Source organism: Shewanella litorisediminis, from assembly GCF_016834455.1.
GTDB lineage: Bacteria > Pseudomonadota > Gammaproteobacteria > Enterobacterales > Shewanellaceae > Shewanella > Shewanella litorisediminis.
The window spans coordinates 3,365,178-3,422,848 of the sequence record NZ_CP069213.1; the positions used below are offsets into that span (position 1 = coordinate 3,365,178).

Annotated in this window: 51 protein-coding genes (2 of these 51 cut by a window edge); 27 read left to right on the forward strand and 24 right to left on the reverse strand. The window is 54.9% G+C overall.

Going from position 1 to position 57,671, the window contains the following annotated elements; genetic code table 11:
* Together JQC75_RS14865 and hemG are read right to left on the reverse strand one after the other, a co-directional pair.
* Positions 1-203 carry the start of a cytochrome b/b6 domain-containing protein gene (locus tag JQC75_RS14865; RefSeq protein ID WP_203324818.1) on the reverse strand. The gene continues 334 nt to the left of window position 1, outside the view, so 203 of the gene's 537 nt are visible here — the first part of the coding sequence; the start codon lies at positions 201-203; its stop codon lies off the left edge, out of view.
* The gene (gene hemG / locus JQC75_RS14870) at positions 200-736 is read right to left on the reverse strand and encodes a menaquinone-dependent protoporphyrinogen IX dehydrogenase (RefSeq protein ID WP_203324819.1); all 537 of its coding nucleotides are present in this window, start codon (positions 734-736) and stop codon (positions 200-202) included. The genes JQC75_RS14865 and hemG overlap by 4 nt, the downstream gene beginning before the upstream one ends.
* A 232-nt stretch (positions 737-968) precedes the next feature.
* Here hemG and JQC75_RS14875 point away from each other — a divergent pair, with 232 nt between their 5' ends.
* The 3 genes from JQC75_RS14875 to JQC75_RS14885 all read left to right on the forward strand — a co-directional run bounded on the left by JQC75_RS14875 (position 969) and on the right by JQC75_RS14885 (position 3,776).
* Entirely contained in the window at positions 969-2,165 is a 1,197-nt protein-coding gene (locus JQC75_RS14875) for an MFS transporter (RefSeq protein WP_203327241.1), read from the forward strand.
* A 397-nt stretch (positions 2,166-2,562) separates the two neighbouring features.
* Complete coding sequence (locus JQC75_RS14880) at positions 2,563-3,420, forward strand: TIGR03899 family protein (protein ID WP_239002019.1); 858 nt, start codon at positions 2,563-2,565, stop codon at positions 3,418-3,420.
* A 176-nt stretch (positions 3,421-3,596) separates the two neighbouring features.
* Complete coding sequence (locus tag JQC75_RS14885) at positions 3,597-3,776, forward strand: DUF2986 domain-containing protein (protein WP_203324820.1); 180 nt, start codon at positions 3,597-3,599, stop codon at positions 3,774-3,776.
* Between the two features lie 403 nt (positions 3,777-4,179).
* Here the strand turns inward: JQC75_RS14885 and JQC75_RS14890 are convergent, their stop codons facing one another.
* The 6 genes from JQC75_RS14890 to cobA all read right to left on the reverse strand — a co-directional run bounded on the left by JQC75_RS14890 (position 4,180) and on the right by cobA (position 11,618).
* Positions 4,180-5,373 (reverse strand): hypothetical protein, encoded by a 1,194-nt coding sequence (locus JQC75_RS14890; RefSeq protein ID WP_203324821.1) that lies wholly within the window; start codon positions 5,371-5,373, stop codon positions 4,180-4,182.
* Between the two features lie 604 nt (positions 5,374-5,977).
* Complete coding sequence (gene cysC, locus JQC75_RS14895) at positions 5,978-6,574, reverse strand: adenylyl-sulfate kinase (RefSeq protein WP_203324822.1); 597 nt, start codon at positions 6,572-6,574, stop codon at positions 5,978-5,980.
* 22 nt (positions 6,575-6,596) lie between these two features.
* On the reverse strand, positions 6,597-8,348 hold the full coding sequence (locus tag JQC75_RS14900) for an SLC13 family permease (RefSeq protein ID WP_203324823.1): 1,752 nt from the start codon (positions 8,346-8,348) through the stop codon (positions 6,597-6,599).
* A gap of 97 nt (positions 8,349-8,445) precedes the next feature.
* Positions 8,446-9,855 (reverse strand): sulfate adenylyltransferase subunit CysN, encoded by a 1,410-nt coding sequence (gene cysN / locus JQC75_RS14905; protein WP_203324824.1) that lies wholly within the window; start codon positions 9,853-9,855, stop codon positions 8,446-8,448.
* Positions 9,855-10,763 (reverse strand): sulfate adenylyltransferase subunit CysD, encoded by a 909-nt coding sequence (cysD, locus tag JQC75_RS14910; protein ID WP_203324825.1) that lies wholly within the window; start codon positions 10,761-10,763, stop codon positions 9,855-9,857. The genes cysN and cysD overlap by 1 nt, the downstream gene beginning before the upstream one ends.
* 45 nt (positions 10,764-10,808) lie before the next feature.
* Positions 10,809-11,618 carry a uroporphyrinogen-III C-methyltransferase gene (cobA, locus tag JQC75_RS14915; protein WP_203324826.1) on the reverse strand — a complete coding sequence of 270 codons (810 nt, stop codon included), beginning with the start codon at positions 11,616-11,618 and terminating at the stop codon, positions 10,809-10,811.
* A gap of 360 nt (positions 11,619-11,978) precedes the next feature.
* On the opposite strand from cobA, the gene JQC75_RS14920 reads away from it, so the two are divergent.
* Positions 11,979-12,863, forward strand: coding sequence for a phospholipase A (locus JQC75_RS14920; protein ID WP_203324827.1), 885 nt, complete (start codon positions 11,979-11,981; stop codon positions 12,861-12,863).
* Positions 12,864-12,879: 16 nt separating this feature from the next.
* Entirely contained in the window at positions 12,880-14,532 is a 1,653-nt protein-coding gene (locus tag JQC75_RS14925; protein ID WP_203324828.1) for a S41 family peptidase, read from the forward strand.
* A 249-nt stretch (positions 14,533-14,781) separates the two neighbouring features.
* Here the strand turns inward: JQC75_RS14925 and JQC75_RS14930 are convergent, their stop codons facing one another.
* Both JQC75_RS14930 and JQC75_RS14935 read right to left on the reverse strand, forming a co-directional pair.
* Positions 14,782-16,491 (reverse strand): hypothetical protein, encoded by a 1,710-nt coding sequence (locus JQC75_RS14930; protein ID WP_203324829.1) that lies wholly within the window; start codon positions 16,489-16,491, stop codon positions 14,782-14,784.
* Positions 16,492-17,107: 616 nt separating this feature from the next.
* Positions 17,108-19,651 (reverse strand): TonB-dependent receptor plug domain-containing protein, encoded by a 2,544-nt coding sequence (locus JQC75_RS14935; RefSeq protein ID WP_203327243.1) that lies wholly within the window; start codon positions 19,649-19,651, stop codon positions 17,108-17,110.
* 400 nt (positions 19,652-20,051) lie between these two features.
* Between JQC75_RS14935 and JQC75_RS14940 the strand changes: the two genes are divergently transcribed.
* Positions 20,052-21,647 (forward strand): AMP-binding protein, encoded by a 1,596-nt coding sequence (locus JQC75_RS14940; protein WP_203324830.1) that lies wholly within the window; start codon positions 20,052-20,054, stop codon positions 21,645-21,647.
* Between the two features lie 135 nt (positions 21,648-21,782).
* Here JQC75_RS14940 and JQC75_RS14945 read toward each other — a convergent pair whose 3' ends face one another.
* A complete protein-coding gene (locus JQC75_RS14945) occupies positions 21,783-23,069 on the reverse strand; it encodes an acetyl-CoA hydrolase/transferase family protein (RefSeq protein WP_203324831.1) in 1,287 nt (428 codons plus the stop codon).
* A gap of 525 nt (positions 23,070-23,594) precedes the next feature.
* Here JQC75_RS14945 and JQC75_RS14950 point away from each other — a divergent pair.
* On the forward strand, positions 23,595-24,581 hold the full coding sequence (locus JQC75_RS14950; RefSeq protein ID WP_203324832.1) for a LysR family transcriptional regulator: 987 nt from the start codon (positions 23,595-23,597) through the stop codon (positions 24,579-24,581).
* A gap of 94 nt (positions 24,582-24,675) precedes the next feature.
* Here the strand turns inward: JQC75_RS14950 and JQC75_RS14955 are convergent, their stop codons facing one another.
* Positions 24,676-25,554: a LysR family transcriptional regulator gene (locus tag JQC75_RS14955; protein ID WP_239002021.1), complete on the reverse strand. Its 879-nt coding sequence runs from the start codon at positions 25,552-25,554 to the stop codon at positions 24,676-24,678.
* Between the two features lie 561 nt (positions 25,555-26,115).
* Here JQC75_RS14955 and JQC75_RS14960 point away from each other — a divergent pair.
* The 5 genes from JQC75_RS14960 to nrfD all read left to right on the forward strand — a co-directional run bounded on the left by JQC75_RS14960 (position 26,116) and on the right by nrfD (position 29,952).
* Positions 26,116-27,210 carry an ISAs1 family transposase gene (locus JQC75_RS14960; protein ID WP_203324635.1) on the forward strand — a complete coding sequence of 365 codons (1,095 nt, stop codon included), beginning with the start codon at positions 26,116-26,118 and terminating at the stop codon, positions 27,208-27,210.
* 211 nt (positions 27,211-27,421) lie between these two features.
* Positions 27,422-27,751: a PDDEXK family nuclease gene (locus JQC75_RS18940; protein WP_239002022.1), complete on the forward strand. Its 330-nt coding sequence runs from the start codon at positions 27,422-27,424 to the stop codon at positions 27,749-27,751.
* A 98-nt stretch (positions 27,752-27,849) separates the two neighbouring features.
* Positions 27,850-28,311: a cytochrome c3 family protein gene (locus JQC75_RS14970; RefSeq protein ID WP_203324835.1), complete on the forward strand. Its 462-nt coding sequence runs from the start codon at positions 27,850-27,852 to the stop codon at positions 28,309-28,311.
* Positions 28,312-28,321: 10 nt separating this feature from the next.
* The gene (locus tag JQC75_RS14975) at positions 28,322-29,014 is read left to right on the forward strand and encodes a 4Fe-4S dicluster domain-containing protein (RefSeq protein WP_203324836.1); all 693 of its coding nucleotides are present in this window, start codon (positions 28,322-28,324) and stop codon (positions 29,012-29,014) included.
* Positions 29,011-29,952 (forward strand): cytochrome c nitrite reductase subunit NrfD, encoded by a 942-nt coding sequence (gene nrfD, locus JQC75_RS14980; protein WP_203324837.1) that lies wholly within the window; start codon positions 29,011-29,013, stop codon positions 29,950-29,952. Before JQC75_RS14975 ends, nrfD begins: the two co-directional genes overlap by 4 nt.
* 108 nt (positions 29,953-30,060) lie before the next feature.
* Here nrfD and JQC75_RS14985 read toward each other — a convergent pair whose 3' ends face one another.
* Complete coding sequence (locus tag JQC75_RS14985; protein WP_239002160.1) at positions 30,061-31,776, reverse strand: ABC transporter transmembrane domain-containing protein; 1,716 nt, start codon at positions 31,774-31,776, stop codon at positions 30,061-30,063.
* A 324-nt stretch (positions 31,777-32,100) separates the two neighbouring features.
* On the opposite strand from JQC75_RS14985, the gene JQC75_RS14990 reads away from it, so the two are divergent.
* Positions 32,101-33,078 (forward strand): phospholipase C/P1 nuclease family protein, encoded by a 978-nt coding sequence (locus tag JQC75_RS14990; RefSeq protein ID WP_203324839.1) that lies wholly within the window; start codon positions 32,101-32,103, stop codon positions 33,076-33,078.
* Positions 33,079-33,082: 4 nt separating this feature from the next.
* Here the strand turns inward: JQC75_RS14990 and JQC75_RS14995 are convergent, their stop codons facing one another.
* Positions 33,083-34,564 (reverse strand): NAD(P)/FAD-dependent oxidoreductase, encoded by a 1,482-nt coding sequence (locus JQC75_RS14995; RefSeq protein WP_203324840.1) that lies wholly within the window; start codon positions 34,562-34,564, stop codon positions 33,083-33,085.
* Positions 34,561-34,911, reverse strand: a complete 351-nt coding sequence (locus tag JQC75_RS15000; RefSeq protein ID WP_203324841.1) for a winged helix-turn-helix domain-containing protein — start codon at positions 34,909-34,911, stop codon at positions 34,561-34,563. Before JQC75_RS15000 ends, JQC75_RS14995 begins: the two co-directional genes overlap by 4 nt.
* A 174-nt stretch (positions 34,912-35,085) precedes the next feature.
* Here JQC75_RS15000 and JQC75_RS15005 point away from each other — a divergent pair, with 174 nt between their 5' ends.
* From JQC75_RS15005 to pepN, 6 genes are all read left to right on the forward strand, one after another.
* Positions 35,086-35,616 carry a PH domain-containing protein gene (locus JQC75_RS15005; RefSeq protein ID WP_203324842.1) on the forward strand — a complete coding sequence of 177 codons (531 nt, stop codon included), beginning with the start codon at positions 35,086-35,088 and terminating at the stop codon, positions 35,614-35,616.
* Positions 35,613-37,091: a PH domain-containing protein gene (locus JQC75_RS15010; RefSeq protein WP_203324843.1), complete on the forward strand. Its 1,479-nt coding sequence runs from the start codon at positions 35,613-35,615 to the stop codon at positions 37,089-37,091. The genes JQC75_RS15005 and JQC75_RS15010 overlap by 4 nt, the downstream gene beginning before the upstream one ends.
* 14 nt (positions 37,092-37,105) lie before the next feature.
* Complete coding sequence (locus tag JQC75_RS15015; protein WP_203324844.1) at positions 37,106-37,645, forward strand: DUF924 family protein; 540 nt, start codon at positions 37,106-37,108, stop codon at positions 37,643-37,645.
* Positions 37,646-37,769: 124 nt separating this feature from the next.
* Positions 37,770-38,582, forward strand: a complete 813-nt coding sequence (locus JQC75_RS15020; RefSeq protein ID WP_203324845.1) for a substrate-binding periplasmic protein — start codon at positions 37,770-37,772, stop codon at positions 38,580-38,582.
* Between the two features lie 128 nt (positions 38,583-38,710).
* Complete coding sequence (locus JQC75_RS15025; RefSeq protein WP_203324846.1) at positions 38,711-39,604, forward strand: DMT family transporter; 894 nt, start codon at positions 38,711-38,713, stop codon at positions 39,602-39,604.
* A 45-nt stretch (positions 39,605-39,649) separates the two neighbouring features.
* The gene (gene pepN / locus JQC75_RS15030) at positions 39,650-42,277 is read left to right on the forward strand and encodes an aminopeptidase N (protein ID WP_203324847.1); all 2,628 of its coding nucleotides are present in this window, start codon (positions 39,650-39,652) and stop codon (positions 42,275-42,277) included.
* 708 nt (positions 42,278-42,985) lie between these two features.
* Here the strand turns inward: pepN and JQC75_RS15035 are convergent.
* The 5 genes from JQC75_RS15035 to JQC75_RS15055 form a co-directional block, all read right to left on the reverse strand.
* Positions 42,986-44,080, reverse strand: a complete 1,095-nt coding sequence (locus JQC75_RS15035; RefSeq protein ID WP_203324635.1) for an ISAs1 family transposase — start codon at positions 44,078-44,080, stop codon at positions 42,986-42,988.
* Positions 44,081-44,139: 59 nt separating this feature from the next.
* Positions 44,140-44,487: a hypothetical protein gene (locus JQC75_RS15040; protein ID WP_203324848.1), complete on the reverse strand. Its 348-nt coding sequence runs from the start codon at positions 44,485-44,487 to the stop codon at positions 44,140-44,142.
* 27 nt (positions 44,488-44,514) lie between these two features.
* The gene (locus JQC75_RS15045; RefSeq protein ID WP_203324849.1) at positions 44,515-45,228 is read right to left on the reverse strand and encodes a hypothetical protein; all 714 of its coding nucleotides are present in this window, start codon (positions 45,226-45,228) and stop codon (positions 44,515-44,517) included.
* A gap of 625 nt (positions 45,229-45,853) precedes the next feature.
* Complete coding sequence (locus JQC75_RS15050; RefSeq protein ID WP_203324850.1) at positions 45,854-46,420, reverse strand: phosphoribosyltransferase; 567 nt, start codon at positions 46,418-46,420, stop codon at positions 45,854-45,856.
* Between the two features lie 215 nt (positions 46,421-46,635).
* Positions 46,636-48,405 carry an alkaline phosphatase D family protein gene (locus tag JQC75_RS15055; RefSeq protein ID WP_203324851.1) on the reverse strand — a complete coding sequence of 590 codons (1,770 nt, stop codon included), beginning with the start codon at positions 48,403-48,405 and terminating at the stop codon, positions 46,636-46,638.
* A gap of 199 nt (positions 48,406-48,604) precedes the next feature.
* On the opposite strand from JQC75_RS15055, the gene JQC75_RS15060 reads away from it, so the two are divergent.
* Positions 48,605-49,024, forward strand: coding sequence for a CBS domain-containing protein (locus JQC75_RS15060; protein WP_203324852.1), 420 nt, complete (start codon positions 48,605-48,607; stop codon positions 49,022-49,024).
* Between the two features lie 48 nt (positions 49,025-49,072).
* Here the strand turns inward: JQC75_RS15060 and JQC75_RS15065 are convergent, their stop codons facing one another.
* Positions 49,073-49,762, reverse strand: a complete 690-nt coding sequence (locus JQC75_RS15065) for an LrgB family protein (RefSeq protein WP_203324853.1) — start codon at positions 49,760-49,762, stop codon at positions 49,073-49,075.
* A complete protein-coding gene (locus JQC75_RS15070) occupies positions 49,762-50,193 on the reverse strand; it encodes a CidA/LrgA family protein (protein WP_203324854.1) in 432 nt (143 codons plus the stop codon). The genes JQC75_RS15065 and JQC75_RS15070 overlap by 1 nt, the downstream gene beginning before the upstream one ends.
* Positions 50,194-50,296: 103 nt before the next feature.
* Here JQC75_RS15070 and JQC75_RS15075 point away from each other — a divergent pair, with 103 nt between their 5' ends.
* Positions 50,297-51,205, forward strand: a complete 909-nt coding sequence (locus JQC75_RS15075; RefSeq protein WP_203324855.1) for a LysR family transcriptional regulator — start codon at positions 50,297-50,299, stop codon at positions 51,203-51,205.
* A gap of 26 nt (positions 51,206-51,231) precedes the next feature.
* Here JQC75_RS15075 and JQC75_RS15080 read toward each other — a convergent pair whose 3' ends face one another.
* Positions 51,232-51,972: an RES family NAD+ phosphorylase gene (locus JQC75_RS15080; protein ID WP_203324856.1), complete on the reverse strand. Its 741-nt coding sequence runs from the start codon at positions 51,970-51,972 to the stop codon at positions 51,232-51,234.
* Positions 51,973-52,335, reverse strand: a complete 363-nt coding sequence (locus JQC75_RS15085) for an MbcA/ParS/Xre antitoxin family protein (protein ID WP_203324857.1) — start codon at positions 52,333-52,335, stop codon at positions 51,973-51,975. It lies immediately after the preceding gene.
* Between the two features lie 241 nt (positions 52,336-52,576).
* Here JQC75_RS15085 and nfsB point away from each other — a divergent pair, with 241 nt between their 5' ends.
* From nfsB to JQC75_RS15115, 6 genes are all read left to right on the forward strand, one after another.
* Positions 52,577-53,230: an oxygen-insensitive NAD(P)H nitroreductase gene (gene nfsB / locus JQC75_RS15090; protein ID WP_203324858.1), complete on the forward strand. Its 654-nt coding sequence runs from the start codon at positions 52,577-52,579 to the stop codon at positions 53,228-53,230.
* Positions 53,231-53,369: 139 nt separating this feature from the next.
* A complete protein-coding gene (locus JQC75_RS15095; RefSeq protein WP_203324859.1) occupies positions 53,370-54,020 on the forward strand; it encodes a DNA-J related domain-containing protein in 651 nt (216 codons plus the stop codon).
* Positions 54,021-54,179: 159 nt separating this feature from the next.
* Positions 54,180-54,926 carry a thiol:disulfide interchange protein DsbA/DsbL gene (locus JQC75_RS15100; RefSeq protein WP_203324860.1) on the forward strand — a complete coding sequence of 249 codons (747 nt, stop codon included), beginning with the start codon at positions 54,180-54,182 and terminating at the stop codon, positions 54,924-54,926.
* A gap of 348 nt (positions 54,927-55,274) precedes the next feature.
* Positions 55,275-56,612: a Na+/H+ antiporter NhaC family protein gene (locus JQC75_RS15105; protein WP_203324861.1), complete on the forward strand. Its 1,338-nt coding sequence runs from the start codon at positions 55,275-55,277 to the stop codon at positions 56,610-56,612.
* Positions 56,613-56,640: 28 nt separating this feature from the next.
* Complete coding sequence (locus JQC75_RS15110; protein WP_203324862.1) at positions 56,641-57,333, forward strand: hypothetical protein; 693 nt, start codon at positions 56,641-56,643, stop codon at positions 57,331-57,333.
* Positions 57,330-57,671 carry the beginning of a pseudouridine synthase gene (locus JQC75_RS15115; RefSeq protein ID WP_203324863.1) on the forward strand. Its footprint extends 411 nt past the window's final position, so only the first 342 of its 753 coding nucleotides appear in the window; it begins with the start codon at positions 57,330-57,332; its stop codon lies beyond the right edge, outside the window. The genes JQC75_RS15110 and JQC75_RS15115 overlap by 4 nt, the downstream gene beginning before the upstream one ends.

Consider the following 57,671-nt stretch of genomic DNA (forward strand, 5'->3'; position numbering starts at 1 on the left):
AAGGATATGGGCACCAGCAAGAGCCCCAGATACACATGCAGTAAATCCCATAAAGAGGCATTGTCCCTGAGCCTGCGTCCCAGCAATAAAAAAGGCGCTGTCAGCAGCACCGGCAGCACAGGAAGCAGCACCATCAGATGCAACCTGGGTTGCAGTTTCTGCCACACGCGTTGCAGGCCATTGCCCCCGGGGTTGCCATTCATCGGGATAAAATTTCCATAGACGCTATCTCGCGGGAAAAGGTATCAACTTTGTGCCAATCGGTGTACTCCACCTTGGTATTGGGGTCGGTTGGTCCCTTGGTCAACCACATGATAAATCGAATAATGTTTCGGTCCATGGCGCTATATCCCTGATAGTGCAGGTTGCCACCAAACACCTCCAGCAATTCCGGGCGCCAGGGGGATTTGGCTAAAAAGTCCTGCATATAAGGATTGGTGGCGGCGGTGTTCTTGGCTTGCTTGCGGGCCACCAGACTGACCGAAAAAAAGGCGCCGGCACGGCTTTGCAGCGCGTCCAGATTTTGCTCAATAAATTGGTACACGGCGCTGTTGTGCTTGCCATGGCGAATGCTGGCTCCCAGCACCACCTTATCGAACCCCTCCAGGCTGGGGGCTTGTTCCAGGGGCAGCAGTGTCACCTCGTGGTCAAAGCCGCGCATCACCTCGGCAATGCGATCGCAAATCTTGCGGGTTTGACCATGGACGGTAGAAAAAAGAATGAGAGTTTTGCTCACGGTTTACCTGCCATTGTTGCTCGGGCTTTAGGCGATGATAGGCCAAAGTGCATGATTTTTTATTGAATTGGATCACGGGCTATGGGAACTCTACTGACCCGGATGCTTAAATTCCAACTGCCTCACATTTGTGCCTTCGCGGGCTACTTCAAAAGTTGCTTAATTTGGCCGGTAGCCAAATGGGGTGCCAGGGTTTAACATGCCAAAATCTTCTGTTATCACCGGTATTAACATGCTTTCAGGGAGTGAGGGGCAACAGGCCCAGCGGCTGCTGCTTTGGATGACATTTATTATGTCCATGGTGTTTGCCGTGTGGCAGGCACTGCTGAACAACTTTGTTATCGAGCGTGCCCATTTCAGCGGTGCCGAAATCGGCATGCTGCAAAGCCTGAGGGAGGTCCCCGGATTTCTCGCCTTTACCGCCATCTTTGTGCTGCTGATTATCCGTGAGCAGTCCTTTGCCCTCCTATCCTTGCTGGTGCTCAGCCTGGGGGTCGCCATCACAGGCTTTTTGCCAACGGTGATGGGCCTCTATTTCACCACTGTGCTGATGTCGGTGGGATTTCACTACTACGAGACCCTCAACCAATCCCTCACCCTGCAATGGGTCGATAAGGAACAGACCGCCGGCTTTATGGGTAAGGCGCTGTCGTGGAAGGCCGCCGCGGCCCTTGGGGGTTATGGCAGCATCTGGCTGCTGATGACGGTATTCAAGCTCGATTATGTGTGGATGTATGCCTTTGTGGGTGGTCTGGGCTGCCTGATGACCCTGGCGCTGTGGCATTACTTTCCCCGTTTCGACACCGGTGAAGTGCAGCACAAGAAGGTCATACTGCGCCGCCGCTACTGGCTCTACTATTTACTGACCTTTTTCTCCGGCGCCAGACGGCAAATCTTCGTGGTGTTTGCCGGCTTTATGATGGTGGAGAAATTCCATTACAGCGTCAGCGAAATTACCGCGCTGTTTTTGGTTAACTATGTCATCAACCTGCTGTTTGCCCCCGCTATCGGCCGCCTGATTGGCCGTATCGGCGAGCGCAATGCCCTGTGCCTTGAGTATGTTGGCCTGATTGGGGTATTCGTGAGCTACGCCATGGTGGAAAGCGCCCACTTTGCCGCGGCCCTGTATGTGATTGACCATTTGCTGTTTGCCATGGCCATCGCCATGAAAACCTATTTCCAGAAGATTGCTGACCGGCCGGATATCGCCGCCAGTATGTCGGTGAGCTTTACCATCAACCACATTGCTGCCGTGGTGATCCCGGTACTGCTGGGCTATCTGTGGCTTGAGTCCAATGCGGCGGTATTTTATATCGGTGCCGCCATGGCCGTATGCTCCCTGCTGCTGTCGCTGAACGTGCCAAGGCACCCAGCCCCCGGCAACGAAGTCCTGTTTCCGGCCAAGGCCCTGGCGCCCCGCACCGAGTAACGGGGGGCGGGAATCGGGAATTGGGCATCAGGAATTGGGAGTCGGGAGTCGGGCGTCGGGAGTCGGGAGTCGGGAGTCGGGCGTCGGGCGTCGGGCGTCGGGCGTCGGGCGTCGGGCGTCGGGCGTCGGGCGTCGGGCGTCGGGCGTCGGGCGTCGGGCGTAGCAAGAGTCGAGAATAGAGAGCCGGGCGTAGCAAGAGTCGAGTACCCAAAGCCAGTAATAGCGCCGATTAACAAGCGCCGAGTAAAAGCGCACTGGCGCGAAAGCCGCAACTGACAGAGGCCGGGCCTGAGTGCGCAATCGAACCCGGCCTATGACAATCAAGCGCAGCCCACTACAATAAAGAGCAACCTATAACAATAAAGAGCAGCCAAGCTCAGAATGCAGAGACGAGCCCATGAGTAACACCGACAACGAGCCAGAATTCAGCCTGACCGCAACCAGCAACCCGAGCAGCAGCCAGAGCGATAACTCCGCCAGGCGCAAGGCGTTGCTGCTGGGTCGCATACTGGGGCTTGCCAGTGAAGAGGGCTATCGCCCCTCCAATGCGTCGGTGGCAGAGCGCGCAGCGCACCGGGCGCGCAAGATGGCGGCACAGCATCAGGCCAACGTGGAGTCTATCTATACCCTGGCGCTCAAGTATACGCCATCGGACATGGTGGGCGCCGATCCCGACCCTGACTGGCTGTATCAGTTTTTTCAGATGGCGGAGCAAATCCATAACCGCCGCATGCAGGAGCTGTGGGCCCGCATATTGGCCAAAGAGCTGACCGAACCCGGCAACTTCAGCTTGAGAACCTTGGAAACCTTAAGGCGCCTCACCTGGCGCGAGGCCCAAACTCTGGAGAAAGCGCTCACCGTTGCGGTGCGCGTTGGCAGCGACGACAGGCTGAAAATCCTCTCCGGCTACCGGGTCACCGGCGGTATCGGCCAGCTGTTTCGAAAATCCTCCTCTGTTACCCTGCCCCTGTCCCAATTCGGCCTGCCCTACTCGGCGCTGGTCACCCTGATGGACCTTGGCATACTTCACAGCACCGAATTTGAAACCGGCGAACTGGAGCCCAAACGCAGCTTCGCGCTGATGCTGCCCAAGACCGAGCTTAAGCTCACCCCACGCCACGGCCACCTGCTGCTTTCCTACTACCGTTTTTCCACCGTGGGGGATGAACTCGCCCATCTGGTACGCCCCCATGGGGAGTCAAACTTCGGCCCCATCCTGAAAGGCATATTGGCCAAGGATTTTGACGTAAGCTGAATTGGCAGCTTAGACACCAGCCAACCCAGGCGCGGCTGTCGCCTCTCAGGTGCCGCGGACTGGGCATCACCGGACATACCGAGGCGTTTAACCCGCTTTCAATTGCTGCTATAGTGCGCCGTCTTTTTACACAGCCCAGCTTGAGCAGCCACAGAGCCGCCACCCATTAGCCGCCTATGAACAGAAAGAAGAAAATCAATCAGACCCTGATTGCCAAAGACAAAAAGAAGAAAGCCAAGCTCCACGGCAGCAATAAACCCAAGTACGTTTCCAAAGCAGAACGGGAGCGATTGGAGCTGCTGGCAGCAGAGGGAACTGTTGTGTCGGCTGACAGTGTCGCAAGTCCCACTGAGTGATTACGCACACTAGCAACAAGCGTCGATTGGTTGAATAAAGCCAAGTTGCACTTAGCAGAGCTTCGCTAATTTGTCGCTTTGCAAGCGACTGAAATCGAAGCCTTCCAGGCTTCACCCGGCCAAGAGGGGATCTACAGCAATCCCCTCTTGGATCTCCCATGCCGCCCCGACGAAGCCGAGCACTTTGGCCTTATGGGCTGAAAACGGCTACCGCGACCAACTCGCTCCCAGCTCGACGGTCACTGCCTCAGCATCCCATGCCTCAGCTTACCCGTTTCACTCAGCCCAACACCCAAAGCGGCTTCGATGGGGAGGGCTAGTGCAAATCCGCAAGCACCGAAGTATTTCTGCCCCGAATTATTAATAGTAGAAAGTATTTAGGGTGTCCTGACTGTATAAATAGTTATTCAGCACAATGTTTATCTATTAAAAAAATTAACCAGTTACAGATAGAAAATCTAAGTAACTTCTTGCACTCTCGAAAGTTATGTTCTCTAGTCCACTTAATTGGATCATTAAACCTGATCGTTGATAGTCGTTCATATTGATATTCTCCACCAGCAAACCTACCTGCATGAAAGAAAGATGATCTAACACTGCCATGCATAAAATCAATAAGATGGTCAATCTTTCCTTGAGGTTGCGAATAGTACCGAACAAAGCTCCCAAAGTTACTAAGTTCATCACTTTCACAATCAGAAAGAGCATCAACGGCAGCTACCATATATGATAGCTGAACAGTTGGAGAATAACGACCTGAGGTAAGTGACAACTGGTATAACAGACAGCAGGAATCAAATGCAGTCCTGACGCGATCTTCACATTTATCCAAAGCCCTGAAAACCTTTCTAGCTTGTTGAGGAAACTTAATTGTTCCTCCCACAGATAGGAAAGTTTTGAAAATATTTTCATCAAACTTACCTAAGTTATGTAGTTCATTTTTCTTTGGCATTTTAGTCCTTGCATAAAAATGCCCATAAAATCCTGTTGTTCTGAGTTCACTTTTATCTAACGGATTATCTGCAAGAAACCACCGATGCTCTTGCAATGGTCTATAAGCTCCCAAATTTAACAGTAACGATAGTCGTGCAGCATGCCTCTCCGCAATTACCAATCCACGAGCATCCGCATCTAATTCATCAATTGCATCCAACTCAAATTCCACTGAAAAAAACCGTTCAACATCAATCATAATTTCATTACAACTTTCAGTTCGAACAGGAGCTATTCTTACATTTTTTATCCAGTATTCCCCATCTAACGCTGCACCAAAGTATGCAAAAAGGAAAACCCTGTAATATTTCCTTTTTTTATCACCAAGTGCATTAATCAGTGAAGAATTTATAACGCTATCCAGCCAAGAGTTTACCCTTTCACTATCTATGCATGAGTATCTTAATTCCTTAAGCTCTCCATCTTCAGAACTGACAATCTGAATAAAAACATTACCGACTTCCTCTTCTAAATGTATCTCAATTCTCGTAGAGTTAACGAAGTCATCACCAATGAATTCGGCACAACCATAAGTTCTAGATGATTTCTCTTTAAGCAAAGAATCAAGATGTGAAATAAATAAATTCTTTTTTTTGCTCATCATCAATATGAGAAATATCTAATTTTTTATAAATATCCATATCCAAATTCCTTAGCTTTCTGAGAGCTATTTAAATCAGAAATAACTTTAAAATTATAATATCGTTATACTACATAAGTCTGTGAATTCCATCCACTAGCGTGAGCCCCCCATAACTCTTTGGCTGAGGATTGCACAGTACTATATCCCGCTCGAAGCGGCTGAGGGTGTTGCTGAAAATGGCGTAGCGAGGCATGGGCGAGTATCGCAAAGCGATAAGCTTACGAGCGCGAGGCAGGATAGCCGAGCGGGGAGTGAAGCACAGGGATGTGCTTCGCCGAAGCAGCGCCAGTCGAATCAGGGATGAGCGTCTGGCGCGTTAGCCGATTTTCAGCAAAGGCCCGAAGGAGTCGTCCGCTTCGTCGCGGGTCGCTGGGGGATTGGACAAGGGGGCAAGTCGATACTGCCCCCTTTCCTCGGGTGTGGGGTGAAGCCCCACGACTTTGGTTGCTTAAAAAGCAACAGAGATTAAGACTTTGCGGCGCTAGCCATCAATCAGACTTTAGCCGCCAAAACTGGCATTCAGCACCAGAGCATTCGGCTAACGAGAAAGCCCCCTGATGCTCAATCAGGCAGGAATATACCCACCACTAATCAAATAATCCACCAACTTCGCCACCTGCGAATCCAGGTCACCCTCACTGGTATCAATCACCAACTCCGCACTCACAGGTGCCTCATAGGGCGAAGAAATACCGGTAAAATCTTTAATCTCACCAGCCCGGGCCTTCTGGTAAAGGCCCTTGGGGTCGCGGGATTCACACACATCGAGCGGCGTAGCCACGTGCACCTCGATAAACTCCCCCTCGCCCACCAGGGCGCGCACCAGATCCCGCTCCGCCCGCTGGGGTGAGACAAAGGCCGAGAGTACCAATAGCCCTGCGTCCAGCATCAGCTTGGCGACTTCGCCCACACGGCGGATGTTCTCCCGTCTGTCTTCAAGACTGAAGCCCAAATCTTTACACAGACCATGGCGCACATTGTCGCCATCCAGGAGATACGAGTGCAGACCGCGGCGAAAGAGTTCGGCTTCCAAAGCACCGGCGAGGGTGCTCTTGCCGGCACCGGAGAGGCCGGTAAACCAGAGAATGGCGCCGCGATGACCCTTTTGCCGGGCACGTTCGCTGTGGGTGATGGCGTGTTGGTGCCACACAATATGATTCATTTTCTCTCCTTGCCTCTGCCCGTTACAGGCTGTGGAACGGGAACATCAGGGGGATCAGCGCCAGTACCGCAAAGGTGTAGGCAATGGCCATGGGGATGCCGACGCCGACATATTGTTTTAACCGATAATTGCCCACGGTAAATACCAAGAGGTTGGTCTGGTATCCCCAGGGGCTGATAAAACTGGCACTGGCGCCAAAGAGCACCGCCATGATAAAGGGCATAGGGTCTATGCCAAGGCCCTGGGCCAGGCTGATAGAAATGGGGCACACCAGCGCGGCGGCGGCATTGTTGGACATCAGCTCGGTTAAAAAGAGTGTCAGCAGGTAAATGCCCGCCATCACAAAGAAATAGTGTACACCGCTGAAACCGGCGGTCAGTTCGTCGGCCAGCAATTTGGATATGCCACTGTTGCCCATGGCCTGTGACAGCGCCAGCGCACCGCCCACAATCAGCACTATATCGATGGGGAAGCGGCGCTTAAGCTCAGACAGGCTCACTACCTGCGTCAGCAGCAAACCCGCCACAAACAGGGTCAGGCCCTTCATCAGCGGCAGCACATTGAACATGGCAAGGCCAATCACGGCGGCAAAGCTTGCCAGCACCCAGGCACTGCGACCGGGGGACAATCGGGTGGCGGAGTCTACGCCATTCACCAGCAGGAACTCTTTATCAAGGCGCTGGGAGGCATCGCCAAAACCTTTGCCCGGTACCAGCAGCAGGGCATCACCGGCCTGGAGTTCGATAGTACCCAAACCACCCCGCAGGCGCTCGTGGCCACGGCGTACCGCCACTACCACGGCATCGAAACGCTCACGGAACTGGGCATCTTTGAGGCTCACGCCATTGAGGCTGGAAGAGTGGCTGATGATGGCCTCGGCCAGGCTCTGGCCATTCATGGTGTGGTGGCCATAGAGGGTCAGCCCGGCGATTTCCTGCAATACCGCCACCGACTCCATATCCCCGGCAAACAGCAGCACATCCCCTTGCTGTAGCACCTCTTCCGGGGTGACCGGAATGATGGTGGTCTTTTCACCATCGATAAGGCGCTGAATTTCGGCAAGATACAGCTTACGCAAATGACGCAGACCCGCGTCACTCACGGTTTTGCCAATCAGAATCGACCCCGGGGCAATACGGGCCTCAAGAAAATACGGCAGGTTCTGCTCGTCTTCGGCTTTTTCGGTAATGGGCAGGCGGTCGGCAATCAGCCACAGCACCAGCATGCCCGCCAGCACCACACCGATTGCCACCCCTGTGGTGGTGAAAAACTGCAGCAGCGGCAGTCCGGCGCGGTCGAGGAAGCTGTTGATCACCAGATTGGTGGAGGTGCCAATCAGGGTCAGGGTGCCGCCAAAGGTGGCCGCAAAGGCCATGGGCAGCATCAGCTTTGACGGCGCATAGCGCTGGTTGCGCTTGATGGCACCAATGAGACTCGCCACCACCGCCGTGTTGGCGGTGAAAGATGACAGCACCGAGGTGGAAAACCACAGTTTGGTAAGCACGGTTCTCAGGCCGCCGCGGCTCAGCTGCACCCCGACCCAGCTGATAAGACGGGTCTTTTCCAGCGCCACCGAGGCCAGCAGCAAGAGCACCAGCGTCAGCAGGGAGGAGTCGGTAAAGGAGGCCGACAACTCATTCAAACTCAAGGAGTTGGATACATAGGATAAGAGCGCTACCGCCGCAAACACCCAGGACGCCGGCAAACGGGTGCAGACAAGGGTACCGACCAGTGTCAGTACCATGCCTATTACCCAATATTGCTCCAGCGTCATAGCCTTATCCTTGTATCCGGGGAAAAACGGGCCCGAAGGCCCGCTGTGTGTCTGCTTGCTTCAGCACTGCTCAACGCAGTACCGCGATGTGCAGCAACTACTGTTTGCTGATATCCAGCGCCTGCCAGTGGGGGAAGTGCTTGCGAATGAGGGCATTCAGCTCAAGCTCAAACTCACTGAAATCCGTGGTCTTGTGCTCGGCTTCCAGCGCACTTTCCACCAGCCCCGCGCCCACTGTGATGTTGCTGATGCGGTCGATAAAGATAAAACCACCTGTGTCGCGATTATCCTGATAAGGGTCGAACACCACGGCTTCATCCAGCTCCAGCTCCACCAGTGCAATGCCGTTCAGCGGCAGCTCATTGGCCTTGTCTTCGGCCAGGGTGTTCACATCTATGCTGTGGATGATGTGGCGCACCGTGCCCGGCACCTTGCGGGTGCCCAGCTTGATGTTGTATTGCTTGCCCAGTGTCAGTGGCTGCTCGTGCATCCACACCACCTTGGCGAGCAGTCGGTTGGACACAGTTACATCGCTGCTGGCAGGCACTATCACATCGCCGCGGCTGATATCGATTTCATCGTTCAGCGTGAGGGTGACGGCCTGACCGGCAAAGGCTTCATTCAGCTCGCCATCGAAGGTGACAATGCTTTTTACGGTAGAGGCTTTACCGGATGGCAGAGCCTTAACCGCATCGCCCACCTTGAAGCTGCCACTGGCGATGGTGCCGGCAAAGCCACGGAAATCCAGGTTCGGGCGGCTCACATACTGCACCGGCAAACGGGCTTCAAATTCGCGATTGGCACCGGTCACCGGGGCATTCTCGAGAATCGACAGCAGGGTCTCGCCGCTGTACCAGGGGCTTTGCTCAGAGCGGCTCACCACGTTGTCGCCCTTGAGGGCCGACAGGGGCACAAACTTGATGTCAGGCACCTTAAGCTGCTCGGCAAAGGCCAGGTACTCGCGTTTGATTTCGTCGAAGCGGGCTTCATCAAAGCCCAGCAAATCCATCTTGTTCACGGCCACCACGAACTGCTTGATGCCCAAAAGCGAGCAGATAAAGCTGTGGCGGCGGGTCTGAGTTTGCACGCCGTAGCGGGCATCCACCAGTATGATGGCAAGGTCACAGTTGGACGCGCCCGTGGCCATGTTGCGGGTGTACTGCTCGTGGCCGGGGGTATCGGCGATGATGAACTTGCGCTTCTCGGTGGAGAAATAACGGTAAGCCACATCGATGGTGATGCCCTGCTCACGCTCGGCCTGCAGGCCGTCGACCAGCAGCGCCAAATCGATGGCTTCGCCGGTGGTGCCATGCACCTTGGAGTCTTTCGACAGGGCGGCAAGCTGATCTTCATAGATCTGGGCACTGTCGTGCAGCAGACGACCAATCAGGGTCGACTTGCCATCATCCACCGAGCCACAGGTGAGGAATTTGAGCAGCGACTTGTGCTGTTGTCTTTCCAGGTACTGTTCGATACCCAGATCTTTTACCTGCTGTGCAATAGACATCAGAAATACCCCTCGCGCTTTTTCTTTTCCATGGAACCCGATGAATCGTGGTCAATCACCCTGCCCTGACGCTCGCTGGAGCGTGACAGCAGCATCTCTTCGATGATGCCGGTCAGAGTGGTGGCGCTGGACTCAATCGCGCCGGTAAGCGGGTAACAACCCAGGGTGCGGAAACGCACCAGCTTTTGCTGGGGCACTTCACCCTCATTCAGTGGCATACGGTCATCGTCAACCATGATGAGGGTGCCATTACGCTCTACCACAGGACGGTAATCGGCAAAGTACAGCGGCACTATGTCGATGTTTTCCTGATAGATGTATTGCCAGATATCCAGTTCGGTCCAGTTGGACAGCGGAAACACACGGATGCTCTCGCCCTTGTTCACCTGGCCGTTGTAGGTGTGCCACAGCTCGGGGCGCTGGTTTTTTGGGTCCCAGCGATGCTTGCTGTCGCGGAAAGAGTACACACGCTCCTTGGCGCGGGACTTCTCTTCGTCACGGCGGGCACCACCGAAGGCGGCGTCAAAACCGTACTTGTTGAGCGCCTGCTTTAAGCCCTCGGTCTTCATCACGTCGGTATGCTTGGATGAACCAAAGGTGAAGGGGTTCATGCCCATGGCAAGACCTTCGGGGTTTTTGTGTACCAGCAGATCGAAACCATATTTGACCGCTGCTTCGTCGCGAAATTTAATCATCTCGCGGAATTTCCAGTCGGTGTCCACATGCAGCAAGGGGAACGGAATTTTGCCCGGATAGAAGGCCTTGCGCGCCAAATGCAGCAGCACAGAGGAATCCTTGCCGATGGAATACAGCATCACAGGGTTATCGAACTCCGCTGCGACTTCACGGAAGATCTGGATGCTTTCCGCTTCCAGTTGCTCAAGGTGACTTAACACAGGCCCTGACATCTTGTTTCTCCGGATTTTCTATTTGAGAAGGCTGCCGCGGCAGCATCAATTCGTATTCTGTTTGGGCAGAACCTCTGCCACTTGGGCGGGTTCAAACCAGTTGAGGGTGTCGGCGAGACTCACCACTTCCCCCACTATCATCAGCGCCGGCATCACCACACGCTCATCTTTGGCGAGGGTTTCGAGCTCGCCCAGGGTGCCAATCACCCTTTGCTGATGGGCGGTGGTGGCACGGGAGACTATGGCCACCGGGGTGTCTGCGCTGCGGCCATGTTTGGTCAGCTCGCGCTGGATGAGTCCGGCGTTGAGAATGCCCATGTACACCACCAGGGTGTTGGCCGGATTGGCATAGCCCTGCCAGTCCATGGGGCGGGTCTCGAGCTGGCAATGACCGGTAATAAAGGTGACGCCCTGGGCAAAGTCTCTGTGGGTAAGCGGAATACCGGCATAGGCTGAGGTGCCGCTGGCGGCTGTAATGCCAGGTACCACCTCAAAGGCCACCCCGGCTTCGACCAGGGTTTGCAACTCTTCGCCGCCACGGCCGAAAATAAAGGGGTCGCCACCTTTAAGGCGCACCACGTTTTTACGGGTAAAGGCCTTGGTCACCAGCAGTTGGTTGATTTCTTCCTGACGGGCACTGTGGGCGCCTGCGCGCTTGCCAACGGCAATCTTTTCGGCATGTTCAGGAATGAGGGAGAGAATGTCATCACTCACCAGGGCGTCATAGAGTACGGCATCGGCGCTGGCCAGGATCCGGGCAGCCTTCAGTGTCAGGAGTTCTACATCTCCCGGACCGGCACCCACCAACCATACCTTGCCGTTGGGCCCCTGGCCCGGCAACGTTACCACATCCATACACACCCCCACTTACCAGATTGGAAGCCAATATAACGGGCCTTATATTCCTTAAAAAATAGTAAATAGTTAGTTTTTATAACTAAATAGAATATACACACAAACCAGAGACGGCCTAATTGCCACTGGGCGTCAGGACAAAAGCCATAATCAAAAAATGCCAATTGATACAGATAATTAAATTAACAACTGTGCAAATAACAGCCCGTAAAGGCAAACTAACTTATCGCGAAAAGTTCTATGCTGTGGCACAAAATACCAACGGTTTCACGTTGAGCCATGGGGATTTCTGGTAAATGCGCCGCGGGGGCGTTAATCTCCCCTACACCAAGATCGGCGCTATATGTTCAAGGAAAGACAATGAAGAAATTAATGAAAAATATGTTGCCCCTGTTGTTCATCTCCCACGCAGCCCTGGCAAAGGAGCCCTCGCTTGTGGATGCAAGGGTAAAGGACGAGCTTGCTACCTCAGAGCAACCCTTTGTCATCACCCCCCATAAGGTGAACTACATATTGCCGGTGACCTACAATAGCTCCCCCAATATGAAGCCCTTCGAAGAAGAAGCGGCGGAGCACCCGTTCACCCTGGACGAGATGGAAGCCAAGTTTCAGATAAGCTTCAAATTTCCCCTCTGGTATAACGTCTTTGGTGACAATGGCCACCTGTTCTTTGCCTACACCAACCAGTCTTACTGGCAGGTGTACAACAAGGATATTTCCTCGCCGTTTCGTGATACCAACCACGAACCCGAGCTCTTCATGCTGTTTAACAACGACTGGGAAGTGTTTGGCCTGACCAACTCCTTCTGGGGCTTTGGTGCCGTGCACCAGTCAAATGGCAAAGCGGGCGATTTATCCCGCAGCTGGAACCGCCTGTATGGCACGGTAGTGTTTGATAGGGGTCCGCTTGCACTGAGCGCCAAAGCTTGGTGGCGACTTCCCGAAGATGAAAAAGAGTATGATGGCGATCCCCGTGGCGATGACAACCCAGACATTGAAGACTACATGGGTAATATCGAGCTGCATGCCGTGTATGGTCTGGACGAACATCGCTTTACTATGATGCTCAGAAACAATCTCGACAGCCCCAACCGGGGGGCCTTTGAGTTCACCTGGAGCTATCCCATCATAGGCAACCTGCGACTCTATACCCAATACTTCAATGGATATGGTGAGAGCCTTATAGACTATAACGCCCACACCCAAAGGATTGGCATCGGCATATCAATCAACGACTTACTCTAAGATATCGTTAACCCCCATGAAGGCTACCGGGGCCGGACAGCCTGCAGCCGCGCTGCCAACCTTTGATGCTGTGTTGGCGGCGCTGGTCATTATGATCACCGTCAGCGCCATGCGTCTGAGCCTGTTTCTCTGGCCACAGGAGCCCAGGTCCGATACCCTCACGGCCCGGGAGATGCGTCAGGATCTCTATATTCTGCAACGGGAAATCACCGCCCACTCGGCCTTTTTAAGCCTGGATCCCGATATTAAGCAGCAGCGGATAGACAGCTATATCCGCGCCATGAGTAACCGTTACCCGGATCAGATCCCATCGCACCTGTTTGCCGCCGAAGTGCTGAAAATCCTGAATCTGCTGGATGACCCAGGGGTTGCCACCGAGGCCGATGCCGAGTTTGGTCAGCTGTTGCCGGTGCAGCTCAGGCCAATGGAAGACAGCTGGCTGGCTTTGAATGAAAGCTTAACGCCGTTTGATGAAAACCATGCTTTTATCAGCCACCTGGATGATATCCCCATGGCCCGCTGGCAAGAGGCCGCCCAGGCGTTTTTACCCGCCGGCAGCAAGTACAGCCTCACTGAACAGGCGGTGTGGCTTGAACGCACCAGCCTACTCAGGGGTGAACTGGGGTTGATGCAAAAGCCCGAGGTGAGCCTCACGCTCACCAGCCCTGAAGGCCAGCAAAGGCGCATCAGCCTGCCGCTGTTGCCCCCCTCTCCCGATACGTCCGCGCTGGTGGTGCCATTCGCCATCGAGCCCATCGGAGAGCGTGGGTTTTGGGTCACCATAGGCAATCTGAACGAGCTCGAGCAAAACCGTGCCCTGATGCTGGAGCTGAAGCGCGCTATGGGGGCCGAGCTTCTGGTGTTGGATCTTCGCCGCACCCAGGGACAAAGCCCGGCGCTGCTGACCGTACTGGATGCCTATGCCGATGAGGATGCCACTATGCTCGGTTTTGCCCGCTACCGCACCTCGGTGGGCAAGCGAAACGACTACCTGGGCAACCGGGCATATCAGGCGGTTACCGAAGGCCCGCAATTGGTGGAAGATGATGCCCACAGCCGCTTTGGTCAGTGGTACGCCAGAAGCCAACCCAACGCCGCCAAAGTCAGTGGCCGCCTGGCGCTGATTGCCGGGCCGGGCTGCCGCCAGGAGTGTGAGTGGATAGTGCACAGCGCCAAAGGCTGGCAGCGCGCCGTAATCATAGGCGAAGACACCATGGGAGATCTGGGTAAACTGCATGCTTTTCAGTTACCTAATCTTAAGCAGCGGTTTTATTTTTCCAGCTCTCTGGCCTATGCACTCGATGGTCGCCTGATTTCCGGCGCCGGCACCAGCCCGGATATCTGGGTGCCCGGACAGGAGTCGTTCGATGCCGAAGGCATACTGGCGCTGATTGGCGAGCTTGCCCCTATAGAGACCAAAACGCCTTCAGAGACCACCGTGGATGAACAGTCTGAGGAAGCAACAGCAATCGAGCAGCCTGAAGAAACCCCTGAAGAAACCTCTGAAGAAACCCCTGAAGCGACCAGGGCGCTGCAGCCCGAAAAAACCACAGCGCTGCAGCCTCACAACGCTCAGGGACTGACGAATACCCCCGCAAGTCAGGAACCGTCAATGCCTGCCAAGACGTCGAAAGACGACTCTCAGACCGCTGTATCCCCAATGCCCTGAGCGCCGATAATAGGCACACCAGTTACCGAGCCGCCAGTCACACATCCCGTGCACCGGCGCAATGACAAAGGGACTAAGGGATTAAGGGATTAAGGGATTAAGGGACTAAGGGACTAAGGGACTAAGGGACTAAGGGACTAAGGGACTAAGGGATTAAGGGATTAGGGGAATGTGTCAACGATAAAAAAACGCCGCGAACGCGGCGTTTTTTATTAAGGTCTGGCTGACATCCGTCGGGCCTGACTCACATCAGGGCTTGGTCACAAAGCCGGTGTTAAATACCGGACCCTGCTCATTGATATCCATTCCCATCTGAACCTGCATCTTGTAGTCCTTGAGGGCTTCCAGCTCTTCCGGGATTTCTTCACCCGAGGCTTCCATCAGGGTCATCAAAGGTGCCAGCAAACGACCATAATCGGCCGACATGCCAAAAAGACCATTGGCAACCAGGGTCTCCCCCTTGAGGCTATCGGCCAGCTTCTGACTGCGCTCACCGGTATAAAGCACCAGGTGCTGACCACGCAGACCCAGTTTGGCAGACACGCCAAACTCCGTGGGGATAAAATCAGACAGGTCAACATCATCCCCTGACTTGAGGTCGATTTGCCCCAGCATAGGTGCAAAGGGTTTTACCATGTCAAACAGGAATGCCGGGTCTTCGGCAGAGAGGCTCACCAGCGCATCCAGCTTCTTCACGCTGGGGGCGTCGTTGCCTACTTGCAGATCGTAGTCCAGTACGGCGGCGCCTATGCCTTTCACACCGTCGGCCATAGCCGTTGCCATGCCCAGCATGGCCGGGTTGGCGGCTTCCATTTCGGTTTGCAGCTCTGCCAGAGGCTGACACTGCAAACGGGGCGACATAAAGTCGTTCCACACCTTATTCAGCGAAGGCGCCAGCTGGCCTACGTCCAGACCCAGCCCCATGGCCATTACGCTGTCACCGGGCTTTTGCACGTAACCGGCAATGTAGCCGCGCATCTTGTCCAGCGCCTTGATAACCACCTCATTGCGGGTTTCCAGCACCATTTTCATGTCCATGCTGGCTTGCTTGCTGTCCACCTTCATGGCGGTCAGACCGGCAACAGTCCGTGGCCAGTTGGCAGCAATGGCATTGAGCTCGGCTTGGCACTCGGGCGTACGCAGTTCCAGGAAGGGGTCCTCACCTGCCTTGGCGAACAGGCTCATCAATTGTTTGCCCAGCTGGTTATCGCCGGAAACAATCGCGCGCACCAACTCCTGATGGTTGATATAGCTGACGCTGTCATCCATAAAACCGTGGGTTTTAATGATATCGGCCAGCAGTGTGGTGCCGGATAAGGGGTTGGTCACCTTGGTGACGCCCAGCGCATGCTCAAGCAACTTGGGATCCTGGAAGCTGGTATTGAGGGTGACGCTCACCATGCCTTCACGATCGGCAATCACCAGCTCGACTTTGTCTTGGTCATTGGCATCAGACAGCAGATAGCTGCGGTAGCTCTGCCCGGCAACCGTGCCCTTGGTGTGTTGCCAACCACTGGCCTGCTCGGCCTCGTCCATTAACTTCCAGAAGGCTGCGGTATCGGCCACTTCCATACGGGCAACAGGTAACGCGCCCAGGGTATAAAAGAAACCACGGCTTTGCTCGCCAAGGCCGAAGCGCTTGAGCATGGCGGCCGGATCCTTGAGTCCTTCCACATAGGCCTTATACAGGTATACGCCAAAGTGAACACTGGGCTCGGTGATCTCGTTCATCTCTTCCTGCAGCAGTGGACTTTGCGCCAGATGGGCCGAGTTGCCTGCAGTGGCAATCAGGTAGTCCTTGATGGGAAATGGCGTTAGCTGGCCCGAAAAAATCGGGGTGTCTGCGGGAATGTAGTCGAGGGCTGGATTGCTCAAGGCACCCTGGCCTTGCTGCTGGCTGTACCAATAGGCTCCCGCTCCGGCGGCGATTATGGCCACTGCTAGCGCAAGTTTTTTCATGGGAAGACTCCGTTCTGTGTCGAAAGTAAAAGTGCAGGCAAACCCGGACTCAATTCCTCAAGTCCGGCATCCCTTAGCCAGATAAAGGTTTAATGAATAAGGGAATAACCGGACAAAAGTAACACAGTAAGGAGAGAAAGTGGTAATACCCCGGATAGCCCAGGAGGAGAGAAGGGGCTATCCGGGGAAAAGCAATGATTGCCAAGCGCCAGCAAGTCAATCAACGAGCTTCGGCCACACAGGCCTGGTCTTCGAATTTCCACACCGCTTACAGAGGGCCAGCAAAGGGGTAACCAAGGCTCTGCGGGACTTACCCAACGGTGGTAACTCAAAACCATCTACGGGAACTTACAACTATAGCCCAAGTCTTAAATTTGTGAACAAGCTTGTGGAAAAAAATGTACAAAAGTTTTATAGCACCCAAGAAAGCCAGAACTTACCCATTAACTATCAATAGATTATAAAATACACACCTGTTGAAAACTTTATCCACACACTTTTACTATGGATAATAATGACCAGGGCTTATTCCCTGCGTAGCCATTCTGGTTTCAACGCACAGACAATAAAAAAGGCTGCCGAAGCAGCCTTTGAGCTTTCTATCACCTTCTGGTTATCAGAAGTTGTAGTTCACACGAGCGTAGTAATAGCCACCGTTGAATCCATAGGGCGAGGTAACTGGATAAGCAGCGCCTGCAATACCGGCCCATGGGTTATCGTCCGGGTAGGTATCAAACAGGTTTTGCGCACCCACAGCAAGGCTCCAGTTGTCGTTGAAGTCATAACCGACTTCGGCGTCAAAGGTCACGGTAGCGCCGTTGTAGATAGGCAGTTCACCCTCTGAGTCCAGGTGGTCTTCATAGAACTTACCGTAGTAGTTCATCCGTACCATAGAGCGCAGATTGGCGCCCAGTTCCTGGGTCCAGGTCAGTGTACCCTTGTGATGTGGCAGCGCTTCTTCCAGCACCTTCACGCGAGCTTCACTGATGTTGTCAGGGTTGAAACTATCAACTGTGGTTTCGGTCCAGTTATAGGCCAGTGCGAAGTTGGCACCATCCAGCCAGTCAGGCGCGTAGCTGGCAACCAAATCGACACCCTGGGTAGTGGTATCAAAGTCGTTGGTGAAGTAGAGCACCGAACTGTAGCTGTTGGCATCCAGCACGCCCTGAGCAATCAGCGCATCCTTGTCCGCCTGGGTCAGCTCCTGATTGGAACTCTGGGTGATGCGGTCTTCCAGGGTAATGTGGAAGAAATCCGCCGTCAGGAAGAACTCACCCACGGTGAGCACCGCTCCGAATGACAGGTTAACCGAGGTTTCCGGCTCCAGCGGTGTTGCCCCTTTCTGGATAGAGATGGGGTTGGTGGGTGGCAGGGTTGCCTGATCTTCCAGCTGACCACCGGAGAAAGCGGTAGTCACGTTACGCACATTGCTCTGGCCCACGGTAGGGGCGCGGAAACCTGTGCTGGCCGCAGCACGCAGCGAGAAGTCGTCCGTCACGTTATAGATGGAGCTCAGCTTCCAGTTGGTGGTTGAGCCGAAATCATCATAGTACTCGTAACGCAGGGCACCGGTGACCAGCCAGTTGTCGGTCAGATCGTGCTCGGCATCAAAGTATGCGGCGTAGTTATTGCGGCTCCATGAGCCTGAATCCTGGGGCTTAAAGCCGGGGAAGCCGTTGGAACCAATACCGAAGCCTTGGGTATACAGGGGGCCAATCTCGAAGGACGCTGGGTCGCCGTTGTAGATTTCAAAGGTTTCACGGCGGAATTCCAAACCGGCCGCAAAGCTCCATTCATCCACTTCAAAGTAGCTGAAATCCAGTGATGCGCCGCGCTCCATCTGCACATAACGACCAGGATTGAAGTTGGTAGGCGAATCAGGTCCCAGTGAGGCATTGACTGTGTTCTTGATGTAGAAATCGGCATCACTCTTACCGTAGCTGACACCAAAGTCATAGTTCAGGTTGTTCGCTGTGGTGCCTTTCACACCGGCGCTCAGGGAGGTGTCTTCAATCACACCACCAAAGCGTGGCGTAAAACCACCGGGGAACATTTCATTGAATACAAAGCAGTCAGGGTCGTTTTTCACCTGCTCCAGTGCCACTGGGTCGGGCACATTATTGGTAACTGTGATGACAGGGCAATTACCTGACATATCGCCAGTCAAATCACCTACCAACAGTGTCTCACCATCATCACCGCTGTAAACGCCACCGCGGTTATTGGGATTACGGAAGTAGAAACCGCCCTCTACATCACGGCGAGCCCAGTTACCAAACATATAAGCGCTTTGATTGGCATTGAGATCCAGGCCAGCGTTGAAGAAAAACTTAAAGTCGTCTTTGGTTTCCGGGGCGCCCCATACCTGAGCCGGATTGGCCACGGCACTGTTACCGGCGGCAATCAGATCTGTAGCATCATCACGCTGTACACTGCGGCTGGTAGGATCGGCGGTTTTATACTCGGCGCTGACGTTAAAGAAACCGTTGTCAGTCAGGGGCATGCCCACGTTGGCAGCAATCATGGGGCTTGAGCCGTCACCTTCGTAAAACTCGCCGTAACGGGCTTCGATGGTGCCGCCTTCGGCATTGTCTTTCAGCTGGAAGTTAATCACGCCGGCAATGGCATCGGAGCCATACTGGGCCGCTGCGCCGTCACGCAGCACTTCAACCTGTTTGAGTGCAACGGCAGGAATCACAGAAATATCCGGGCCCTGGGCACCGTTGGACACACCGCCACCGAGGAAAGAAATCACCGCAGCACGATGACGACGCTTACCGTTTAACAAAACCAAAGTATGATCCGGCGCCAGACCGCGCATGTTGGCAGGACGCACCAGGGTTGCGGCATCGGAAATGGGCTGGGTGTTGACGTTATAAGAAGGAACCACCTTGCCAAGCAGGTCGTTCATGTCGGTAGTACCATTCTTGGTGAATTCTTCATTTCCTATGATGTCTACCGGCACCGGGGATTCGCCCACAGAGCGAGGTGCAGCGCGAGAACCCACTACGGCAATCTTTTCGATATTGTCGCTCGCCTGAGCCTCTTCCTGCGCTTCTTCGGCCCAGGCTGCACTTGCCCCCATAACCCCTGTCAAAGCCAGCGAGACTGCCAAGCTCAATGAGCTCAAGCCAAACTTTTTAGTGTCTTGTATGGTCATCATCTTTGCTCTCAATTGATTATTATGTTTTTTATCTCTTCGGGACCTGTCGGCAACCATCCCGAAGGCACTTCTCAGGGACAGCAAAATTGTCCCAAGAACATTTCTATAACACTTTAGTACCGCATTCCATCACATTTTCTAACAATTTATTTAACATATAGACAACACAAATAAAATCAGCAATTTACTTAAGAGGTATTTTTCTGAACGGAATACTGATTAAAAATGAATCAAAAGTGCCAAAATTACCCATTGCCCCCTATGGCAACCTCGCTGGAAATGACAGAGCCGTTCAGGATTTTTGGGTGGATGGAGGGATTGACCACAGCGGCATTGGCCGCCTAAGCTGGGTGTCTATCCCCGGAGCTGCAATGCCTTCATCAGCAGGAATACTGGCATGTTAAATAACGATAATAATCAGCTGGATTTACACGAATACGCCTCATTGGTTGATCTGTTCACCAACGCCTGCAAACGCTTTGGAGATAAGCCGGCGTTTGCCTGTTTGGGCAAAAGCCACAGTTTCAACGAGATAGATAAGCTGTCGACGGATTTCGCTGCCTTTTTGCAACACCACACCCAGTTGCAACCCGGGGATAAGGTTGCTATTCAGCTCCCCAACCTCACCCAGTTTGTGATTGCCGCTTATGGCGTACTCAAGGCCGGCATGGTGCTGGTAAACACCAATCCGCTGTACACAGAGCGTGAGCTGATTCATCAGTTTAAAGACTCCGGGGCTCGGGTGTTGGTGGTGCTTTCCGATCTGCTGCCCACCTTGGCCAAGGTCGTGGCTGAAACCCCTATTGAGCTGGTGATATCCACCCATGCACTGGATCTGGTCAGCCCGCAGATACAACCCAAAACCGGGCTGAAAAACATCGATTTTCTTAAAGCCCTGGAACTTGGCAGCCAGGAAAACTGCCAGCCGGTTGCCGCCAATCACGGCACACTGGCGGCATTGCAGTACACAGGCGGCACCACAGGGCTCTCCAAGGGGGCCATGCTGAGCCACGGCAACCTGATAGCCAATGCCCTCCAGTGCCGCGACCGTCTTGCCGGCGTTATCACCCCGGGTGAGGATATCTTTGTTGCCCCCCTGCCCATCTACCATATCTATGCTTTTTTGGTAAATCTGGTGCTCTTTTTCGAGCAGGGTGCCTGCTCTGTACTCATCCCCAATCCAAGGGATATTCCGGCGCTGATTAAAACCCTGGCAAAATACCCCTTCACGGGATTTGCCGGGCTCAACACCCTGTTTGTTGCCCTGTGCCATCAGGCAGAGTTCCGCGCGCTGGATTTCAGTCATCTGAAACTCACTATTTCTGGCGGTACAGCCCTGACCGAGGCCGCAGCCAGCCTGTGGCAGCAGACCACAGGCTGCACCATCAGCGAAGGCTATGGTCTGTCAGAAACCTCACCCGTGATTACCTTAAACCAGCCCGGTTCCGAGCGGCTGGGCACCATAGGCCGGCCGGTGCTGGCCACCGAAGTGCTTATTCTGAATGAAGATGAAACCCCGGTGCCCATCGGGCAAGCGGGAGAGTTGGCGGTGCGTGGGCCACAGGTGATGTCTGGCTACTGGCAACAAGCTGATGAAACTGCGCGGGTGTTCACCAAGGATGGATTTTTCAAGACCGGCGATATTGCCATTGCCGAGCCCGACGGCTGTTATCGCATAGTGGATCGCAAAAAAGACATGATTATTGTCTCGGGCTTTAATGTGTATCCCAATGAGGTGGAGAACGTATTGGCCAGTCACCCTTCGGTGCTGGAATGCGCTGTGATTGGTGTGGCCGATGAGCGCAGCGGCGAAGCAGTGAAAGCCGTTATCGTGCTCAAGCCATCGGAGAATGCCGATGAGGCCGAGGCCGCCATCACCGCCCATTGCAAGGCCAACCTCGCCGGCTACAAACAGCCCAAACACATTGAATTTGCTGCATCGCTGCCAAAAAGCACCGTGGGGAAAATATTGCGCCGCGCGCTTAGAAGCTGAGTCGGAAGCGGTAGCCAACGCCTGGCTCGATACCAAGAGCCAGCCCCGCCAACAAAAACACCTCGTGATTCACGAGGTGTTTTTGTTGGCACAGTCAATGTGACAGAGGCGCTGTTTCGAATATCAGGCACACTCTCAGAGCAGCAGTCCCCACATCTCATGGGTCTCCCGCGACAGGGCCTCACGAAAATCCGGGTGGGCAATATCAATTAAGGAACGGGCCCGCTCTCGAATCGATTTACCACGCATATAGGCCACACCGAATTCGGTCACTATATAGTGCACATGGGCACGGGTGGTGACCACCCCAGCCCCCGGAGACAAGACTGTGCTGATGCGGGATAGCTTGCCACCGGCTGCCGTGCTCGGCATGGCAATCACAGAGCGGCCCCCCTCAGAGAGCCCGGCGCCGCGGATAAAGTCCATCTGGCCACCCACACCGGAATAAATCCGGGTACCTATGGAGTCGGCGCATACCTGACCTGTTACATCCACCTGCAGCGCCGAGTTAATGGCCATCACCTGCGGATTACGGCGAATAATGGCAGTGTCATTGACCTGCTCTATATCCAAAAAGGCCACCTGGGGATTGTCATCCACAAAGTCATACAGCCTGCGGCTACCCAGGGCAAACCCCGTCACCAGCTTGCCGGTGGCAAAGCGTTTACGGCTGTTATCCACCACACCGCGCTCCACCAGGCTCAAGATGCCGTCGGAAAACAGCTCCGTATGTACCCCAAGGTGCTGGTGATTGCCAAGGCACCCCAGCACGGCATCGGGAATACCGCCAATCCCCATCTGCAGACAGTCGCCGTCGCGCACCAGTGCCGCCACATTGCGACCAATGGCCTGACTCACGGCATCTGTGGTGGCAAGGGCATGTTCCGGCAGCTCCATGGGGGCTTCAAACACGGCGTCAAAACGGGTCAGCGGAAGAAAACTGTCGCCGTGGGTGCGGGGCATGCGGGGGTTGATGTGGGCAATAATCTTGCCCGCCACCTCACAGGCGGCTCGGGTCGCCTCCACCGAAATCCCCAGGGAGCACATGCCATGCTTATCCGGCGGGGACACCTGCACTATGGCAGTGTCGATACGCTGCTCACGGCGGCGAAAAAGCTTTGGCACCTCAGACAGAAACACCGGCACATAGTCGGCACGGGCACTGGCGAGCAATTCCCGGGTCGGCTTGCCACCAAAATAGCAGCGATGGCGTAAATGCCCCTCAAGCTCAGGGCCACTCAGGCACTCGGCATGCTCGGTATGCAATTGTAATAACGTAAGGTTGGTGCGGGTCAGCGCATGTTTGGCCAGGGCCTCCAACAAGAGTCTTGGCGTCGCCCCCATGGAGTGGGTCCAGATGAATTCGTCATTATCGATTAACGATACCGCCTCCAGGGCAGTAGCACAGTACTTGGGGACCATCGGGCTTCCTTGATGAATCAGACATTGCTGTTATAGCAGCAAATTTCCCCCATCATCCCGACACAGATCATGTTTTGGCCGGCTAAACGCCCGAAATCCAAAACACAGACATGAGGCAACTTATGTCGGTCAAGGGGTAACGGACGGCGCGGCCCCAAACAGCCCGTACAGCAGGCCATCCCTGATAGCCAATAGCTGTTGCCATTCAATGGTGGCAAACTGCTGGCCTGAACAAATCCTATCAGGAGCCATTTATCCCCGCCGTTCAGCAGTTAGTGTTCCTCACTACCCCAAGCGCATAATTTTATTACCTAAAAGTTTAAAAGTGCTCCTGAAACGCCGCAGATTCAGGTTTCAAAGTCACTCCCATGGGACGTTAATACTGAGTTAACTGTGATCTGAGCCGCAGAATTTTTAGCCAAGCTGTGCCACAAAAACCTTTGGCAATTGGTTAATTTTTAAACAAAAGATCCATTCCCTTTGCCTGTTAACGCCCCCGAAAGCTGCCGATAGAGGGAGATTGTCATGCTGAAGAAAGTGAGCCGACTCGATTACTTTACCCTGCAGGTATTTATCGGACTGGTTGAACTTAAAAGCGGCAGTGCGGTGGCCGAGCGATTGCGTACCACTCAGTCCAAGGTGAGCCGCAGCCTGACCTGCCTGCGGGAGGTGCTGGAAGACGAACTCTTTATCCGTCAGCAATATGGCTTCGAACCCAATCAGGTGGCCGTCACCATCTATCCCATGGTCAAGACCATAGTGGAACAGTACGACAAGATAGTGGCCGCCACCATAGACAGGGGGGCTGAGCCCTATCAGCTCAGCGTCGCCACCTATGAGCAGTGGTCGCTGATGGCAATGAACTGCGTGCACAACACCTGTCACTGCATCGAGGGTGGGGTCAGCATCAATATTCAGCCCTGGACCGACAAAATCAACCAACGCCTGTGTCAGGGCAAGGTCGACTGCAGCATCTCCACCGAACCCATCAATCACCCCATGGTGAACAACTTTAAGCTGGGGGACATCACCCACTTCTTCATCGTCGCCCGCCGTGGCCATCCAATCTTAACCAGCGACGACCCCTTAAAGCAGATGTTCAACTACCATATCGCCCTGGTGAACACCAACCTGCAGGAGCAGGAGCCTCACCCCATAGAGCTGTATGCCAAAGCCAGAAAGATTGATATCCGCGTGGCCCTCAAGAGCCCGAGCCTGAGGATGCTGGTGGATCATGTCAGTCACAGCGAGGATATTGCCCTGCTCTCCTCGGCGATGTCGATGGCCTATTTCGAGAATCGCAACGATGTGGACTATCTGGATATCTCGAAGGTCTGGCTGCAAGCCGCAGACCTCGGGACAGAGAGCTACTATCTGCATTGCCACAAGGGGATAAAGCAAGAGCTGGCCAACTGCCTGCGCAGGGTGTTGACGGAGAAACTGACAGAGATGCAGGCCCATTGTGAACAGGTGGCCCAGGCTCGCGCGCCAGTTGACCTGCCGAGCCTTTAGGCAAACAACCACGTCAGCCTGAGAAGCGATACACGCCCAATAGCCTGTTGAGTTAAACGGTTAAGCGGCTACCCAGTGCCACCTTAATGCCGTGCTAGTGCACGTTCTGCTGGATAAGCTGGGCGATTTCCTGCTTCAACCAATCGAGATAGGCGCCCCCACGGCCACTGCGGCTCAGCATATAGAGCCTGGGATAGGGCTGATCCTGATAAACGCGTGCAGTATCCATACCCGACAGGCAGCACACGTGCAGACCGGGGAGCAGCTCACTGTGCTCGTACACCTTACTGTAAGGCAGCAGACTCACTGTCTTATCGTCAGACAGATAGCGATACAACTGATTGAACTCCAGCCCTTCCCGCCCCAACTCCACCGGTGCCGGATGGCAGTTTAGCCGCTGCTGGGCACAGTAACGCTGGAACGGATCGGGGGCCTTTTTATCCAACTGTCCAAAGGCGCTCAGATAGGGATAATTGGCGATGTTGGCAAGGCTTATCTCCTGGTGCAGCATCGGATGCTTGAGGGAGCAGAGCAGATATAGATGGGTCAACTCCTTGAGGGGCGTGACGTTCAGTCTGTCGTCTTGCAGCGCCTTGTCCGAGCATTCGCTGACAACAGCAAGATCAACAAGCCCCTGCGCCAGATCTTCCACCAGATCCACAGAGCCGGTCCGCAGCTCATAACTCATGGGCAGTTGCGCCTCATTGATGGCGCCGCTCAGGCGTTGGGGCAGCTCGGCAATCAAGAGGTCACTCACGTAGAGCACCATCACCTGGCTCGTGGCCAGATCGTGGCAACTCTCCAGCTGATGCAGCTGCTCACCGCACTGCACCAGGGCTTTGACCAGGGGGTAGAGTTGACGGGTAAATTCATTGGGTTCGAGGCCGTGCTTCTTACGAATAAACAAAGGATCGTTAAAAATCATCCTCGCATGTTGTAAACAGCGACTGACCTTGGGAGCGGGTATATTCATCTCCATCGCCACCGACGAAGCAGAATGCTTTTCATACAAATTAACTAATATATTGGCACTCAGCATATCTAAACTATCCAGAGTCATATTTTTCATTTCAAAATACCTCTCCGTCATTGAATATACCCACTCGCAGTATAGTAAATATATTTAAGCTGACAATGACTTTATTCGATATTAATAAAAAAATAAAATAGACCCAGATCATATTTCTAAATTTCAATCATTTACAAAAATCCAGCAAGAGATTAATTTTCATACCAAACCGCTTCAATCCCCGCCGTATTTCAGATATTCAACAATTAAAAAACACATATCTAATTATTGATTATCTACAAAATGAAATAGCTAAATATAAGTATCTGACCCAAGGCTAATTTTTAATAGTCCGATTTCAATATTTATTGAAAATAAAGCTCATGGCGTAATAATTACATCGAGAGTTAAGAATGAAAATAACCTTGGAGGTTTACTATGAACACAGGGCAGGATCCCACTTTGAGTTGAACTTTTACACAGCCTTATGATCAGATCAGCATTAGTCATAACCAGCTGACAGACATGAATCTTTTGGAACACCTTGAAACACTGCCCGATCCTCGTAAGGAAATCAATCTTAAACACAACTTGGTTGACGTAGTCTTCCTGACACTCTCTGCCGTACTCAGCGGTGCAACCGGCTGGAAGTCGATCCAGGAGTTCGGTGAAGAACAACTCGACTGGTTACGGCAGTACCGCCAGTTTGAGTATGGTATCCCCAGACGACACTGTATCGCCAACATTATCAAAGCCTTGGATAGTGAGCTTCTGCTGCAAACGGTGTTCAGCTGGATCAACGAGAAACGGCAGAGCGAAGGTAAGTCGGTCATCGCTCTTGACGGTAAAACGATGCGCGGTGCGTGGAGTGACGACGTTAAAAATGCACTTCATGTCGTCAGTGCGTTCGATGTCAGCAACGGTGTCACGCTTTATCAGGACAGTTCGAATACCAAAGGCAAAGAAGCCGAGATTGCCCGAAACGTGATTGATGCCTTGGCACTGGATAACGCAATTGTCACGCTCGACGCGTTGCACTGCCAGGTCGCCACCATGAGCACAATTACACAGCGCAAAGGCGATTTCGTGATCCAGGTGAAGTCCAATCAAAAAGCGCTGCTTGAGGAAGTGCAGGCGTCATTCCGTAACCTTTATGACTCAAAGGAACTGGAAACGTATGAACAGTCCAACACCGGTCATGGCCGCAAGGAGTGCAGGACCGTGATGCAAACTGAAGCCGAGTTGTCACCAGACCTGAAAAAGAAATGGCCCCATATAAAGTCACTGATAGAGGTCGCCAGCGAGCGGACTGTTAATGGTAGCACATCATGTTCGTCACGTTGGTACGTCAGCTCCCTGCCAGTGGACGCTGAGGAAGCAGCTCGCACAATCCGCGACCACTGGGCCGTTGAGAACCAACTGCACTGGGTGCTGGACGTTGTTTTTCGCGAGGATGCTTTGAAAGTGTCAGATCCAGAGGGTGCTAAACATTTGGCCCTATTCAACCGTGCGGCACTAAGTGCAATAAAACAGCACAATGGCAAGAAAGACAGCCTTGCAGGTAAGCGCCGGCGTGCAGCTTGGAGCCCTGTATTTCGTTCAGAGCTGCTCTTTGGCTAAATTATGCACAAAGTGGAATCCCGCCCTGACTATGAACACCACCACTATCGTTATTTTAAGTTATGCATTTATGTACTTTGTTTTGTTCGTCATTTGTCCTCTGGTCATCGTGACCTTCGTAATGACGTGCATCAAGTTCTTCAGATCAAGCGAGACTCAGCTGGTCGATGCCGCCGTCTGTATCAAGCCTCACTTGCTCGACAAGGATTCAATGCACTTTCTGAAAAGCTTAAAGGCCATCGCCGCCAACCGCTACGATGTCCTTTACGGAGCCTCACTGGTGAATGTAGTCGACCTTGATGACTCCGTCAGGAACCACGAAGAGGTGCAGGACTTTATGGAGCACTGCCACCTGGATTACGTGGTCGTCGACAACGAATCTTCTGCGGTCAAACTCGTGGTGAGCGACCCTGCAACCAGCTCTCCCGAGCAGATGAAGTTTGTTGAAAAATGTTTGGATTACATAGGTGTACAGCTGATTAAGCTGGACAAAGACAAGCATTGCGACGAAGCCTTGCTGCGCAACGCACTCGCCGCCTGATGGGTGTCTGTCACCGTAACGCCCCATGAGCGTCAAACCGACCACTTGACGCTCCTCATTCCCACAACGTCATGCTCACTGAGGTGTAAGGATGCATTATGTGTCAAATTACCCCTTGTACTGCGCTGCTGGCCAGCGTCCTGACTCTGGGCTTGGTGGGCCTGGCGCCCAGTGCCTTAGCCGTCGACGAGCAGGACAGCCGCAGCTGTATCAAGTGTCATAAACGCAATGGCCAACTCGATGGCATACATGCAAGCCCCGGCCTGGCCATTCTCTGCCAGGACTGTCACGGCCCCAAAGGCAGCCATCCCAAGCAGGGATCGACCATCATGGCTTTTGGGCTCGATAGCCCATTCTCCGCTCCGGAACGCAGCGCCGTCTGCCTGACCTGCCACGACCATCAGGCCCTGGGGGAGGTTGAATGGACCCACAATGTGCACGCCAACCGCCTTGGCTGTGACCAGTGCCATCGACTCCATCCCGAGGCAGACCCCATGTTGTCGCTGGATACGCAACAACATAGCCAGCTGTGCGTAAGCTGCCACAAAGTCGAACAATAGGAGGCCTGTCATGCAAGTTTCCAAACGCCAATTTCTTAAAGGGGTTGGGGCGCTACTGACCGGTGTCTCTGTGTATGGGGCCACCCGCACACTCCAGGCCGATTCCCTGCTTCAGCCCGAACCGGAAAGCGAGACCAAATACGCCATGGTGCATGATGAAAATGCCTGTATCGGCTGTAATGCCTGCGTTCAGGCCTGCCGTGAAGTCAATCATATTCCCGAGGGCGTCACCCGGGTGAAGATAGAACGCAAGGGGCCCTTTGGTGAGTATCCAAACCAGAGCTATCGCTTCAGCCGTGTATCCTGTCAGCACTGCGAAGCCGCGCCCTGTGTACGGGTCTGCCCCACAGGCGCCGCCTATATCGATAAAGAAACCGGCATAGTCGCGGTTAACAGCGACCGCTGCGTGGGTTGCCAGTATTGCATCGCCGCCTGTCCCTATCAGGTCAGGTATATCCACCCCGAGACCCGCACCGCCGATAAGTGCGATTTCTGTCAGAAGAGTCGCCTGGCCCAGGGATTACTGCCTACCTGTGTCGAGGCCTGCCCCACCAAGGCACTGACCTTCGGCAATCTCAAGGATCCCGAGTCGGATCTGGTCAAGCTGCTTAAAGCCAAGCCCAGTTACCGCGCCAAGGTGGATTTGGGCACCCGGCCCAAGCTGTTCCACATTCAAACCATAGATGGGGAGATAATGCTATGAGTGCTTTTCATTTCGAAGGCCTGGTATGGCATTGGCCTATCGCCATATACCTCTTCCTCGCAGGATTGTCTGCCGGGGCGGTATTTTTCGCCATCATGCTGAAACACTTCAAGTTATACCATGAGGCATGGCATTCGCCTTTCGTGCAGGCGGCGGCCATCATAGCCCCGGTCGCCGTGTTTGGTGGCCTTGGGATCCTGGTATTCGACCTCACCCGGCCACTGGATTTCTGGAAGATTCTGGTGTTCTACAACACCACCTCTGTGATGTCCATGGGGGTGCTGGTGCTGATGGCCTACCAGGTGGTGCTGTTTGCCTGGATAGCCTGCATCTTCCAGCGCCGCATCAGCCAGTTGCTGGGCAAACGCCTGCCTATCGTCCAGCGGCTGCTCAATTGGCTGGTTCTGCAGGAAGCGGCTATCACCGGTATTCTGGTGATCCTCGCCATCTCCCTTGGAGCCTATACCGGTTTCCTGCTGTCGGCACTGATTGGCTTCCCGCTGCTCAATAACCCGGTACTGCCGTTGCTGTTTTTGATCTCAGGGCTCTCCTCCGGCGCCGCCGCGACCCTGCTGGGGGGTGTGCTGCTCAGGGGCAATCCCAATGGCGTCGAAGTGCGTTTTATCCACGGCATAGAGATCCCCCTCATACTGGTGGAAATCGGCCTGCTGTTCACCTTCTTCGTGGGATTAATCCTCTCTGGGGGGCAGAGCCAGGTTGCCGCGCTCAACGCACTGGGGTTTGGCTTCTGGGGTTGGATCTTCTGGGCCGGCGTGGTCGGCATGGGCCTTACCCTGCCGCTGGCCTTTAACCTGTGGATGAAGGTCTCGGCGGACAGAAAGTTCGCCTATGTGGCGGTCACTGCCAGTTTCAGCCTGTTAGGGGTGTTCTTGCTGCGCAACTTTATCCTCTACACCGGCCAGATGACGGGGACCTGATCCTCGCTGGCCTCCATCCTGGAACACGCTTCCATTGCGTGGGGCCAGATTGAGAAAAACCGGCGCGGCCAACTGACAAAAAGGGAGCCTGAGCTCCCTTTTTATTCATCATGCTTCCGTTAACAGCTGCAAACTGGCGAATTCACGGTACTGCTGGCTGAACTCCAACAGCTCTGCATGGGTGCCTTCGGCGATGATTTTTCCCTTGTCCATCACCAGGATCCGGTCGGCATTGATAACCGTTGCCAGGCGATGGGCGATGATAAGGCTGGTGCGACCACAGATAAGGGTATCCAGCGCTTCTTTCACATAACGTTCGCTCACCGCATCCAGGGCACTGGTGGCTTCGTCGAGTAAGAGTACGGGGCGGCTGGCAAGTATGGCCCGGGCGATGGCAATGCGCTGCTTTTGGCCGCCGGAGAGCTTTACCCCGCGCTCACCCAGATAGCTGTGGTAGCCCTCGGGCATGGCCTCGATAAACTCGTGGGCACGGGCGGCCACACAGGCGGCCTTCACCTCATCGAGGCCGGCATCTACCTTGCCATAGCGGACGTTCTCCAGCACAGAGTCGGCAAAAATCACCGACTCCTGGGGCACCAGGGCAAAAGCGCGCCTGAGCGCTTGCAGGTCTACATTGGCGATATCCGTGCCGTCCAAATAAATGGCGCCGCTGTCGGGGGCATAAAAGCGCCCAAGCAGTTGAAACAGGGTGCTCTTACCGGCGCCGCTCTCCCCCACCAGAGCCACCTTTTCGCCGGGGCGAATATGCACCGAGATATTATCCAGTGCCCTTAAATCGCTGTCGGGATAATTGAAACTGAGGCCCTCGATACGAATGTCGCCGCTGAGTTTGGCTGGCAGTGCAACCGGGTGCTGGGCCAGTGGCACCTCACTCACGGCTTCGCTTAATTCTTTTAAGCGTTCGGCGGCGCCGCTGGCGCGCTGCACATCGCCTATCACTTCGCTGATGGTGGCCGTCGCCCCCGCTACCAGCAGGGCATAGAACAAAAAGGCCGAGAGTTCCCCGGCACTGATGGCCCCGCTCATGACATCCCGCGCGCCCACCCAAATCATCAGGGCGATGGCGGCTATGGTTAAAAACATCACCCCGGCAATCAAGAGTGCCCGAAACTGAATACGGCGCCCGGCGCTGCCAAGCACCTTGCCAAGCAAGGCGGCAAACCTGTGTCTGTCCACCTGCTCGTGGGTGTAAGACTGCACCGTATGGATTTCGTGCAGGCTCTCATCTATGTAGGCGCCAAGATCCGCCACCCTGTCCTGACTGTCGCGGGAAAGGGCACGCACCTTGCGACCAAAAATCAGAATGGGCACCAACACCGCGGGCACGGCCACCAGCACCAGTGCCGTGAGTTTCACGCTGGTAATGGCCATCATGGCTATGCCGCCAAGCACAGACACACAGGAGCGCAGCGCCATGGAAAAACTCGAGCCAATCACGGTTTGCAGCAAGGTGGAGTCGGCGGTAAAGCGGGATATCACTTCACCGGTGCGCAGCTTGGCATAAAAGGCCGGCGGCAGGGTCAGGAGGTTGTCGTACACCCGTGCGCGGATATCGTTGCTCACCCGCTCCCCGAGCCAGCTCATTAAGTAAAAACGGCAAAACACGGCGCTGGAGCTGATGGCGGCTATGCCCACCAGCACCCACACCAACTGATTGAGGCGCGCCGCGTTTCCGGCCACAAAGCCTTCGTCCACAATCAGCTTTACCCCCTGCCCCAGCGCAAGCCAGGCAAGAGAACCAATCAACAGACAGATGAGCGCTGCTATCACCCTGAGCTTATAGGGGCGTAAAAAACTGCCCATCCAACCCACGACATTGGGCTGCGAGGCAGCATCAGGGTGGTTGATGGTGGCCAAGGTGTCCGGCACAAAAGGCTCCAGGGAAGATAAGAGAAGGCTTGGCTGTGAATATGTGGGCTCGGCGGATAAAAAACAACCTCAGACTTTATTCAGGGTGCTATCGGCCGGGCGTAAGTTGATGCATGCGGTAGATGAAACCCGGATTCTGGTTCACCAGGGCGGGCATTAAGCTTTCAATGGCCGGGTGGACGGCGACGGTTAAAGGGGAATTTGGCTTTAGCTGCCCAAGGTGTTAGATTCGGCAAAACTGCGGGCAAGGATGTCGACGTGATTAAATATCTGTTTGCTTTACTTACGCTTTTGGCATTCAGTGCCAATGGCTATCACCCTAAAGAGGCCCATCAGCCCCTCACCACCCTCGCCGTTGATGCCATGAGCCAATGCGGTATGAGTCTGACTGAATCCACCCGTTTGCAGCTGATGCAGGGCAACCTTGCCATGGATGAGGGCGCGGGCAAACTGCCCCGGGAGTTGATGGAGTCAGCCTTTGCCAAGGCAGTGTTTCCCATGACAAAGCGGCTCCATAACTGGCACTTTTATCACCCCGACAAAACGGCTGATGGGCAGCGGCTGGCAGGAAAAACCGATATGTCCATGGCGCGCCTGTGGCAGGCCGCCCTGACAGGGCTTGAGCAGGCCCCCGCTGAGCACAAGGCCTATTACCTTGGTGCCCTTATTCACCTGATTCAGGATCTCACTGTGCCCGCCCACGCGGTTCCCGTGTATCACGGCCCCAAAATCATTGCCTGGCAGCGGGAATTTGCGCCGCTGGTGAACTACCTTGGCCTCGGTTTTCGCGGGATTTTTGTTATCCATGACCCAGTGGATGACTGGCCTGTCAGCCCACAGGGCGCTGAATACGGTATTGCAGCCATTCCCTGCCCCGAGCCTCACATCGCAGCCAGCGCCCGCTCAGCAAACTTTGACGCCTTGAGAACACAGGTTGCCAGGCAAACCCTGGCCGCACTGGATACCCCGATCCCAGGTTGCGCCGCCCCCTGGCGACTGTTTTGGAGTGAAGACATAGGGCACAGATACTTTGCCGGTTACAAGCAAGGTATCAAGCCCTTTGGCAGGGCCAAAAGCCTCAGTGGCGATGGTATCAGTATCGATGGCAGGCCATGCGAGCCGGATTATCAGGGCTTTGTGGCCGCAAGGCACAGGGCGGCGGTAGAAGCCACCATGGCGGCACTGCAGCTGAGCCGGCTGGGCGTATCCGAACCCGCATCCTCTGCGGCCGAATGAATGACTATCTCATCAAGGTTTCGAGGGCATCGGCAAGCCGACTGATGGCAGGTGTGTACCCTGGCTGAGGCTGGCGACTGAGCAGGCGCTCCTCCAGCCGGTACAGCAGTCCGCTGGCGCTGTAGCCAAGCCAGGGCAAGGGCTCAGACTCCCAGCGGCGCAGATGATCACTCACGGCGCCGCGGTACGCCCATGGCATACCAGTCAGCTCACCATCAGGCCGGGCAATCAGCTCGGCCAGGGTTTCACCAAAGAGCATGCTGGCGCCAACGCCTTCGCCGCCATAGCCGCCCACAAAGGCAAGGCCCGCCGCCTCATCAAAAAGAGCGTGGGGCCGAAACGCCCGGGAGAGTGACAAACAGCCACCCCAGCCGTGGGTGATTTGCGTGCCCTCAAGCGTGGGGAAAAAGGCCTGCAACAGTTGGCTTCTGAGGTCAAAGATATCGCCTCTGGGTGCTTCGCCCAGTGTACGGGGCGCAAAGCCAAACCGGGTTTTTACCGCACCACCAAAGCCATAACCACCACGGGCACCAAACACCAAACGATTGTCTGCACTGCGCTGCCCATAAGTGATAAGCCGTGAGGCGTCGGCAAAGGTCTCGCGGCTTTCAAGGCCGATATTGGCCCACTGCTGCTCACTCAATGGCTCGGTGGCACAAAGCACACTGAACACCGGCAAACTGGTGTTGTCATCCAGGCCCAGGAGCCGCTGGTAACCTTCGAGCGCGGCCACCACCACATCGGCCCTGACCGAGCCCTTTGGGGTACGGACAGTCTTGCTCAGCGCTTTCTGGCCGATTCCAGACTGACGCTGCGTGCTGTTTTCAGCAAGATGCACAGGGCTGTGCTCATAAATGCTCGCACCCGCCTGCTCAGCGGCGCGGGCAAGAGCGCGCGCCAGTTTCAGCGGATGCACCCGGGCGCAGTGCGGGGTGTAAAGCGCCGCTTGCGTGCCCGGCAGGTTGAGGGCGCTGCCGGCCTCTGCGGCCGACAACAGGCGATAGTCTTCGTCATCAAAACCGGCTTCGCGAAAGTGCGCAAGCTCGGCTTGTAATCGCTTGAGCTGCTGTGGATAGCGCGCCGCCTGATACAGGTTGCCGCCATGGTGAAAGTCGCAATGTATGCCAAGCTCACTGAAGGTATTGGCCGCCCGGGCAACCGTGCCCGTGATGAGCGCTTTTGCCCGGCGCCGAGGCTCGCCATCGAGCTGTGCCAGATAGCCGATATCCCCGCCAAAGCTGCCCATGAGCCAACCGCCATTGCGACCGGAAGCCCCCTCCCCGGCCATGGCAGCCTCAAGCACAACCACCTTGAGAGAAGGCTGTTTCTGTTTGAGAAACAGCGCCGTCCACAGGCCCGAGTATCCGGCGCCCAGAATGCAAACATCCGCCTCGATATCAGTTTCCAGTGTCGGACGGGGCTGCATGGGCTCCCCAAGGGTCTGGTACCACAGACTCTCGTCGAGCCCGCCCACAGACGCAATCACGCCTCATCCCCGGCCGTGGCCTGCCCGTCGGCATCGCCCACGCCCAGAAGGGTCTTTACCTGCTCAACATGGGTGTCCATCCAGGCGCTGCTGATGGGACCCCAGGTACGTATGCGGTAATAACCGGCGTTATGGCGCTCGCCATCCTGAATAAACTCCACCTCGATGCCTATGTCGGCAAAACTGGCAATGGCATCCTGCAAGGTTCGCCTCGGCATACCGGTCAGTTTGCCCAGCGACAGCAGATTATGGCGCGCATCGTCCATCAGATGGGCCAGATACAGTTTGCGCAAAAAGGCCTTGTGCTGTTTGCTGACCTGATTGCCTGAAGCATTTTCCTGGGTCATCACCATGATTCCTGTGGGGAGATTGAATCCAAATTACTTGAAATTCAGGCGCTAACCAAGAGCCAACCGCACCGGGATACGGCTTTGCAAGCAAATATTTCCATTGGCTGGATCCACGCAAGTTTTCACTGCTATATTGGCCGGGAATATAAAAATGTCACAAGGACGACGCAAATGCAGGCACAAGATGCTGAATTACAAGGGCTCTTGTTACCCCGGGATCGCTGGACTCCCTTCGAAGCCGCCGTGCTCATACCGGCCGATCCCCGCTACGCCACCCTGCTGATGGTCACCACGGCCCTGATATTTTTAGTGATATTCGTGCCTCTTTCACTGCTGCTGATAGTCGCCGGGGTGCCCGACATGATAGTGCTGGCAATCAGCAGCCTTGGCGTCTTGCTGGCCGCCCTGGGCCTGTGGCTGGGTCATCGCTGGGCCAGAGCTCTGGGCTACGGCGTTGGCGAACTGGACCTGCTCACCCAGGCCGGTGTGTGGTGGCAAAAGCGCACCGCCATGCCCTACAGCCGTATTCAGCATGTCACCCTGTCACAGGGGCCCATGGAGCGGCGCTACGGCCTCGCCTGCATCAAGTGTTTCAGCGCAGGCAGCGGCAGCGCCGAAATTGAAATTCGGGGCCTGCCCATCGACGATGCCGAAACGCTGCGGGGCCACTTGCTCGCCCGGGCCGGAGTAACAGAACTGTGAGCACCAGCGCCGAAAACTGGCAAAGCCTGTCCCCCTGGTCTGTTGTCAGCTTTACCCTGGGCACGGCCCGTCAGGTATTGACCCAGGGCTATGCCCTTATCCCCATTGTCTTTACCGGCTGGAAACAGGGGTTCGACTCGCCTCTGGTCATTTCCGTGGCCTTACTGGTGCTGCTGGGGATCCTCTCCTTTGCGTTGGTGCAATATGCCACCTACAGGTTTCGCCCCGGCAGTCACAAGCTGGAGGTGCGCCGGGGGCTGTTTTTCAAACGCAAAGATGAGTTACCGCTGGATAAAATTCAGAATGTGCGGCTCGACCAACCCTTTTACTTTAAGCCCCTCTTACTCTGTACCCTGGTGGTCGAGACCGCAGGCTCCCGCAAGGATGAGGTGCAAATTGCCGCCATGCCCATGAGCGATGCCATGGCCCTCAAGTCTCATTTACTGCAAAAATCAGTTGAAAGCGCCCCCACTGAAGCGGAGCAAACAGATTCACTGCTGCTGGAAAGAGGCAGCAAACCGCTGTTTTTATTCGGGTTTTACCACAATAACTTTGTTTGGTTTATGGTGTTTGCCGGCTCCATCATGGGGCAGCTGCCGGTGGAAAGTTGGTTCGAGTCTCTGGGCCTTAACACCTTTTTGCGCATCGAATCCCAGGGGCCGCTGTGGGGCACCTTAAGCGTGATAGCCCTGATATTGCTGGGATACGCCTGCTTTGCCCTTATCTCTGTTGTGTTTGCCTTTTTGAAATACTACCCCTACCGGTTACAGCTTGGCACCGAATCCACCCTGGAACGCACCGGCGGCATATTGGCTCACCAGCAGGACGCATTGGCAATGAAGCGCATTCAACTGGTGGAGTTCAATCAGCCCCCCATAGCGCGGCTGTTGAGGCGCTGGACCGTGTTTTTCCGTCAGGTTCAGGGCCATGAAGTCGAGCAGCACCTTAAGTTGCCGCTGCTTATCCCTTCCGTCACCCCGGACGAGTTACCCCCGCTGTTTGCCCGACTCACGGCGCTGCCCGGTAAAGACAGCCTGCCGCCCCCGGTACATGAACTGCGCCCCATACACGGTGCCTGGCTCAGACGCAGACTGGCTTTCCTCTGGATACCGGCACTGCTGACGATGCTGATTTCACGGGATCTGGTTGTCACAGAGCTGGTCCTGACCGCCGCCATTCTTGGCTCTGTGGGGCTTTGGCTCAGGTTCAGACACTGGGGCTATCGCCACGACGATACCCTGGTGTGGCAACGCACCGGGCTGCTGGGTCAAAGTATCAAAAGAGTGCCACTGTACAAGGTGCAGCACGTGAGCCTTAAGCAATCCCCCGGACAACGCCAAAAAGGCCTGGCAACACTGGAGCTGGGGCTTGCCAGCGGTAAGGTTGACCTGCCCTGGATCCCCTATGGCGAGGCCAGAGCCATTGCGCTCGCGGCACTGACACAGCTCGATAAGCACCGCGGTAACTGGATTTAACAGGAGCAAAGCAGATGCACTGGCAGCAAATCATCGATTTTTGGTTCAGCGAAATCAGCCCAAAACAATGGTGGCAAAAGGATGAAGAGTTTGACCGCCTGATAGGACAACGATTTACCCAAGTGCTTATCGCCGCCAAGCGGGGGGAGCTGTTTGGCTGGCGGCAACACCCGATGGGGCGTCTTGCCGAGATTATCGTGCTCGATCAGTTTTCCAGAAACCTCTACCGGGACACCCCGGCTGCATTTGAAGCCGATTCCATGGCCTTGGTGCTGGCACAGGAAGCGGTCTCTCTGGGGGTGGATAGCGCGCTGCCAGACCCCATGGTGCCCTTTTTGTATATGCCTTACATGCACAGCGAGTCGGCACTTATCCACGAACAGGCCATGACGCTTTTTTCCCGCGAGGCTGCCCGGGGCAACCTGGCGTTTGAAATTCGCCATAAGGCGATTATTGACCGTTTTGGCCGTTACCCCCACAGAAATGCTATTTTGGGGCGGGAATCCAGCGCAGAAGAACTGGCTTTTTTACAAGAGCCCGGCTCCTCATTCTAAAAATTATTCGACCCGCTATTGCACAGGGAGTGAATTAAACTCAATACTGACTCGACAACCCAAGACGGCCCGCCGATAGAGCGACTAAAAAGATAACGCCGTCTCCCTGAGAACTTAGTTAACAATGAAAAACAAAAGCACCTTTTTCAAAACCCTGTTCCTGGCAAGTCTGGGGGCATCGTCACAGGTTTCTGCCGAAACAGTGAATGTGGGCGTGAGCTTTGCCATACCGCCCTATGTGATACAGCAGGAAAACAGTGGTCTGGAGCTGGATATCCTCCGTCAGGCGCTGGCCCGCCGGGGGCATTATGCGGTGATTCACTATATGCCGCTGTCCCGCACCTTTCGCGAGATCAAGGAAGGCAAGCTCGACGGCATCATCAACACCAAAGAACATATGCTCGACGGTGTGTTCTACAGCGATGAGGTCATCCGCTTTCATAACTGCGTTATCAGCCTCGCCTCCCGTAATCTGGAGATTAACTCCATTCACGATCTCAAGGGCATGAGCGTGGTGGCCTTTCAACAGGCTGGTCGGATTTTGGGCGAAGAATTTGGCATGACAGTGGCCAAATCGCCCTCCTACAGTGAAATTGCGGCCCAGCGTCATCAAATCCATCTGCTGTTTAAAGGCCGAACCGATGTGATAGTCATGGAAAAAAACATCTTTGCCTACTATCGCAAAAAAGAACTGGAGGCCGGCTTTTTGGAGGCCGGGCTCGATGTCCGTGAAGCCTGCATTTTCGAACCCACGGCCTACCGCTTTGCCTTTCGCTCGGTCCGTATTCGGGACGACTTCAATGCGGGGCTGAACTCCATGCGGGAAGACGGCACACTCAAGGCCATCTTGCAAAAGTACAGCACCATGATGCATGTGGAGTCCACAGAGGAGTCCGCTGAGGAATCCCAGCCGCAATCCGGGCCGGAGCGCCCCTGACACCAGTAGCGCCAATATCCTGTTAGACTAAAATCCAGCGCATTTCCCGGGGCAGACATCTTGTGGCGTCCCGGGGGAATGGCTATCTTGTGTGCCCCTGTCCTGCATCCGTTGTCGGAGCCCGTCAGATGCAAAGCGGTTTTTATTTATTGGCAGCCCTGTCGGCCATTCTCATGGGCACCATAGGCATCATTGCCCGGTTTGGCGAGTTGGATGCAGCCATGCTTACCTTTTACCGGCTCGGGCTCGGCGCCCTTATCCTGATGCTGTTTTTGCTGTTTCGCCGTGAAACCGCCAGGCTCTGGGTAAAGCCCCATTGGGGCACAGTGGCAGGGGGCGTGCTGCTGGCTACCTTTATTCTGTGCTTTCTCAAGGCCATCGAAACCATCCCCATGTCGCTTGCCATCATGCTGGTGTATCTCGCCCCGGCCGTGGCCGCCATAGGCGCGCATTTTCTGTTTTCAGAGCGCCTGGGCGGCGCGACTTTTGGTCTGATTTTACTGGCCTTTTTCGGCTTTGCCATGCTGCAGGAATTCAAGTTGGATCTGGCTGGCGCCGAGGCTATCGGCATGACCTATGCGCTGGGCTGTTTGCTGGCCTACACCGCCTTTATCCTCGTCAATAAAAAAATCCCCCCCGCCAGCGACCCCTACGCCAAAACCTGGGTGCAGCTGGCCGTGGGCGCCTTGGTCACCCTGCCCATGGTGTGGGGCGACCCTCTGCCCAACGCCAGTGAATGGTTCTGGCTGATGATTGCGGCCATCTTCCCCGGCTTTTTAGCCATCCTCTTTGCGGTAAAAGCCATTACCGCACTGCCGGCCAGGATGTTCGGCACCCTGGCCTACCTCGAACCCCTGATGGTGGTATTGACCGGTTATCTGCTGTTTAACGAGCCCATGTCTGCCCTCAAATGGGGTGGCAGTGCCCTAATCCTGCTGTCGGGCATAGCGCAGGTGCAGCTGGCAAACGCCGCCAATGCCCGCGCCCACACTGGCAATGGCAGACACCTTAAGGTAAGTTAAGCGCCTAAAAATAAGCCCACTGCGGTATCTTGAAGGAAGTCTGACGTGAAGTTTTTAAGCCAAGCCTGGGTGGCCGTTGCCGCTATCACCCTGGTGTCCTGCGCCTCCACCGACAAAACCCATCCGCTCACGCGGGATAACACGCCGTATATCAGCGCCGAACAGGCAGCAGATCGCAGCCAACGTGTCAGTAACGTGCATTATGAGCTGGACTTCAAGCTCAGTGGCAGTGCCGAGTTCAGCGCCACCAGCAAGGTACGTTTTCAGCTCAGCGATACCCTCTCACCGCTGACACTGGACCTGAACAAGGCCCGCATTACCGAGCTGTTGATTAACGGCACCAAGGTGTACCCCAATTACAATGGCAGCTACCTGACATTAAACCCCAGGCTGCTGGTGAGCGGCGAAAACCTGGTGCAGGTGAGCTTTGTCCGCCCCCACAGCACCAATGGTGAAGGACTTCACCGCTTTGAAGACCCGGTCGATGGCCGTGTCTATCTTTACTCCCATTTTGAACCCGCGGCCGCCCAGCAAATGTTTGCGGTGTTCGACCAGCCGGATCTCAAAGCCAGCTACAAGGTGAAGGTAACCGCCCCCGCCGACTGGCACGTTGTTACCACCACGCGGGAGAGCAGCATCAATGCCGAAGGCGATATGCGCGTGTGGGACTTCCCCGAAACCCCATTGCTGAGCCCCTATAACTTCTCGCTCCATGCCGGACCCTATCAGGTGTGGCAGAGCAGCGACGCCCGCTACCCCATGCGTCTCTTCGCCCGCCAGTCCATTGCCGACAAGGTTACCCCCGAGGACTGGTTCCGTTACACCGCCCTGGGCCTTGAGTACTTTGAGCAGTATTTTGGCATCCCCTACCCCTTTAAAAAGTACGACCAGCTGCTGGTGCCGGACTTCCTCTACGGCGCCATGGAAAACGCCGCCGCCATTACCTTCTCCGAGTCATCTTTTGTCTCCAGCGGTGAGATGAGCCTGGCCCAGAAGCAGTCGCTGGCGGGGGTTATCATGCACGAGATGGCGCACCAGTGGTTTGGCGATCTGGTGACCATGAAGTGGTGGAACGGCCTGTGGCTTAACGAGAGTTTTGCCTCCCTGATGGGCACCATGGCACTGGCGAAAATACCTGAGTTTTCCCATGCCTGGCAGAGCTTTTATGCCGGTGGCAAGCAGCGGGCCTATACCCTCGACAGCCTGGTAACCACCCACCCCATCGAGGTGCCTGTGCCCACATCGGGCAATGCCTTCGACAATATCGATGCCATCACCTACCAAAAAGGGGCCGCAAGCCTGCGTCAGCTGAGCATTCTGCTGGGTGAAGAACCCTTCAGGCGCGGCGTATCGGCGTACCTCAAACAGTACAGTTACCGCAACGCCACCCTGGATGACTTTATCGGCAGTCTGGCACAGGCCGCCGGCCGGGATTTAACCCAGTGGACCCGGGATTGGCTCTACCAGCCCGGGGTAAACAGTATCGAAGCCGAGTTCAGCTGCGAGGGCGGGCAAATCAGCCACTTCGCCCTGCGCCAGAGTGCGCCGGCCGAATATCCGGTACTGAGGGAGCAAAAAGTACAGGTGGCGCTGTTCGATGCCGACCGCCACGGGCTGCACCGCGACCGGGTGGTGAACGTCATCTTCAAGGGAGAGCGCACCGAGGTGCCCGCCCTTGTCGGTCGCCATTGCCCCAAACTGGTGTACCCCAACTATCAGGACTGGGGCTATGTGAAGGTGAATCTGGATCCCCGCTCCTTCGACACCGCCCGCAGCCAGCTGTCGCGCACCGAAGACCCCCTGCTCAGGGCCATGCTGTGGCAAAGCCTGTGGGACAGCGTGACCGATGGCAAACTGCCGCTGCAGGACTTTTTGGCCACGGCGCTCATCAACGCGCCCCAGGAAAAAGACCTGCAACTGAGCACCCAGATCATCGGCAAGCTGCAGTCCAGCGCCTTTTACCTGCAAAGCGCCAACAAAGGCAGGGGCAGTTTTGCCGACAAGGGCCTGCGTGCCCTGTCGCAAATGAGCCTGCGCCGCGCCATGGAAAGCCGTGGCGACAAAGAGCTGCAGGGCCGTTGGTTTGATGCCTATATCAGCCTGGCCTACGGCGGCGAAGCCATTGATCATTTGAATGATTTGCTCGATGGTGCCAGCAGGGTGCAGGGGCTGGAGATAGATCAGGACAGACGCTGGGACATCATAGCCCGCTTAAACCGCCTCGATGCCCTGGGCGCCGAGCGCCGGGTGCGTGAAGAGCTGATAAAAGACAACAGCGACAGCGGCCAGAAATCCGCTATCCGCGCCCGGGTACAACGCCCCGATGGCAGCATCAAGCGCCAGTGGCTGAGTAAAATCGCCGCCGGCAGCGAGCCCTTCCCCAAACTGAGGGTGGCCATGGCGAACCTGTATCAGCCGGAGCAAGGCCTGCTTGCCAATGCCAGCAGCGACGAGCGCCTTGCCATGCTGCCAGAGCTGGATGCCAAGGGACCGGTGTTTGCCCGCTCGGCCGCCGCCCTCATCCCCGGAGATTGCAGCCAGCAGGGGGTGGATGTCCTGAGCCGTTACATCGACAGCAAGCCTGCCCTCTCCAGCGGTATGCACAGGGCGCTGTTGGAAGCACGGCAGATGCAGCAGCGCTGTGTGAAGGTGCTCTCGGCGCTGCCCAACTAAAGAAGCTAATTAACGCCGCTGACCGAATCGGCCAACCGCCACCATTCAGGCACAAAAAAGCCTTCGCATTGCGAAGGCTTTTTGTTTGCCGCGGTTCGTAAAACCTATGCCGCCTGAGAAACTTTCCCATTCTCTAATAACGGATGGTTGTTAATGTATTCAGAAACCTTTGATTTCATCGTTTCAAAAGAATGACCTTTCCTCGAGGGCGTTGAGCGGTCACATCCGCGCTTCTGGACTGAGGCCAGGCTACAGCGGCGAACACAAGTAATGCGAATAACCAAACTCACGGCCACACCATCAACAAGAGTGCAAGGTCAACCGCCGACACTTACTCGCCAAAGCCCGTCTGCCAGAGTGTCCTTACCGGAGATTTTTTGGGTCTCCGGTAAGGACACTATTATCCATTTGACAGAGGGAATCATATCAACGCCGTGGTTTGGGGCCGGAGTGGAGCGCCAGCGGAATGGAGGTCCCAGCCGCAGGCGACAACACCACCTTGTTATGTTTATTTGTGTAACTTTTCAACAACATCCCACACTACCTGCCTCATTTCCTCTGAAAAGTAGACTATGTCGTTGTCATAGCGACCTCGTGATCCACTTTCAAATCTATATCTACCGTCAACAAAATCTTCTTTATACCGATCTAGGCTACTCTCCAGATCTCGCTCAGGATACCAGGGCGGGATTCCACTTTGTGCATAATTTAGCCAAAGAGCAGCTCTGAACGAAATACAGGGCTCCAAGCTGCACGCCGGCGCTTACCTGCAAGGCTGTCTTTCTTGCCATTGTGCTGTTTTATTGCACTTAGTGCCGCACGGTTGAATAGGGCCAAATGTTTAGCACCCTCTGGATCTGACACTTTCAAAGCATCCTCGCGAAAAACAACGTCCAGCACCCAGTGCAGTTGGTTCTCAACGGCCCAGTGGTCGCGGATTGTGCGAGCTGCTTCCTCAGCGTCCACTGGCAGGGAGCTGACGTACCAACGTGACGAACATGATGTGCTACCATTAACAGTCCGCTCGCTGGCGACCTCTATCAGTGACTTTATATGGGGCCATTTCTTTTTCAGGTCTGGTGACAACTCGGCTTCAGTTTGCATCACGGTCCTGCACTCCTTGCGGCCATGACCGGTGTTGGACTGTTCATACGTTTCCAGTTCCTTTGAGTCATAAAGGTTACGGAATGACGCCTGCACTTCCTCAAGCAGCGCTTTTTGATTGGACTTCACCTGGATCACGAAATCGCCTTTGCGCTGTGTAATTGTGCTCATGGTGGCGACCTGGCAGTGCAACGCGTCGAGCGTGACAATTGCGTTATCCAGTGCCAAGGCATCAATCACGTTTCGGGCAATCTCGGCTTCTTTGCCTTTGGTATTCGAACTGTCCTGATAAAGCGTGACACCGTTGCTGACATCGAACGCACTGACGACATGAAGTGCATTTTTAACGTCGTCACTCCACGCACCGCGCATCGTTTTACCGTCAAGAGCGATGACCGACTTACCTTCGCTCTGCCGTTTCTCGTTGATCCAGCTGAACACCGTTTGCAGCAGAAGCTCACTATCCAAGGCTTTGATAATGTTGGCGATACAGTGTCGTCTGGGGATACCATACTCAAACTGGCGGTACTGCCGTAACCAGTCGAGTTGTTCTTCACCGAACTCCTGGATCGACTTCCAGCCGGTTGCACCGCTGAGTACGGCAGAGAGTGTCAGGAAGACTACGTCAACCAAGTTGTGTTTAAGATTGATTTCCTTACGAGGATCGGGCAGTGTTTCAAGGTGTTCCAAAAGATTCATGTCTGTCAGCTGGTTATGACTAATGCTGATCTGATCATAAGGCTGTGTAAAAGTTCAACTCAAAGTGGGATCCTGCCCTGCTCAGGATACAGCTTGGCATAGGATGCTTTTAGCTCAGATTGCATCAAAGGATCTATTTTTTGGTAAAGCTTTGGGAGATTATGACCAAAGGTTACATCACTGGTCTGTTGATAAATACCACCAACTCCAATTGGCGTGAGATTATCTTTGGACAAGAAGCTTTTTAAATAAATTTCTAATGCTATGGCAGCATTTATACCTGCAACCCACCCATACCCCGGAGCACTACCTTTTTCCAACGATTTCTCATTTAACAGAGAGGCCGATATTTGGTAGTCGTTTGCGACGTTCCAAACTTTTATATCTGGAAGTTGAAAAGGGGGCATGATCTCTCCTTAAACATAACGCCGCATTCAGCGGCTTGTCCGCTGCAATGCCTTGTTAGCTGTGGCTGATGATGCTCTATTGATTAAATACTCCCTGATCAATACTAGCTCATTCACCTGAAGTATTTCTCTGACTCTATTTTTAACTTCAACTACGGTGGCATCTTCATCTTTTACTTTTACGTCTCCAATTCCCATTAAATTGCTGAAGACGTCATACATTTCTTCTAGAGCCTTGGTTCTTGCCCCATCTCTATTCTCTTCACCTGAGAGCGCAGATACTAGACCTGAATTTGCACCAATTTTCCTAACCGCTTTCTCAAAAGGCATGAGCTTTTCATCCATCTCTGGCGTAATCCAAGCCGTGTATTCAATCCTTAAAGTGTAAAGATTTCCTGCGTGTTTCAATGCTTCTCTTGTTGGGCCTTCTCTGGTCAGGGTTACAACAGTTTGGTGAACTTCTGCCAAATACCGCTCGCAAAACTCTACATGCTTATCAAATACTGAATTGGCCATGTGCGAAGTCGCGCCTAAGTTAAATAGTTGCTGCCCTTGTTGGATCTCAAGATTTCTTTGATGTGCAGCGTGATCTCGAATTAACTGAAAAAGCGCAGCAGCCAATCCGGCAACACCAGGTAATGAAGCAATACCTTTGTACACATCATTTATTGGGGCGAAGAATGTAATACCTAAGGAAACTCCAACAACAATAGCTATACCGAACCAAAAAACTTTACTCAAGCTCCACACTCCTTTTACAGCTAACATTTGTATAGTGAGACGACTCGTTTATCACCTCAGACCAGTGAAAAACGTGCCGGTGAATGTTCAATGGACTGAATCACTTAGCTGATATCGTCCAGATAAGTTGCCAGTGCAAACCGTGCCGGCACGGTTTCTCGCCTGTTATCTGCCCCGTCTATTTCGCAAGCAACTGTTTTTGAATGGCAAACACCCATCACAGAGAAGCAAAGCGTGCCTGATTAGCATATTCACCCAGCTTACTGACAAGGGCAAAGCCCGGCTTACAGGCAGGGGCAGCGAAGCGCCTTTCTGCTGATGGAATAAACCCTAATTGGAGGGACGTGAGCGGTGAAGTGCATTCCAGGCAATGCCTTTGAACATGGCTACCGCATGGGCTGGAGTAAAATGCTGCGTCCCTGAGAAGTGTTTTTGATCCATCAAATCAGCATCTTGGCATAGGTTTATCCGCCGGGGCAAGTGTGGGAACCGAATTCGCCTTATGCCACAAAAAAAGCCGTGCCTGCTTATCAGCAGCACGGCTTTTTACCAATCCACGTAGGAATACAGGTCTTAGTTCACGGGCTTACATCACGGGCTTATGTAACAAGCTTATGCAACAGGCTTAGATAAACAGCTCGGCGATGTTTTTAAGGTCACCCTTGCCGCTCGCAATCTCATCCGGGGTCAGGCCCGAGACTTCGTGAGGGAACACCAGCCAGTCTTCGGATGAATGGATGTAGTAATCCGGCTTTAAGGGCACGGCGGTGTTTTTGGGCTTGTAGTATGGGCAGGCAATGCGGATATCACGCGGCATGTTAAGGCGCATCAGCTGTGACAGTTTTTCTTTCAGGGCATGGATGCTGCGCCCTGAGTCGAATACGTCGTCCACAATCAGCAGGCTGTCGTCGGCGTTGCAGTTTTCGATGATGTAATGCAGGCCGTGAACCTTGATTTCCTTGCTCTGCTTGTCGGTACCAATGCCATAGTAAGAAGAGGTACGCACGGCGATATGGTCGGTATCGACCTTTTTGAAATCGAAGTATTCCTGCACCGCAATCCCTATGGGTGCACCACCACGCCAGATCCCCACAATAAACTGTGGACGAAAGCCGCTTTCATACACCTGGGCCGCTAGGCGAAATGAATCTTCCAGCAGCTGCTGTGCCGTAATGTAATGTTTGTCTGACATAGAAGCGTCCCCATCATCCTATTGCTGTTTTTTTGGTAATTCGCGGATGAGGCCCAAACCCGGTATCCGCCATGATTTGGGCGCGCATTTTACACAAATTTTTGCCCCGTGACTGCTGCAAGCATAACAAGCCCGAGAAATTCCTCCACTGGCCATAAAAAAATCCACCCAATTGGGTGGATTTTTAGCACTGTGCTTTTTTAGCGGGTAGCGGATTAAACCACGGCCTCAATCACATGGCTGCCTGCCAGTGTACGGGCGCTGTAACCACGGGAGCTTGCCTCGGTGAAGTCTTTCTCCAGAATGGACGAGACATAAATCCAGTCGCTGCGAACCTCGTCCGGGGTGAAGGTCAGCACCATAAAGCCCCTGTCCTTGAGGTTGGCGTACTTGAGACCATCCACCAGCCCCACCACGGCCGCTTCGGTGGCCGGAATTTGTTCGGCCGGCAATTGCAGGTAGTACTCAAGCCCCGGCGACGACACTGAGCTGGTCGCAAACTCCACGCCAACGGCGGCGCCGTTCACGTCCTTGAGTTCGTTGGCCCAGGCGTTGTGGGTATCACCGGCCAGCACCACCAGGTTGGCATTCACCGACTTGGCGGTGCCCAGAATCACTTCACGCTCGTAGGCGTAACCGTCCCAGGCATCCAGGTTGTAAGGAATGGATGGCAGTTGCAGCAGGGCTATCACTTCCGGCGTCAGCTTGTGCTGGTTGGCCGCAAGATACATAAGCTCTTCCTGAGTCAGGGTAGGGTCGCCCGCCTGAGCACGGGCGGCGAGCTGCGCAAGGCCAGCGAGCTCGGCAAACTGAGGTATAGACAGCTGCTGGGTGGCAATGGCCGCAGGCAGCAACATCTTGCCCATCAATACCTGTTGACCCAGTACCTGCCATTTGGCTTCGTTTGCCAGTAACTTGCTTTGCAGCCACAGCAGCTGCAGCGCGCCCAGCATGGTACGGCTGGTGCTGGTAACATCGGCCATAAAGCTGGTGCCGTCGAAGGCGCCGGTGGCGGGGTCTAAGTAGGTTTCAAACTGCAGCTGCTCATCACGGCCAATCAAACGGGTGTCCAGCATGTGCAGGTCAACCAAATCGCCAAAGGCAAAGCTTCTGAAGATTTCTTCGTGGTTGCCTTCGCGCCATGGGCGGATGGGCAGCCACTCAAAGTAGGCCTGCAGCGCCGCCTGCTTACGGGCCTCAAAGTCGCCCTCGCCTTCGTTGTGGTTTTCAGCGCCATCACGCCAGGCATCGTTGCAGACCTCATGGTCATCCCACACTGTGATAAAGGGCACCAGGGCATGGAGCTTTTGCAGGCTGGCATCGCCGCGGTACTGGGCGTAGCGGGTGCGGTAGTCATTCAGGCTAAGGAGTTCATGGGCCGGCAATACCTCACGGCCAAGGGCGGCGGCGTTTTCGCTGGCATAACCGCCACGGGGATATTCGTAGATGTAGTCGCCAAGATGCACCACGGCATCCAGCGAGCCCTGGGCCGCTGCCAGCTCGTACACGTTAAAGTAACCGGCCGGGAAGTTGGCGCAGCTCATTACCGCCAATTTCACCTGGGATACGGCGCCCTCCGGCAGGGTGCGGGTTTTGCCCACCGCCGAGGTTTTATCGCCGCACATAAAGCGGAAGTAATAGGTGCTGCCGGCAGCAAGGCCCATGGCATCCACCTTTACTGTGTAGTCCCTGTCTTTATTGGTCATGGTGCTGCCGTCTGTCACCAACTCGTTGAAGTCGGCATCTTTGGCCACCTGCCAGGACACACTGAGGTCGGCATCGCCCGTGGGGGTCACCCGGGTCCAGATGATCACAGCGTCATGGGCCGGGTCGCCACTGGCCACCCCGTGCATAAAGCTGACCGGCACAGATGGGGCATCATCATCGCTGCTGGAGCAGCCCATCAGGCCATAGGAGACCACTGCGGCACCAACGCCTTTGGCCGACATGGCCAGGAAGTCACGACGTGAATAAGACCGTTTCATTATTATTATTCCTTTGGTTATATGAGAGGTATGAGGTCCAATGAGTCTTAGTTTGCAACATTACTATTACACAAGCATGACGCCCTTGGTAGAGTTTTGCGGACTAGAACATTGAAAAACAACCAGTTAAACAGGATGCTATACTCCTGCTGACCGGATCTGCAGTGGATTAACCGGAATCGAGCCCATGGAGGACGCTATGCAAGTCAAAGACATCATGACCCCCAACCCTGTCTGCATCAGCGAGGGGGCCAGCCTCAAGGATGCACATCTGCTGATGCAATCCCGTGGGGTGCGCCACCTGCCGGTGGTGGGAGAACAGGATGGCCACTACAAGGGCATTCTTACCCACAAAAAAATGATTTCGACTATCGTCAGCCTGCTGAACAAGTATGGTCAGGGCGCACTCGAGCGCAAGGAGCGGCAATATCTGGTGAGTGACCTGATGGACAAAGACGCCCAGCGCCTGAGCGACGATGAGCCATTGGCGGTGGTGGTTGACTACTTTATAGAGAACAAGCTGGGTTGCCTGCCGGTGGTGGACGGCGAGCAAAAGGTGCAGGGGATAGTCACCTCCTCTGACTTTGTGAAGCTGTGCAAAAACCTGCTTTCAAAATAAAAAAAAGCCGGCGAAACGCCGGCAAACACACGCAACAAAGGGAAAGGGTTATACGAGAAACAGAGCAAACACAGGCGCACCCAGCACCATGGCGATGCCGGTGAAAATCATGGTGAGGCTGGCCACCACGGCCTCTTCCTCACCGTATTCACGCGCCTTGGCCGCGCCGGCACCGTGAGCCGATGCCCCAAGGGCAACGCCTCTGGCAAGGGATGAACGCACCCTGCCAAAACGAAACAGCGGCCCGCACAGCAACATACCCACCACACCTGTCATCAACACCACCATGGCCGTTAATTCGGGCACACCGCCAAAGGCCGTGGTGGCTTCCATGGCAAAGGGGGTGGAGACAGAACGCACCAGCACGCTGTGGCCAATTTCAGGCGGCAGGGCAAAGAGTTTCACCAGTCCCCAGGACGACACCAGCCCCAGCAGCAAGCCGGCCATCACGCCCAATGTGAGGGTGATGGGGTAGCGGCGGATAAGGGCCCGCTCACGGTAAATGGGCAGCGCAAAAGCGATGGTGGCAGGCCCCAGCAGGAGCACCAGAAAATGGGTGTACTCGAAATAGCTGGGCAGCGGGATATCCAGCAGCAAGACAGCGGCAATAATCAGTAAGGGCGCCAGCAGAATAGGCGCAGCCCACCAGTAGCCCAAGCGGCTATATAACCGCTTGGCACCGTAATAGCCCATCAGGGTAATCACTAAACTCAGCAGCGCCAGACTGGTATGACTCATTACAGGCGCCCTCCGGCGCGGGCCAGGTGTAAGCCACGCTCAAACTTAAAGGCCTTGTCCACCACCCAGGCGGTGCCCAACAGCACGGTTACGCTGCCCGCCACCAAAAAGCCCAGCATGCGGGCGCCATATTGCTCAATCATGGCTTCATACTGAATGACTGAGATCACCGGCGGAATGAAAAACAGCAGCAGGTCCCCCAGCAGCCAGGCCGCACCGGCCTGCAGGGCCTTTTCGGGCACCCACTTAAGCGACAAAAGCGCCAGCAATACACCGAGCCCCACCACGCCGCCGGGCACCGGCAGCGCAAAATACAGCACCAGCCCATGGGCGAGCCAGGCGAGCAAACAGATAGCCGCCGCCTGCAGCAGGGTCAGGCTGGCCCTTTTGGCACCGGATTTGAGTCTGACTTTGCCTTCACTGAGGGTCATGGTGGCTATCACTGTGAAAAATGGAATGTGCTTAGTGTAGGTTTGCCATTTGAATAAAAAAAATGAATATTAAGCATAGATAGCATTACTAAAGGATATTTAATTGGATCTCAGGGCCATCAGATACTTTATGGAGGTGGTGGATGCCGGTGGCTTTGCCAAGGCCTCAGAGAAGGTGCATCTCACCCAACCGGCGCTGTCAAAGGCGGTACGCCTGCTGGAAGAGAGCCTGGATCTCCAGCTTATCGAGCGGGGCAAGCGTGGGGTGAATTTACGCCTCACCCCCGCTGGTGAGGTGGTCTATTGCCATGGTTTGGCCCTGCTGGCCACCCGTGATGACATGCTGGCCGAGCTTGAAGCCATGCGAAGCCTCAGGGGCGGCCGGCTCAAGTTTGGGCTGGCGCCCCTTGGCAGCGCCGAGCTGTTCGCCCCTGTCATCGCCCGCTTTCGCAGCCTCTATCCCAAGATTGATATGCAATTGCTTGTGCGCGGCGGCATTGAGCAAACCAATGCGCTGCGCAAAGGCGAGATTGAGCTGGCCACCGGCATCACGGCGCTGGACAGCGAATTTGAAGGGCTGCGCATTCGCAAGGACCCTATGGTGGTGGTATTGCCCAAACAGCACAGACTGGCGCACCGTCGGGAGCTGCGATTGCAGGAGCTGGCCGACACGGCCCAGATTTTGTTTGAGCCGGAATACGCCCTGCATCAGCTGGTGTTTGAGGCCTGTGAGCGGGCGGGATTTATTCCGGCCAATGTCACCCGGGTCAGCCACCCGGACTTTGGCATTGCCCTGGTGGCCGCCGGTACAGGAGCCATGATATTGCCAAGCTATATTGCCGAGCGCCACGCGGTGACGGGGGTTATTGCCGTGCCACTGAAAGAAACCGACCTGCACTGGGAGCTGTCGCTCTTCTGGCGCAGAGGCCAACCACTCTCCTTTGCGGCAGAGGCCATGATAGCCCTGGTGCGCGAGCGTCTGTCTGGCGCTGTGGATCAGGGGCCGATATAACCGTTTTCCTGCTGCGCCATCCATCATCAGGCCGGGCGCGGCAGGCGCCCTTCCCGATAGAATGCTTCCACTTCATAGTACCGCGGCAGATGCCCCCGGCCGCGTTCGGTAAAGGCGAGTCTTGCCGGTTCCAGCTGACATATCCAATAAGTCTGGTCCAAAGGCCCGGACGCCATCACACCCGGGTCTGCCACCGCCAGATTGACACCTCCCGGCTCACGGGCCGAATAACTGCGGATGAGCTGGCAGTGGCGGTCCAGTAACTGCTGCCCCAGTGCCTGGGTAAAACGATAGTCCTCACCGTGGGTCAGCTGTTGCTGCAGAGTGCCATCGGCAATTCGGGTGAGATCGGCGCAGCGCACGGCGCTGAGCAACACCCTGAACATCATGTGTTCCGAGTGCAGAACGCCCTGGTAAGGCACGGCCATGTCCTGCAAAAAGATAAAACGGTAGTAGGCCACCTCGGTCAGACAGGTTTGAGCCGACTCGCTGCCATAAAAAAAACTTGGCATCAGGCGGGTACCAAAGCGCGAGCCGTGCCTTAAGGGCGGGTAACGAAAGGGCGTTTTCAGCAGATAGTGCAAGTGGGCCGTGCCCTCCCGGTAAGGGGGTTTGGCACCGTCCAGCAGGCTTTCCAGCAGCATTTGCTCGTCAAAATTATCGACCAGGCTCAGGGTTGCCGCCTCTTCCTGCGACTCCACCAAACGGTAGCAACTGCCCTCATAGGGCAAATCGATACACTCAGCCGGGATTGAAAGTAAGTCCATTTACACCTTGCCACGCATGGCATCGAGATATTGATTCACGCTGACCAGCCCCACCACAGACTTGACCAGCTCCCGGGGAGTGCCCCCCAGTGCATGGTTGGGGCTGTTGAGCCAATGGCGCATAAAGTCCTGCTGGCCGCCCGCCAGGGCATAGAGCGAGCGGTACAACCGCACCAACTGCAGCTGCAACTCCCCTTGTTTTGACTCGGGTTTAAAGCCATTGGCGGCATTGCGACTCAGGGTGCTGGGGTTAACGCCTATGATATGGCTGGCTTCGGCATTGGTCAGTTCCAGCGCCTGACAGGCATGGATAAAGGCCTTGAATAAGACCCCGGATGCTGTGGGTTTGGCGATAGCTGACATGGTGGGCGCTCCTGACGGTCACTGAAGATATTTTAGCCACCAACAAAGTGCATTTGCAAACAACAAAAAAAATTAATGCATTTGCAACCACGCAAGACCTATATATCTAAATCAGAAACGGATAAAACAGCGTATATATTCAAATTATTTTTGAAACAATAGTCAGTCAAAGCCGATTGTTTTTGCAATGGACACCAGTAGAATGCCTGCCATATCCCCCAGCATTTTCGTGGAGAATCCCATGCAGGAACTCAGTTTGCTCGTGCAAAAGCGTCACACCAGCAAGGCGTTTGACCCTTCCCGGATAATCAGCCCGGAGCAGATTGCCGAACTCAAAACCCTGTTGCAGTTTGCCCCTTCGTCCACCAACTCGCAGCCCTGGCACTTTGTGCTGGCTTCCACTGCCGAAGGTAAGGCGACCATCGCCAAGGCCACCGAGCAGTTTGCCTTCAACACCCCGAAAATCCTCAATGCCTCCCATGTGGTGGTGCTCTGTACCAAGACACAAATGGATGAAGAGCACCTGCGCAAAGTACTGGCTCAGGAAAAGGCCGATGGCCGCTTCGCCAGTGACGAAGCCATGCAAAATCAGCACAATGGCCGCTCATTCTTCGTCAATATGCACAGATACGAGCTCAAAGACGCCCAGCACTGGATGGAAAAGCAAGTGTATCTGGCGTTGGGAACCCTGCTTTTGGGTGCGGCTGCGCTGGAAATCGATGCCTGCCCCATTGAGGGCTTTGATGCCACTGCACTGAACAAGGAGCTTGGCCTCAGGGAAAAAGGTTTGTGCGCTTCTGTGGTTGTGGCCCTGGGTTACCGCTCCGGCGATGACTTCAACGCGGCGCTGCCCAAGTCACGTCTGCCTCAGGCAGAAATTTTTACTGAGCTCTGACATCGAGCGCTGATGCTTGTCGCCCCGGCATATTCCTGTCCTGTCGGGGCAACTTCTTTGTTCATAATTAATTCGCATTTGTCATCCCGTCACCCTGTGGCATAGTGGTTCGAGTCACAATTCAGGATGAATCGCGCCTATGCTGCTGCCACCGCTGGTTCCGTTAATCGACAACAATACGACCGAAGTATCAGCCCACAAAGGCGACAATCCCCTCATCTGGCCCCTGCTCAGTTTGCTGCAAAAGTCGGTGCAGGGATGGAAAGTGCATCACCTCGCCAGCGAACTGCAATCCCAGGGCTTGATGCACAACCTGGATCCCGCGCCGGAAAAAGACCTCTTTAAACGTAATTTTTTGCTGATGAATGCCCTGTTTGAGCTGCAGGACATGCTGCTGCCCAACCAATGGGTGCAAACCCAGGCCATGGATATCCGCATCCTGCGCCTTATCCCGAATGACATCGACCTTATCCAGCATCAGGAAGCGGGGCTGAAGAGCTATTACCTCGACTGGGGCAATTACGACACCAGCACCAATGTGGTGCGCGAGATGCTTGAATCCTTCTGGACCAGCTACAAAGACTACATCGGTATCAATGGCCGGGTGATGCACCTCACCCAGGCACTGCGGGTATTCGAACTCGATGCCAGCGCCAGTGACAGAGACATTCGACGTCAATGGCGCAGGCTGGCGCTGAAATGGCACCCCGACAGACAGGGCGGCGATGCGGCGCGATTCCGGGAAGTATGTGAAGCCTGGCAGGCGCTGAGGGTACGGGAGTCGGCCTAGTCACCGTCAAGCCATGCCAATTCATCGAAGTTAAGCACAGATCACAGTTACACACGGGCTTTTGCCAGCGGATTCAGAGATAATTAAGCCTTTCCTTTCAAACTGTTTTACGTGAACTTTCCAGTTTGAAACTTAACACGCCTGATTCCCGGAGCCATTATGCACAAACGTCTGACGCTGGCAGCCACTCTGGCCGCCCTGCCATTTTGCGGCTTTGCCGCCGATTTTGTCGAAGGCAAACATTATGTCCAGGTCTCTGACCAGGCACCCAGCAAGTCACCCAAGGTGACTGAATTTTTCTCTTTCTACTGCCATAACTGCTTCAACATGGAAGTCATGTACCTGCCCGCCATCAAACAAGGGTTGAAGGAAGGTATCAGCTTTGACACCAAGCATGTGGACTTTATGAACAGCGACATAGGTACCGAGGTGATGCGTGCGCTGGCAGTGATCCACGGCAGTGACAAGCAAGGCGAGCTGACCCATGCCATGTTTGCCGCCATTCAGGGCGCCGACGGTGGTCAGGGCCATCACGACCACAGTGCCCCCGGCCATTCCCACGAGCCTGAAATCAACAGCCGTGACGACATCAAGGCGGTGTTTGCCAAGTTTGGTATTGACGGCGCCACCTACGACAAGTTGGCCGACAGCAAGGAAACCGATGCCAAGCTGGCACTGTGGCGTCAGCAACAGCAAGCCTTTGAAGTGCAGTCCGTTCCAAGCTTTGTGGTGAACGATAAGTATCGGGTGAACCTGCAGGAAATCCGTACCCTGGAAGAGCTCAGCGCCCTGATTAACTATCTGGCCACTGAAAAAGATGCCGCCGAAGACAAGGGTGGCAGCCTGGGTTGGGCGGTGCTCGCCATGCTGGCACTGGCCGCCATGGGTCGCAGACGCCTGGTGTAAGCCAGCCCCGCAGCCCTGAGCCAAACCCAGGGCGCAACCCCAAGCACAGCTCCGCCCTCGCGGGGCTTTTTATTGGCCTCTTTTCCTGGCTAACCTTTATTGCCCGGCTTTTATTACCCAAGCTTTATTGACCAGTATTCAGCCAAATTCCGCCATCCTTAACCCCCGCGTTACAATTTATAAATAGAAGTAAAACCATCTAGACGTCTAAATTGACAGATGGCTGGCTATCTCATATTCTTTCGCCTAAGTTGTCGGGAGATGAAGCCGTAACGACACAAATATTCAGCGAAATCGTGGTGATGCAGGAAGAACCCGCCATTTCGCCCCCGATAAAGAGAGATAACCTTGAATCAATCCCCAGACACTCAGGGCAACGCAAGTGCTGCTTCATTCGTTGCCCTGCTGCCACTGTTTCTGTTTTTGGCGCTGTTTATTGGCGCCGGTGTGTACTTTAGCGGCCAGGGCGTAGACTTTGCCTTCTATCAGTTGCCCAGTGTGGTGGCCATTCTGCCCGCCATAGTGCTGGCACTGCTGCTGTCAAAGCAGAAACTGAATCAGGCCATCGACACCTTTATTGGTGGTATTGGCCACAGCAATATCATTGCCATGTGCTTGATTTACTTGCTTGCGGGTGCCTTTGCCTCGGTGGCCAAGGCCACGGGTGGCGTGGATGCCACGGTCGCCCTCGGCCTGTCACTCATCCCTTTTGATCTGCTGCTGCCGGGCTTTTTTGTGATTGCAGCCTTTATTGCCACCGCCATGGGCACCTCAATGGGCACCATAGCTGCCGTTGCGCCCATTGCTCTGGGTGTTTCCCAGGAGGCCGATATTTCGCTGCCGCTGATGGCCGGTGCCATCATTTCCGGCGCCCTCTTCGGCGACAACCTGTCCATCATTTCCGATACCACCATCGCCGCAACCCGAACCCAGGGCTGTGACATGAAAGACAAGTTCCGCGAAAACCTGATTTTCGCACTGCCGGCATCACTCATCACCCTGCTGGCCTTTGCCCTTGCGGGCCAGGGTGAAGCCAATGTGGCGCCCCAGTCGGTGGATTTCATCAAGGTGCTGCCTTATCTGTGCATCCTGTTTTTGGCGGTCGCGGGGCTGAACGTATTCGTGGTACTGGGCATTGGGATTCTGCTGGCCGGATTTGTCGGCATGTTCACCACTGACTACAGCTGGGTCAACTTCAGCAAAGATATCTATGCCGGTTTTGGCAACATGCAGGAAATCTTTATCCTGTCCATGTTGGTGGGAGGCCTTGCCGCGCTGATGCAGCAGCAAGGTGGCCTTGCCTTTGTCAGCCGTTTTATCGAAAGATTGATTGCCCGTTTTTCCAAGGCGAAGGGCGAAGCCTCCTGCCGCGCGGCCGAACTGGGTATGGCCGGCATAGTGTCTTTGACCAATGCCTGTGTCGCCAACAACACTGTCTCCATCGTGATAAGCGGTGATATCGCCCGGGAGCTTGCTCAAAAGCACGGTGTCAGTGCCAAGCGCAGCGCCAGTGTGCTCGATATCTTTTCCTGTATTGTTCAAGGACTTATTCCGTACGGCGCCCAGGCATTGCTGATAGGCGCAACCTTTGCCATCACCCCCCTGGAGGCAGTATCCTATGCATGGTACTGCATGATATTGGCGCTGGTTGCCGTTCTGATTGTGACGTTCAGGAAACGTCACTGAGGATCGGCTGCCGCCCCCGGGAAACCCTATGACAATCAAAGACAGCAACGACTATGGACAGTTTGATCCTCACCGACTGGTGTTTCATATGTCCATTGGCGGCGTGATGATTTGTGCCTTTGGCGCGGCTGTCTCCATCATGTCTGTGCTGGGTACCCTGGGGTGGCAGGTAATCAATCTTCGAATCGACCGTCTGGGGGACTATTTGAGTTCCCCTCTGGCCTACGTCTATAACATCTGCCTGCTGTTCGCCGGCGCCAGTTTCGTGATTGCCATGCTGGGGCTTTTCAGCATGCGCTATAACAGTTTCAGCCGCTATATTGCCATCATTGGCGGCTGCACTGGGCTTGGCATCATGCTGCTGGGTATTTATCCCTATAACGACCCCGACTCCCACCGACTGGCTGCGCTGGTTTTTGTGACCTCAAGTCTTGCCATGTTTGTGCTGCTGATATTTACCCGCCGCAACAATCAGGAACTGTGCAGCTCACCCATGTTCTTTGTGGCCCTGGTTGGGCTGGCCTCCAGTATTGGTTTGCTCGCGCAGATAGACCCGCAGACCTTGGATTATATGCCCTGTGGCCCGCTGGAAGAGCTCTGTCCGGTGGCCATGACCATGTGGATACACACCTCGGCGACCATGCTGGCCGGTATTGGTCTGGCGCTGATGGCCCGCTCCCTTATCCATCAGGCGCTGGAAGAGCGCCGCCTCAAATCTTGAGTGACAGCGACTTAACCAAAGGCACCCGCCTGTGTAAATATCTGGCCGAGGCCGGTGTCGCCTCACGGCGCGGCGCATCGCGTTTGATAGAGGCCGGCCGAGTGTGTATTGATGGCCAGCCCGCCGCCCACAGCGACAGGGTGTTTGGCTCAAGCCAAGTGACCCTGGATGGCGAGCCCCTGTATCCAGCTCAGGCCAAGACGTACTTCCTTTACCACAAACCCGTTGGCATCGACTGCCGCCTGCGCCCGGACGATCCATACAGCCTTATTCATCATTTACCCGCCGATTTACGGCTATTCCCCGCCGGACGGCTGGACAAAGACTCCCGCGGCCTC

Coding starts and splice junctions, on each gene's coding strand:
- JQC75_RS14875 (WP_203327241.1), top strand. CDS start 969: ATGCTTTCAGGGAGTGAGGGGCAACAGGCCCAGCGGCTGCTGCTTTGG.
- JQC75_RS14880 (WP_239002019.1), top strand. CDS start 2,563: ATGAGTAACACCGACAACGAGCCAGAATTCAGCCTGACCGCAACCAGC.
- JQC75_RS14885 (WP_203324820.1), top strand. CDS start 3,597: ATGAACAGAAAGAAGAAAATCAATCAGACCCTGATTGCCAAAGACAAA.
- JQC75_RS14890 (WP_203324821.1), bottom strand. CDS start 5,373: ATGATGAGCAAAAAAAAGAATTTATTTATTTCACATCTTGATTCTTTG.
- cysC (WP_203324822.1), bottom strand. CDS start 6,574: ATGAATCATATTGTGTGGCACCAACACGCCATCACCCACAGCGAACGT.
- JQC75_RS14900 (WP_203324823.1), bottom strand. CDS start 8,348: ATGACGCTGGAGCAATATTGGGTAATAGGCATGGTACTGACACTGGTC.
- cysN (WP_203324824.1), bottom strand. CDS start 9,855: ATGTCTATTGCACAGCAGGTAAAAGATCTGGGTATCGAACAGTACCTG.
- cysD (WP_203324825.1), bottom strand. CDS start 10,763: ATGTCAGGGCCTGTGTTAAGTCACCTTGAGCAACTGGAAGCGGAAAGC.
- cobA (WP_203324826.1), bottom strand. CDS start 11,618: ATGGATGTGGTAACGTTGCCGGGCCAGGGGCCCAACGGCAAGGTATGG.
- JQC75_RS14920 (WP_203324827.1), top strand. CDS start 11,979: ATGAAGAAATTAATGAAAAATATGTTGCCCCTGTTGTTCATCTCCCAC.
- JQC75_RS14925 (WP_203324828.1), top strand. CDS start 12,880: ATGAAGGCTACCGGGGCCGGACAGCCTGCAGCCGCGCTGCCAACCTTT.
- JQC75_RS14930 (WP_203324829.1), bottom strand. CDS start 16,491: ATGAAAAAACTTGCGCTAGCAGTGGCCATAATCGCCGCCGGAGCGGGA.
- JQC75_RS14935 (WP_203327243.1), bottom strand. CDS start 19,651: ATGACCATACAAGACACTAAAAAGTTTGGCTTGAGCTCATTGAGCTTG.
- JQC75_RS14940 (WP_203324830.1), top strand. CDS start 20,052: ATGTTAAATAACGATAATAATCAGCTGGATTTACACGAATACGCCTCA.
- JQC75_RS14945 (WP_203324831.1), bottom strand. CDS start 23,069: ATGGTCCCCAAGTACTGTGCTACTGCCCTGGAGGCGGTATCGTTAATC.
- JQC75_RS14950 (WP_203324832.1), top strand. CDS start 23,595: ATGCTGAAGAAAGTGAGCCGACTCGATTACTTTACCCTGCAGGTATTT.
- JQC75_RS14955 (WP_239002021.1), bottom strand. CDS start 25,554: ATGAATATACCCGCTCCCAAGGTCAGTCGCTGTTTACAACATGCGAGG.
- JQC75_RS14960 (WP_203324635.1), top strand. CDS start 26,116: ATGAATCTTTTGGAACACCTTGAAACACTGCCCGATCCTCGTAAGGAA.
- JQC75_RS18940 (WP_239002022.1), top strand. CDS start 27,422: ATGCACTTTCTGAAAAGCTTAAAGGCCATCGCCGCCAACCGCTACGAT.
- JQC75_RS14970 (WP_203324835.1), top strand. CDS start 27,850: ATGTGTCAAATTACCCCTTGTACTGCGCTGCTGGCCAGCGTCCTGACT.
- JQC75_RS14975 (WP_203324836.1), top strand. CDS start 28,322: ATGCAAGTTTCCAAACGCCAATTTCTTAAAGGGGTTGGGGCGCTACTG.
- nrfD (WP_203324837.1), top strand. CDS start 29,011: ATGAGTGCTTTTCATTTCGAAGGCCTGGTATGGCATTGGCCTATCGCC.
- JQC75_RS14985 (WP_239002160.1), bottom strand. CDS start 31,776: ATGGGCAGTTTTTTACGCCCCTATAAGCTCAGGGTGATAGCAGCGCTC.
- JQC75_RS15000 (WP_203324841.1), bottom strand. CDS start 34,911: ATGACCCAGGAAAATGCTTCAGGCAATCAGGTCAGCAAACAGCACAAG.
- JQC75_RS15005 (WP_203324842.1), top strand. CDS start 35,086: ATGCAGGCACAAGATGCTGAATTACAAGGGCTCTTGTTACCCCGGGAT.
- JQC75_RS15015 (WP_203324844.1), top strand. CDS start 37,106: ATGCACTGGCAGCAAATCATCGATTTTTGGTTCAGCGAAATCAGCCCA.
- JQC75_RS15020 (WP_203324845.1), top strand. CDS start 37,770: ATGAAAAACAAAAGCACCTTTTTCAAAACCCTGTTCCTGGCAAGTCTG.
- JQC75_RS15025 (WP_203324846.1), top strand. CDS start 38,711: ATGCAAAGCGGTTTTTATTTATTGGCAGCCCTGTCGGCCATTCTCATG.
- JQC75_RS15035 (WP_203324635.1), bottom strand. CDS start 44,080: ATGAATCTTTTGGAACACCTTGAAACACTGCCCGATCCTCGTAAGGAA.
- JQC75_RS15040 (WP_203324848.1), bottom strand. CDS start 44,487: ATGCCCCCTTTTCAACTTCCAGATATAAAAGTTTGGAACGTCGCAAAC.
- JQC75_RS15050 (WP_203324850.1), bottom strand. CDS start 46,420: ATGTCAGACAAACATTACATTACGGCACAGCAGCTGCTGGAAGATTCA.
- JQC75_RS15055 (WP_203324851.1), bottom strand. CDS start 48,405: ATGAAACGGTCTTATTCACGTCGTGACTTCCTGGCCATGTCGGCCAAA.
- JQC75_RS15060 (WP_203324852.1), top strand. CDS start 48,605: ATGCAAGTCAAAGACATCATGACCCCCAACCCTGTCTGCATCAGCGAG.
- JQC75_RS15065 (WP_203324853.1), bottom strand. CDS start 49,762: ATGAGTCATACCAGTCTGGCGCTGCTGAGTTTAGTGATTACCCTGATG.
- JQC75_RS15070 (WP_203324854.1), bottom strand. CDS start 50,193: ATGACCCTCAGTGAAGGCAAAGTCAGACTCAAATCCGGTGCCAAAAGG.
- JQC75_RS15080 (WP_203324856.1), bottom strand. CDS start 51,972: ATGGACTTACTTTCAATCCCGGCTGAGTGTATCGATTTGCCCTATGAG.
- JQC75_RS15085 (WP_203324857.1), bottom strand. CDS start 52,335: ATGTCAGCTATCGCCAAACCCACAGCATCCGGGGTCTTATTCAAGGCC.
- nfsB (WP_203324858.1), top strand. CDS start 52,577: ATGCAGGAACTCAGTTTGCTCGTGCAAAAGCGTCACACCAGCAAGGCG.
- JQC75_RS15095 (WP_203324859.1), top strand. CDS start 53,370: ATGCTGCTGCCACCGCTGGTTCCGTTAATCGACAACAATACGACCGAA.
- JQC75_RS15100 (WP_203324860.1), top strand. CDS start 54,180: ATGCACAAACGTCTGACGCTGGCAGCCACTCTGGCCGCCCTGCCATTT.
- JQC75_RS15110 (WP_203324862.1), top strand. CDS start 56,641: ATGACAATCAAAGACAGCAACGACTATGGACAGTTTGATCCTCACCGA.